Source organism: Ruegeria sp. CG4, from assembly GCF_056537185.1.
Map to the genome: position 1 here is coordinate 1 of NZ_JBQFRB010000003.1, position 57671 is coordinate 57671.

Annotated in this window: 42 protein-coding genes and 1 tRNA gene (1 of these 43 running past the window's edge); 26 read left to right on the forward strand and 17 right to left on the reverse strand. The window is 56.3% G+C overall.

Annotation, left to right across the window (positions count from 1 at the left end; all coding sequences use genetic code 11):
* Positions 1-287 precede the first annotated feature (287 nt).
* Complete coding sequence (locus tag ACR0J2_RS09470; RefSeq protein WP_480812395.1) at positions 288-986, forward strand: hypothetical protein; 699 nt, start codon at positions 288-290, stop codon at positions 984-986.
* A gap of 434 nt (positions 987-1420) precedes the next feature.
* Complete coding sequence (locus ACR0J2_RS09475) at positions 1421-1888, forward strand: DUF3291 domain-containing protein (protein ID WP_480812396.1); 468 nt, start codon at positions 1421-1423, stop codon at positions 1886-1888.
* A 604-nt stretch (positions 1889-2492) separates the two neighbouring features.
* Here ACR0J2_RS09475 and ACR0J2_RS09480 read toward each other — a convergent pair.
* Both ACR0J2_RS09480 and ACR0J2_RS09485 read right to left on the reverse strand, forming a co-directional pair.
* A complete protein-coding gene (locus tag ACR0J2_RS09480) occupies positions 2493-2906 on the reverse strand; it encodes a CHAP domain-containing protein (RefSeq protein ID WP_480812397.1) in 414 nt (137 codons plus the stop codon).
* A gap of 595 nt (positions 2907-3501) precedes the next feature.
* On the reverse strand, positions 3502-3759 hold the full coding sequence (locus ACR0J2_RS09485) for a YjhX family toxin (protein WP_170805862.1): 258 nt from the start codon (positions 3757-3759) through the stop codon (positions 3502-3504).
* A gap of 288 nt (positions 3760-4047) precedes the next feature.
* Between ACR0J2_RS09485 and ACR0J2_RS09490 the strand changes: the two genes are divergently transcribed.
* The 5 genes from ACR0J2_RS09490 (at position 4048) to ACR0J2_RS09510 (ending at position 12989) form a co-directional block, all read left to right on the forward strand.
* Entirely contained in the window at positions 4048-4377 is a 330-nt protein-coding gene (locus tag ACR0J2_RS09490) for an ArsR/SmtB family transcription factor (protein ID WP_480442099.1), read from the forward strand.
* Positions 4338-4775 carry a VOC family protein gene (locus ACR0J2_RS09495; protein ID WP_480812398.1) on the forward strand — a complete coding sequence of 146 codons (438 nt, stop codon included), beginning with the start codon at positions 4338-4340 and terminating at the stop codon, positions 4773-4775. The genes ACR0J2_RS09490 and ACR0J2_RS09495 overlap by 40 nt, the downstream gene beginning before the upstream one ends.
* Positions 4776-5155: 380 nt before the next feature.
* A complete protein-coding gene (locus tag ACR0J2_RS09500) occupies positions 5156-11626 on the forward strand; it encodes a GAF domain-containing protein (RefSeq protein WP_480812399.1) in 6471 nt (2156 codons plus the stop codon).
* Between the two features lie 3 nt (positions 11627-11629).
* Entirely contained in the window at positions 11630-11971 is a 342-nt protein-coding gene (locus ACR0J2_RS09505; RefSeq protein WP_480812400.1) for an Hpt domain-containing protein, read from the forward strand.
* Positions 11964-12989, forward strand: a complete 1026-nt coding sequence (locus ACR0J2_RS09510) for an adenylate/guanylate cyclase domain-containing protein (RefSeq protein WP_480812401.1) — start codon at positions 11964-11966, stop codon at positions 12987-12989. The genes ACR0J2_RS09505 and ACR0J2_RS09510 overlap by 8 nt, the downstream gene beginning before the upstream one ends.
* Positions 12990-13192: 203 nt before the next feature.
* Here ACR0J2_RS09510 and ACR0J2_RS09515 read toward each other — a convergent pair whose 3' ends face one another.
* A complete protein-coding gene (locus ACR0J2_RS09515; protein ID WP_480812402.1) occupies positions 13193-14383 on the reverse strand; it encodes an NADH:flavin oxidoreductase/NADH oxidase family protein in 1191 nt (396 codons plus the stop codon).
* 101 nt (positions 14384-14484) lie between these two features.
* On the opposite strand from ACR0J2_RS09515, the gene ACR0J2_RS09520 reads away from it, so the two are divergent.
* Positions 14485-15390, forward strand: coding sequence for a LysR family transcriptional regulator (locus ACR0J2_RS09520; protein WP_480812403.1), 906 nt, complete (start codon positions 14485-14487; stop codon positions 15388-15390).
* A gap of 240 nt (positions 15391-15630) precedes the next feature.
* Here ACR0J2_RS09520 and ACR0J2_RS09525 read toward each other — a convergent pair whose 3' ends face one another.
* Both ACR0J2_RS09525 and ACR0J2_RS09530 read right to left on the reverse strand, forming a co-directional pair.
* Positions 15631-18024, reverse strand: a complete 2394-nt coding sequence (locus ACR0J2_RS09525; protein ID WP_480812404.1) for a 1-deoxy-D-xylulose-5-phosphate synthase N-terminal domain-containing protein — start codon at positions 18022-18024, stop codon at positions 15631-15633.
* 14 nt (positions 18025-18038) lie between these two features.
* Positions 18039-19238: a methionine gamma-lyase gene (locus ACR0J2_RS09530; protein WP_480812405.1), complete on the reverse strand. Its 1200-nt coding sequence runs from the start codon at positions 19236-19238 to the stop codon at positions 18039-18041.
* A gap of 116 nt (positions 19239-19354) precedes the next feature.
* On the opposite strand from ACR0J2_RS09530, the gene ACR0J2_RS09535 reads away from it, so the two are divergent.
* From ACR0J2_RS09535 to ACR0J2_RS09545, 3 genes are all read left to right on the forward strand, one after another.
* Positions 19355-19810 carry an Lrp/AsnC family transcriptional regulator gene (locus ACR0J2_RS09535; RefSeq protein WP_480812406.1) on the forward strand — a complete coding sequence of 152 codons (456 nt, stop codon included), beginning with the start codon at positions 19355-19357 and terminating at the stop codon, positions 19808-19810.
* Positions 19811-19980: 170 nt separating this feature from the next.
* Positions 19981-20157 (forward strand): hypothetical protein, encoded by a 177-nt coding sequence (locus tag ACR0J2_RS09540; protein WP_170817304.1) that lies wholly within the window; start codon positions 19981-19983, stop codon positions 20155-20157.
* Positions 20158-20173: 16 nt separating this feature from the next.
* The gene (locus ACR0J2_RS09545) at positions 20174-21475 is read left to right on the forward strand and encodes an aspartate aminotransferase family protein (protein WP_480812407.1); all 1302 of its coding nucleotides are present in this window, start codon (positions 20174-20176) and stop codon (positions 21473-21475) included.
* Positions 21476-21494: 19 nt separating this feature from the next.
* On the opposite strand, the gene ACR0J2_RS09550 is transcribed toward ACR0J2_RS09545, so the two are convergent.
* Positions 21495-22433 (reverse strand): GlxA family transcriptional regulator, encoded by a 939-nt coding sequence (locus tag ACR0J2_RS09550; protein WP_480812408.1) that lies wholly within the window; start codon positions 22431-22433, stop codon positions 21495-21497.
* Positions 22434-22550: 117 nt separating this feature from the next.
* On the opposite strand from ACR0J2_RS09550, the gene ACR0J2_RS09555 reads away from it, so the two are divergent.
* The 7 genes from ACR0J2_RS09555 to ACR0J2_RS09585 all read left to right on the forward strand — a co-directional run bounded on the left by ACR0J2_RS09555 (position 22551) and on the right by ACR0J2_RS09585 (position 33038).
* Positions 22551-25019: a CoA transferase gene (locus tag ACR0J2_RS09555; protein WP_480812409.1), complete on the forward strand. Its 2469-nt coding sequence runs from the start codon at positions 22551-22553 to the stop codon at positions 25017-25019.
* A 356-nt stretch (positions 25020-25375) separates the two neighbouring features.
* Positions 25376-25801: an SRPBCC family protein gene (locus ACR0J2_RS09560; protein ID WP_480812410.1), complete on the forward strand. Its 426-nt coding sequence runs from the start codon at positions 25376-25378 to the stop codon at positions 25799-25801.
* A complete protein-coding gene (locus tag ACR0J2_RS09565) occupies positions 25794-26498 on the forward strand; it encodes a maleate cis-trans isomerase family protein (RefSeq protein WP_480812411.1) in 705 nt (234 codons plus the stop codon). The genes ACR0J2_RS09560 and ACR0J2_RS09565 overlap by 8 nt, the downstream gene beginning before the upstream one ends.
* Positions 26499-28907 (forward strand): GcvT family protein, encoded by a 2409-nt coding sequence (locus ACR0J2_RS09570; protein WP_480812412.1) that lies wholly within the window; start codon positions 26499-26501, stop codon positions 28905-28907.
* 295 nt (positions 28908-29202) lie between these two features.
* The gene (locus tag ACR0J2_RS09575) at positions 29203-31059 is read left to right on the forward strand and encodes a DUF3604 domain-containing protein (RefSeq protein WP_480812413.1); all 1857 of its coding nucleotides are present in this window, start codon (positions 29203-29205) and stop codon (positions 31057-31059) included.
* A gap of 162 nt (positions 31060-31221) precedes the next feature.
* Positions 31222-32052, forward strand: a complete 831-nt coding sequence (locus ACR0J2_RS09580) for a peptidyl-prolyl cis-trans isomerase (protein ID WP_480812414.1) — start codon at positions 31222-31224, stop codon at positions 32050-32052.
* Positions 32049-33038, forward strand: a complete 990-nt coding sequence (locus ACR0J2_RS09585; RefSeq protein ID WP_480812415.1) for a HupE/UreJ family protein — start codon at positions 32049-32051, stop codon at positions 33036-33038. Before ACR0J2_RS09580 ends, ACR0J2_RS09585 begins: the two co-directional genes overlap by 4 nt.
* Positions 33039-33222: 184 nt before the next feature.
* On the opposite strand, the gene ACR0J2_RS09590 is transcribed toward ACR0J2_RS09585, so the two are convergent.
* The gene (locus ACR0J2_RS09590; protein WP_480812416.1) at positions 33223-34005 is read right to left on the reverse strand and encodes a Hint domain-containing protein; all 783 of its coding nucleotides are present in this window, start codon (positions 34003-34005) and stop codon (positions 33223-33225) included.
* 373 nt (positions 34006-34378) lie between these two features.
* Here ACR0J2_RS09590 and ACR0J2_RS09595 point away from each other — a divergent pair, with 373 nt between their 5' ends.
* Positions 34379-35863, forward strand: coding sequence for a BCCT family transporter (locus tag ACR0J2_RS09595; protein ID WP_480812417.1), 1485 nt, complete (start codon positions 34379-34381; stop codon positions 35861-35863).
* Between the two features lie 272 nt (positions 35864-36135).
* Here the strand turns inward: ACR0J2_RS09595 and ACR0J2_RS09600 are convergent, their stop codons facing one another.
* From ACR0J2_RS09600 to ACR0J2_RS09620, 5 genes are all read right to left on the reverse strand, one after another.
* Positions 36136-37158 carry a DUF2955 domain-containing protein gene (locus ACR0J2_RS09600; protein WP_170805883.1) on the reverse strand — a complete coding sequence of 341 codons (1023 nt, stop codon included), beginning with the start codon at positions 37156-37158 and terminating at the stop codon, positions 36136-36138.
* Entirely contained in the window at positions 37148-38212 is a 1065-nt protein-coding gene (locus ACR0J2_RS09605) for an HlyD family secretion protein (protein WP_480812418.1), read from the reverse strand. The genes ACR0J2_RS09600 and ACR0J2_RS09605 overlap by 11 nt, the downstream gene beginning before the upstream one ends.
* Positions 38209-39288, reverse strand: coding sequence for an AI-2E family transporter (locus ACR0J2_RS09610; RefSeq protein ID WP_170612210.1), 1080 nt, complete (start codon positions 39286-39288; stop codon positions 38209-38211). Before ACR0J2_RS09610 ends, ACR0J2_RS09605 begins: the two co-directional genes overlap by 4 nt.
* Before the next feature lie 167 nt (positions 39289-39455).
* A complete protein-coding gene (locus tag ACR0J2_RS09615) occupies positions 39456-39725 on the reverse strand; it encodes a potassium channel family protein (RefSeq protein ID WP_321250731.1) in 270 nt (89 codons plus the stop codon).
* A 580-nt stretch (positions 39726-40305) separates the two neighbouring features.
* A tRNA-Ser gene (locus tag ACR0J2_RS09620) sits at positions 40306-40395 on the reverse strand.
* Positions 40396-40794: 399 nt separating this feature from the next.
* Between ACR0J2_RS09620 and ACR0J2_RS09625 the strand changes: the two genes are divergently transcribed.
* The 6 genes from ACR0J2_RS09625 to ACR0J2_RS09650 all read left to right on the forward strand — a co-directional run bounded on the left by ACR0J2_RS09625 (position 40795) and on the right by ACR0J2_RS09650 (position 48461).
* Positions 40795-41694: a FecR family protein gene (locus tag ACR0J2_RS09625; RefSeq protein ID WP_480812419.1), complete on the forward strand. Its 900-nt coding sequence runs from the start codon at positions 40795-40797 to the stop codon at positions 41692-41694.
* 69 nt (positions 41695-41763) lie between these two features.
* Positions 41764-43983: a CHASE2 domain-containing protein gene (locus tag ACR0J2_RS09630; RefSeq protein ID WP_480812420.1), complete on the forward strand. Its 2220-nt coding sequence runs from the start codon at positions 41764-41766 to the stop codon at positions 43981-43983.
* Positions 43984-44145: 162 nt separating this feature from the next.
* Positions 44146-45195, forward strand: coding sequence for a patatin-like phospholipase family protein (locus ACR0J2_RS09635; RefSeq protein ID WP_480812421.1), 1050 nt, complete (start codon positions 44146-44148; stop codon positions 45193-45195).
* Positions 45196-45332: 137 nt separating this feature from the next.
* A complete protein-coding gene (locus ACR0J2_RS09640) occupies positions 45333-46361 on the forward strand; it encodes a catalase (protein WP_170805885.1) in 1029 nt (342 codons plus the stop codon).
* Positions 46351-47067, forward strand: coding sequence for a hypothetical protein (locus ACR0J2_RS09645; RefSeq protein WP_170612148.1), 717 nt, complete (start codon positions 46351-46353; stop codon positions 47065-47067). Before ACR0J2_RS09640 ends, ACR0J2_RS09645 begins: the two co-directional genes overlap by 11 nt.
* Positions 47064-48461: a hypothetical protein gene (locus tag ACR0J2_RS09650; protein WP_480812422.1), complete on the forward strand. Its 1398-nt coding sequence runs from the start codon at positions 47064-47066 to the stop codon at positions 48459-48461. Before ACR0J2_RS09645 ends, ACR0J2_RS09650 begins: the two co-directional genes overlap by 4 nt.
* A 6-nt stretch (positions 48462-48467) precedes the next feature.
* Here ACR0J2_RS09650 and ACR0J2_RS09655 read toward each other — a convergent pair whose 3' ends face one another.
* The 3 genes from ACR0J2_RS09655 to ACR0J2_RS09665 all read right to left on the reverse strand — a co-directional run bounded on the left by ACR0J2_RS09655 (position 48468) and on the right by ACR0J2_RS09665 (position 54112).
* Positions 48468-51653 carry an ATP-binding protein gene (locus ACR0J2_RS09655; protein ID WP_480812423.1) on the reverse strand — a complete coding sequence of 1062 codons (3186 nt, stop codon included), beginning with the start codon at positions 51651-51653 and terminating at the stop codon, positions 48468-48470.
* 152 nt (positions 51654-51805) lie between these two features.
* Positions 51806-52729, reverse strand: coding sequence for an SMP-30/gluconolactonase/LRE family protein (locus ACR0J2_RS09660; RefSeq protein WP_480812424.1), 924 nt, complete (start codon positions 52727-52729; stop codon positions 51806-51808).
* Positions 52730-52924: 195 nt separating this feature from the next.
* Positions 52925-54112 (reverse strand): YcaO-like family protein, encoded by a 1188-nt coding sequence (locus tag ACR0J2_RS09665; protein WP_480812425.1) that lies wholly within the window; start codon positions 54110-54112, stop codon positions 52925-52927.
* A 38-nt stretch (positions 54113-54150) separates the two neighbouring features.
* On the opposite strand from ACR0J2_RS09665, the gene ACR0J2_RS09670 reads away from it, so the two are divergent.
* Positions 54151-56652, forward strand: a complete 2502-nt coding sequence (locus ACR0J2_RS09670; protein ID WP_480812426.1) for an adenylate/guanylate cyclase domain-containing protein — start codon at positions 54151-54153, stop codon at positions 56650-56652.
* Here the strand turns inward: ACR0J2_RS09670 and ACR0J2_RS09675 are convergent.
* Positions 56646-57089, reverse strand: coding sequence for a hypothetical protein (locus ACR0J2_RS09675; protein ID WP_480812427.1), 444 nt, complete (start codon positions 57087-57089; stop codon positions 56646-56648). The genes ACR0J2_RS09670 and ACR0J2_RS09675 overlap by 7 nt on opposite strands.
* A gap of 15 nt (positions 57090-57104) precedes the next feature.
* Positions 57105-57671 carry the 3' portion of a peroxidase family protein gene (locus tag ACR0J2_RS09680; protein WP_480812428.1) on the reverse strand. 1104 nt of this gene lie beyond the right edge of the window, so 567 of the gene's 1671 nt are visible here — the last part of the coding sequence; the start codon falls outside the window, past its right edge; the stop codon is at positions 57105-57107.

Genomic DNA, 57671 nt, shown 5'->3' on the forward strand with positions numbered 1-57671 from the left:
TAAACCACCGGCCCCGGAAACCATCGTTCAGATGGACCAAAGGCCAATCATGCACAAACAATCAAATTGGACCACACAAGCGGGGCTGATCGGTAACCCCGTGCAGATTTTTCGTGTTCTCAGTCTCTCTGATCAGGCATATTGATGCGCGTTGTCGTTAGGAGGTCACGCGTTCTTTATTTTATTTGCTGCGCTGCCATGTTCCCTAATTCGTGAGCGCTATTCCGTGGACCCAAACGGAGCTTGCGATTAGCATCAGTGATTACACAGCACGAAGGGAGACACAAATGTTGAAGTTCACCAAACGAACAACTGCCCATGGGGTTGCTGCACTCTTAATCTGCTGTTTCGCAACGGCTGCACAGGCGCAATCGGCGGGTGAGGAGATGTCGTTTTTCATCACTAGTGTGGGCAAGGGGGACGGGGCTAATCTAGGCGGCCTCGAAGGCGCCGATGCCCATTGCAATACACTCGCTTCCGCGGCCGGTTCTTCCAAAACATTTGCGGCCTATCTGAGCACCTCAATGTCCATTGATCGCAGCACCGACCCGATGACAATCACCAATGGCATTTCTGCACGCGACCGGATCGGATCGGGCCCCTGGCACAATGCCAATGGAGAGCTCATCGCCAACAATGTTGAAGACCTGCACAGCGAAAGCGTGAACATTAGTCTACAGAGCGCGCTCGACGAAAATGGTAACCCCGTCAATGGGCGTGGCAGTCAGCCGAATAAACATGACATTCTGACCGGCTCCGATTCTGCGGGATACTTCTCGACGGCAGGTGGTGACACGACTTGCAGTAACTGGACTTCCAATAGCGAGGACGGGTCTGCGATTGTTGGGCATCATGATCGTATCGGTCTCAATGACGCTCGAAACATGGTGTCCTGGAACTCATCGCACGGCTCGCGTGGATGCGGAGAAGAGCATCTGCCGCGTTCTGGCGGGGCGGGCCTGTTTTATTGCTTTGCAACTGACTGATCAGGCGGCATTGGTACGCGCGTCGTCCGTGTTGCACCTGGTATTGCCAGGTCAGTTGTTGGGCGCGCGTTCTGGAAGCGTTTTTTTGGGTGCATGCTGAGACCGAAGCATCTTGGGCCGGGCAGGACAAATTGCGAACCATGGCCCCAATCGGCGAGTGTTTGGAATTGACGGCGAAAAAGGTCGTTTTCGGGGGGAAGCAGGGACGGGGCATTTTGGTTTGGGAACGCCTGAAGAAGCCGGCGTCAGCGGCAATCCGAGAACGATCAATTCGTTCGCTATTTGACAAATGAATAAACCGCAGAGGACGAATTGAGCGATCAGCGTCGGCCTTGAACCTACGTGCCGGTTTGTATGCCATAGATCTAATATCACTGGACAGAGTCAGAACTGCTGGTGACTGTAATAGCCACTTTCAGCGGCGGAGATATTCTGTGGAACATATTGCACAAATGAACATGGGGTACTTGCTACACCCTCCAGGCGATCCCCGTATTGCTGGGTTCGAGGACAACTCAGATCGTCTGAACGCGGTCGCAGATCGATCCAAGGGCTTTATCTGGCGCCTTCAAGGAGAAGGCTATGATCTCCCGGAAAACGATACGGGTGCATTGTTTGGTCGGCCACACGTCGCTCTGGCGACACTGTCAACTTGGCAGAACTTTGAATACTTGAAACACTTTGTTCACAAGACCGTCCATGGTCAATTTCTTGATCGCAGGGCGGAGTGGTTTGAACATGTTTGTGAGCCAAGCTATGTCATCTGGCCGATCCAGGCGGGCCATATTCCGAGCCTGACAGAAGGAAAAGAAAGACTCCTTCGGTTGAGAAAAGATGGGCCAAGTCCGGAGGCTTATGACTTTGCAACTGCTAGAGATATGGTTGCAAGAAAATCAGCTTAGCGAATTCAAAGCTGACTCGACTATGGTTTGAATTGCTCCTATAACAATCTACCCTTGATTGATCTTCGGCGCGTATAAGTTGATAGAGTCGAGTTACGACAATCGCCAGTTGAGCGTGTATCGTGAACCGCGCCAACTTTTGGGCAAATTGTGCAAAGTTATGCGCAAACGTCGCGCGGAATTATGGGCGAAGACACCCAAATTTTCTGAACAAAATCAATGATGGCAATGCAGTGCTATGGGGATCCCTACACAGGTGTAGGTGCTCCCAAAGCTTTGCATTTCGCCCAAAGCTTTGCATCTTTGGCCCAAAGCTTTGGCCACGGTAACCTCCCATTGTCGGAGATCAAAGCTCAATAAATGTCGGCGAAGTTTTGTCTGGTTGCCTTCTGGTAACGCCGTTCGGGTGAAAACTTACCAATTGCTATTGCCGGACCGAAACGGGTTTTTCAAATCAAGCTTTGCATTTTTCGAGATGTCGAACGACGCAACCGTTCGTCTTCTGTGCGAGGACGGTCAGTGACCGCGCTTAACGACCGGGATGAGAATTGCGCGCGGGGTATTCTACGGGTTTACGGCGAACGAGAAGAGAAATTAGGTTGGGCTACTTGGTGGCGATCGGATATATGAATCCGTTCACCGGGTAGAAACTGCCATACCGGCCCGGCTGACTTTCGACCCGGACCAGCGTCCAGTCATTGTTTTTGGATACGTCCCTGACGCCCATTTTCAATGATACCTTATTGCGGTGCCAGTTCGCGTGGTTCACGATAACTTCCCGCTCGGTGACAATATCGGACACGACAGCCACATGGCCCAACGGCATTCCTCGGGTAGCCCGAAACGACATCACCGCACCGACAACCGGTTCATTGCCCCGCTGAAAAATATTGTGCGCCTTGCCCCACCAGTCCTTGGCGTTGCCGCGAATTTCGATGCCGCTGAGGTTTCGTGCATAGGGTACGCACCACACCCTTTGCCCCCGGGCCTGCTTTTTTGAAACCTCTCGCAACGCCATCGATTGACGTTCCGGATTGAGTTCCCTTTCGGATGGGTTTTGGGCACAGGCAGAAACAAGAATGAAAAGCCCCAACGCAATCGCGGTTCGGGCAGTGCCGAGCAAAATCGGCCGGTTCGTATTCGTTTTGCGGGCGCTGGTGTGCAAGTCGCTTCTTTGCCTGTTCGAAGACTTTCGAGGCTTTTACGGTGATCCAATCCGAAATGAAAAGAGGGTTGCCAACTCCCCGGCAAGATTTTGCCAGTTCCCTGCACCGAGTTTAGGCCAATAGCCGAGGTGGAAGACGTATTTCCCTAAAGAAGATCGAGCATTGTGCAGCTCAATGAACCCTCCGCCAAATGGATGGCGAAGGGTATGTGCAGACTACAGAGCCTAACCAAAGATTACTTTGTCATCTCCGGCTGCATGATCAGTGCGACCGCAATGGCCTTGCCATTGAGCAGCTTTGCGGTTCCGGGCCTCAACTCAAGCTGCATCCAGAATTGCGACAGGGTCAAAAGCTCAGGAGTACGGTGTCTGCTTGTTTGTCGGAACAAACTTGAACTTGGGTAAAAAGCCCGATGACTTCGATTTTCATATGGTTCATTTTTCTTTCCTATCTTTGGTTCATTTGCGCACGCACGGATTTGATCCCCAACGCGGATGCGCGGTAAGGACTGCCGTTTTTCGAACGAATGAAGCGGCGCTTCAAAAGGCGCTTGAAGACGCCAAGGCTGCAGTCGGTCAAGACATGACCGTCGCGCGTGTAACAAATGACGTCGTGGATTTTGCCGTTTTCCAGGCGCTCATGATGGATCGACCCGCCAAGGGCGAGCTCGTGCAAAACACGCTGTTCGTGCTTTGATATATTCATTGGGATGTCTCGATCTTACGAAAGCACAGAAACAGGTTCACTCAGCATCGCGCGTGAGTGTGCCTATCAATGTTGGTGTTCCTGAATTTGGGTCGCCAGGAACGGGCGTTAGGCCCGGGTCTCTTTCATAAAATCTCCGTTGCACGAGGCGGTATGCCTCAGGCGGTTGTCGACTTAGTCATCCGCCCGTCATGTGTCAAGTTGTATGAAAAATAGTCCTGGCGCGCCCATTTCTGGCATCTTCGCAGGACTCGTGAACGTCTCTTTCGGCGCAAGAAACATGCAGTAATGTTGCTGCATATTGAAGCCATGAAAGATGATCAGCTCGACCTAATCTTCAAGGCACTTTCCGACAGCACCCGCCGCCGCATCATCGACCGTCTGAGCAGGCAACCTGCCCAGTCGCTGTTCGAAGTTTGCGCCGCATCGGTTGCGGAGGATGGTGTTGCGTTGTCCCGGCAGACGGTTTCCCAGCATCTGGCGGTGTTGGAGAAGGCAGGCTTGATCGAAGTTGAATGGAAGGGTCGGACAAAAACGCACTCCTTGCGCGTGAGCGATGAGCACATCGCGGCCGCATCATGGCTTACAAATTACAAACCAAATGGATCCAAGACATGAAAATCTACGTAACCAGCATATTTGTTGATGACCAAGACAAAGCTGAGAAGTTTTACACTGAAACCCTGGGGTTCAAGGTCAAGCACAATATCTCATTGGGCGAAAACCGTTGGTTGACGGTCGTATCAAAGGAAGATCCCGAAGGGACTGAGTTGCTGCTTGAACCAAGCGACCACCCGGCGGTGGGGCCTTACAAAGCAGCCCTTGTTGCAGACGGCATCGCCGCACATTCATTTCAGGTCCAGGACCTTGATGCTGAGTACAAGAGGCTGAAAAATCTGGGCGTGGATTTCGTCACCGAACCGATGGATGCGGGGGCAGTTCACATGGCTGTTTTTGATGACACGTGCGGAAATCTCATTCAGCTCATCCAAATGAAGGACGTCGCCTCCGCCTGAGGCTCGTGCGGATCAGTTTGCGATAGGCGCGAACGACGGAATACCTTTCTCCCGAAGATGATGGGATCGCTGTTGCCAACACAATTCAACGCGCGCATGTCGAGCACACGCATCGACAAGTCCCAAACGCTTTCTTTGTTGAATCCAGATTTTTCAATGAAGTGCTAACAGAACACCTGAAAAAGGTGCCGACGGCAGCTCGCTTCGTCATGTGTGTTTTGGCACGGCTCATCTGAAATGATCAGATCATGTGCCCTTGGGCTGTTTGCGGGGCAACGCTGATTCCGGGACCCGCGAAGAAAACTCAGTGACTTCTATCTCATGCTCTCTAAACTCGAACCTGGTACTTTTCATGAGTTGACTGGGGAGCTTAACCTCACGTGGGTGAAAAAAGACCATCAGGAGAGACGGCAGGTCCTGCGTCGTCATCCGCGCAAATTGAGGGGTTCAGCGTCGCTGATCAGCAGGCGCGGTTCGAAGCGACTGCGCGGGTTATGCAGGCAATCTCCGAGACCAAGGATGACGTGCAACCGGTCTGCGATCTGATTGTAACGCTGGCAAAAGATCTCTGCGACGCTTTCTTCGCCGGTCTGGTTCTGGGGCGAGAAGGGGATGCCCTTCAGCAACTGGTGGCCAGCGTTAATCTGCACCCGGACATTCAACAGCTCTGGCTCGACGGTAAGTACACCATGGAGCCGGGCAATTCCCTTGTGACCGATACCATTCTCAGCGGCGAGACCAAACGCGTTGTCGATATGGGAGATACCGACTTTCACAAGTCCGGTGATGAGCGTTTTAAGCTGATTGTCGACACACATGGATGCCGCAGCAATCTGTTTGTTCCATTGAAACTGGATGGCTCGGCAATCGGGTGTTTGATGTTGGCGCGAAACGAAGTGCGCCCATACACCGATGATCAGGTTCGGCTGGTGGAAACATTCGCCGCGCAAGCCGTGATCGCAATCGAGAATGTTCGCCAATTCCGCGAATTGCAGACCCGTCTGGCGCGCGAGGGCGCCACGCGCGAAGTGCTTGAGGTAATTAGCCGTTCTCGGGAGGATGAAGCTCCGGTCTTTCAAACGATCCTCGAAAACACCGCCCGGCTGTGTGAAACCGATGTCGCGACGCTGAGCCTTTTGAATGAAGCGGGAACGCATCTAGAATACGCCGCCCATTACGGCGATCAATTGGCCACGTACGAGGTCGGTGTAGATCGCTGGTCGTTGGACTCAAATCTTCAGATTGCCGAGTCTGTGCGGGAAGCGCGGGTTATTCACAACGTCGATTTACGCCTGACAGACCATTACATTAACGGGGACCCTTGGCGCCGTCAGTTGGTTGATGAAGAAGGTGTCCGCTCGTTTCTGACAGTCCCTCTGATTTCAGTGGACGGCGACCCGGTTGGCGTCATCGGGATTTATCGGCGCGAAGTACGCCCTTTCACCGATGACGAGATTGCTTTGGTCGAGAGCTTTGCAGCTCAGGCTGTCATCGCCATCGACAATACACGCCAAATGACAGAGCTGCACACTCAGTTGGAACGCCAAACGGCGACGCGGGAAGTTCTGACAGTGATCAGCAAAAGCCGGGACGACGATGCGCGGGTCTTTGAGGTGGTTCTTCAGCAGGCCACTCAGGTTTGTGGTGCGGATCAGGCCGCACTCATTCTGGTAAACTCTGCTGGAACCTGCGGAAGGCTCGTGGCGGCTTGGGGTCACCAAAAAGAAGGGGCTGAAATAGGAACGGAGTGGCCTCTCGAAGGTTCGTTTACAGCCGCTATCGCGATAAGAACAGGTCAGGTAGTTCGCGTCGACGATATAGCTGACACAGATTACTATCGCTCGGGCAATCCAACGGCGGTTGCGATGGTTGAGGTAGAAGGCATTCGGTCCCGCGTTGCAGTTCCGTTGATGCAGGGGGGGCAGGCCATCGGGGCCATCGCGGTCAGCCGCCGCGAGGTGCGCCCATTCGCCGACCCTGACGTTCACCTAATCGATGAATTCGCCAGACACGCGGTGATTGCCATCGAGAACACGCGCCAGTTTCGCGAAGTTCAGGAACGGCTTGAGCGGGAGAAAGCGTCGCGAGAAATCCTTGAAGTCATCAGTCGCAGCCGCGACGACGACAAGCCGGTCTTCCACAGCATTCTCGAAAATGCCAGCCGTTTGTGCAAGGCACCGCTGGCCTTCTTGTGTGTCGCTGATCACGAACGCGGGCTTGCGACGATCCCGGCCAATATTGGCGCGAGAACCGATTTTGATGAAGCGCTCAGGGAATTCACCGAGCCTTTGACACGTACGGAACTGATCGCAATCAGGCCCATGGTCGATGGGCAGGTCATTCGTCGGGACAACATCGCCGATGATCCGCTTTATTACCGGGACCGCGACCCGAAACGGGTTCAAATGGTCGAGATCGAAGGAGCCCGCTCGGTTCTTGCGGTTCCGTTGATGAAAGGCGGCACCGGACTTGGGGTGATCGTGCTCTATCGCCGTGAAGTTGCACCGTTCTCAGATGACGACGTCGCTCTGGTCCAGACCTTTGCGGCCCAGGCTGTGATAGCAATGGAGAATGTTCGCCAGTTTCGGGAGGTCCAGGACCGCACGGCAGAAGTTACGCAAGCGCTGGAATACCAGACGTCCACATCTGAAGTGCTGCGGGTTATTTCGGCGTCGCCAAACGAGTTGTCCCCCGTTCTCGATGCCATCCTCAAAGAGGCGTCGCGCATCTGCGAATTGCAGGATGCCTATGTTGCGATGTTGAATCCGGACGACGGACTATTTCACGTTCACTCGACGCTCACTCAGGACACGGCTTTTGCGGACTACGTCAAATCACACCCTATTTCGCCCAGTGAGAGCGGTGTAAGCGGGCGGGCCATTCTGTCCAAATGCACAATCTATATCGAAGATGTCGAAGCGGACCCGTCCTACACATGGATGGAAGAAAGCGGCGTCGGTGAATACAAATCACTGCTTGGGGTGCCGTTGGTCAAGAACGGCAAGGTCGTGGGCGTATTATCGCTCGGGTCGCCGGAAGTTTCCGGGTTTTCCAAGAAACAGATTCAATTGCTTCAAACTTTCGCAGACCAGGCCATTATCGCCATCACAAACGCGAACCTATTCCGCGAGGTTGAGAAACGCACTGCGGAAGTAGAGCAAGCGCTGGAATACCAGACCGCCACGTCAGACGTGTTGTCGGTCATATCGCGCTCTCCGAACGAGTTGGAGCCGGTACTTGAGGAAATCCTGAAGGTCGCAAGCCGGATCTGCGAACCAAAATACGCAGCGATTTCGATCCTCAATCCGGAAGACAATCTTTACCACACGGACATCATGCTCGATTTTGACAGTGTTTTCATGAAGTTCATGAAGGCCAACCCTGTTCCGGCCGGTCACGGGAGCGGAATTGGCCAAACAGCAGCCCGAGGGGAAACAGTCTATTACAAGGACACGGAAGCTGACGAATACGCATGGAAAGAGGCAGCTCGCATCGGAAAGTACCGTTCGCTGTTAGGCGTCCCGCTGATCAAGGGCAAAGTGGTGGTCGGCGTGATCGTGCTCTGCCACGACAAGGTCGCGCCATTCAATTCAAAGCAGATCTCTCTATTAGAGACTTTTGCGGCCCAGGCCGTGATTGCGATCAACAATACCCAGTTGTTCGAAGAAGTTCAGGCACGTACGGCCGAAGTGGAAGAGACACTGAAGTACCAGACAGCCACGTCAGAAGTGCTGGATGTCATCTCCCGCTCGCCCAATGATCTGCCGCCGGTGCTGGATGCCATCCTCGAGGTCTCTTCGCGCATATGTTCGCCTGAATATGCATTCTTCGCGATGCGGGACCCAGACGACGGGCTGTACCGGGTGGTCATGTCCCACAACGTGAGCGATGCGTTTCTGAAGTTCCTGTCAGACAACCCCATAGCTCCGGAAGAAGGCTCGTGCATAGGGCGAACGGCGTTGCATGGAAAAACAGTCTACATCGAGGATACGCGCAACGATCCGACTTACACATGGAAACAAGCGGCCGAGATGGGCGATTACCTGACCACTTTGGGCGTTCCGCTTGTCAAAAACGGTCTGACGCTTGGGGTCATCGTCATGGCGCACCGGCAGGCTTCGGCGTTTAACGACAAAAAGATCAGCCTTTTGGAAACCTTTGCGTCTCAGGCACTGATCGCCATCAACAACACGCAGCTTTTCGAGGAAGTGCAGGCGCGCACCGCAGAAGTCGAAGAGGCCTTGCAGTACCAGACTGCCACGACTGAAGTTCTCGAGGTGATTTCCAGATCTCCTGACGCATTGGAACCCGTGCTGGAAGCGTTGCTGGCAGTTTCGTCCCGTATCTGCCGTCTTCAGGATGCCTTCGTCGCCTTGAAGAAACCAGAGGACGGGAAGTATCATTTCTTTGCGGGGCACAACCTGTCAGACGGATTTACCGAGTTTCTGAAGGCGCACCCATTTGAACCGGGGAACTCATCGGCGACCGCGCGTGCACTTCTTCGTGGACAGGCCGACTATGTCGAGGATACGCAGGCAGACCCTCTTTATGATCCGGTTCTGAAGTCGAACCTCGAAGGGTATCGATCCGTTCTTTCCGTGCCTCTGATACGTGACGGTGCCACAATTGGTGTCATCAGCATGGGCAGCCGAACGGCTTCTGCTTTTGACGAAAAGCAAATCAAGCAAATGGAGACATTCGCGTCGCAGGCGATTATCGCGATCCAGAATTCTCAATTGTTCAATGACACGCAAACTGCGCTCGCGCGTCAAACGGCGAGTGCTGATGTACTAAGGGTGATCAGCCAATCGCCTACGGATACAACGCCTGTTTTTGAAATGATCGTAGAGTCCGCGACCCGGCTTGTTTCGTGTGATATGGCGATTGCAACCTTGGCCGATGAGTCATCCTGGTGGCAAGTGGCCGTGGCTTCACCGCTCGGGTTGATACGCGACTTCGGACAGTCCCGTCACCCGCTTGATCCACAAGACAATTTCCAGTCATCGGTATTAATGTCGGGAAGAACACGGCATGTTTCCGATTTTTCATCACATGAACTGCCGAGATTGGCGAAAAAACTGCATAAGGAAAACGGAACAGAGGCTTACCTGGGTGTTCCGTTGATGCGTGCCGGCACCTGCCTGGGTGGCCTTGTGTTCATCAGGAAAACGAAAAAGCCATTTTCGGATGACGATATCGCCATGGCGGAGTCTTTCGCCGACCAGGCTGTCATAGCAATTGAGAATGTGCGCCTATTCCGAGAAGCTGAAGAAGCGCGCAAGGCCGCGGAAGAGGCCAACGAAGCCAAAAGCGCCTTCCTGGCCACCATGTCCCACGAAATCCGAACTCCGATGAACGCCGTGATCGGGATGAGCGGGCTTTTGATGGATACCGAGTTGGATGCGGAGCAGAGCGATTATGCCAATACGATCCGCGACAGCGGCGATGCGCTATTGGGTATCATCAACGAAATTCTCGATTTCTCAAAAATCGAGGCCGGGCAAATGGATATCGAGAACCATCCGTTCGATTTGCGTGAATGCATAGAAAGCGCGCTGGATTTAATCAGCGGCAAAGCTGCCGAAAAACAGCTCGATTTGGCCTATGAGTTCGACGACGCTCTGCCCCCGGCGATCAGCGCCGACTTGACCCGACTGCGGCAAATTCTGCTGAACCTTCTGTCTAACGCCGTGAAGTTCACAGAAAGCGGCGAAGTGGTTCTGTCCGTTGAGCGAACAGCCAAGGAGCAGGGCGCGCTGGAACTCACGTTCAAAGTTCGCGACACCGGAATAGGCCTGTCTGACAAGGGCATGCGCCGTCTGTTTCAATCTTTCAGCCAGGCAGACAGTTCAACGACCCGCAAATATGGTGGCACTGGTCTGGGTCTTGCGATCTCCAAGCGTCTTGCAGAGCTTATGGGCGGGACAATGTGGGCGGAAAGCAAAGGCGAAGGGCGTGGTTCTACCTTTGTGTTCAAGATCCGGGCCAAAGCGGCGAAACCAGTGAAGTCATCATCTCGCAATCTGGTTGGCGTTCAGCCCGAGCTTGAGGGCAAACGCATTCTGATGGTGGACGACAACGCCACCAATCGCAAAATCCTGGCTCTCCAAACCGAGAAGTGGGGCACCCAAACCACGACGTGTGAAACTCCGTCCGAAGCGCTGGGCCTGCTCGGTAACACCGACCGGTTCGATCTGGCCATCCTCGACATGCATATGCCGGAAATGGATGGTGAGGAACTTGCAGGAAAGATCCGCACAAAGCAGCCGGCACTGCCGATGATCCTATTCAGTTCACTCGGCCAGCGCGACATGGATCTTGAGGATGGGTTGTTTGCCGCCAACCTTGCCAAACCATTACGTCAATCGCAGCTATTCGATACGTTGGTCACATTGTTTGCGACCCAAAAGGTGCAACTGAAAGTGGCCAAACCCCCGGACAAACCCCAAACAGACCCCGATATGGCAAAGCGCCACCCCCTGCGCATATTGCTGGCGGAAGACAATTTGGTGAACCAGAAACTCGCCCTCCGCCTGTTGGAGCAGATGGGGTATCGTGCGGATTTGGCCAGCAACGGCGCTGAGGCCGTTGAAAGCGTGAACCGGCAAACATACGACGTCGTGTTCATGGATGTGCAGATGCCCGAAATGGACGGGTTGGAGGCGTCCCGCCGGATCAACAAGGCGTTCCCCGATGGCAGCCGTCCTCGCATAATTGCCATGACTGCGAACGCGATGCAGGGCGATCGCGAGATGTGTCTGGACGCCGGTATGGATGATTACATCACCAAACCGATCCGAGTCCCCGTTTTAATTGAAGCCCTTTTGAACTCCCCCCGAACAAGAAGGTGATCCATGACAGATAACCCAATTGATCATGAAATCTTCATGGAACTCAAAGACGCGACAGGCGAAGACTTTGCTGCCGAGCTTGTGAACACCTTTCTCGACGAAGCCCCCGGAATGATTAGCGAATTGAAAGCAGCTGCGGGTGCGGCCGATGCCGACAGATACCGTCGGGCCGCACATTCCATCAAATCCAATGCAAACACATTTGGTGCAACGGCGCTTGCTGAACTGGCCAGGAAAGTCGAGCTTGGAAAGCCGCCCGTGGCCGGCGATCTTACGGATGCGAACGCGTTGGAGGCGGCCCTTAACTCCGCAGCAGCGGCGCTTCGGAGCTTGGTTGATGACTGACGCCCCCGGACATCTGCTCATTGTCGACGACAACAAGGTCAATCGCTTGCTGTTGTCCCGGAATGTCGAGCTTTTGGGTCACCAGGCTTCGGTGGCGGAAAACGGTCGGGTTGCAATGGAGATGCTGTCCAGTCAGCCTTTTGACCTGCTTCTTCTCGATATTGAAATGCCGGAAATGGACGGATTCCAGGTTCTTGAGGCGATCAAGTCGGACACCGACCTGCGCGATCTGCCAGTGATTGTGACCTCATCTGTCGAAGGGCTCGACAATGTGGTGCGCTGCATTGAATTGGGGGCCGAAGACTACTTGCCGAAACCGGTCAACAAGACGCTTCTCAGTGCACGCGTTTCCAGTGGCCTCGAAAAGAAAAGACTGCGGGACGAACAGAAACGTCTGCTTGAACGCTTTGCAACCACCGAAGTAGCCCAGGACCTGCAAGCGTCTGGCTTTGCCATCGGCGGAAAACGTGCCAACGCGTCGGTTTTGTTTTGCGATATCCGCGGCTTCACGACGTTGTCGGAAAACCTCGCGCCGGAGGAAACCATTGATCTGCTCAATACCTTCTACACTTTGATGTTCGAGGCTGTGACCAGCAATGGAGGCATTGTCAGCCTGATGCTGGGAGACGGTTTGATGGCGCTTTTCGGGGTTCCGCAACACCTGCCCAACTCTGCGCAAAGTGCCGTGGCGGCGGGGCATGAGATGCACAACATGATCGAAATGTTAAATCTCGAACGGCGCGCGGAAGGGAAAGATGCCTTGAAGATCGGCATCGGAATCGCAACCGGCGAGGTTGTTGCCGGATATGCCGGCACGGACAACCGGGCGACGTATACTTGCATCGGATCGACCGTAAACCTTGCGGCCCGTCTTGAAGCGGAAACCCAGCGAACCGGTAGCCGAATTTTGATAGATCAGGAAACACTGGGGCTGTTGGAAGGCGCCCATGTGGAGAAGACATTCGGCGGAACGAAGATCAAAGGTTTCTCTGATCCGTTCGACATTCACGCGCTTTGAAGGGTCGAGCAAACCTGGGACAAATGTCCGTTTTTTTTGATTGGTTTCAGAGGTGCGAAGCCAACATTGCGGAAGTTCCCAAAACATCTGTTGGATAGACGGTGGTTTGCGGTGTTGGCGCTTTTCGGAATAGATCGGCGTAGAAGCCACGACAGTATCTGCGCCCTCGTCGATTATGCCCGACGTGTTCGGAGGCAGGAGGGTCAAACAAACTTCTCGTTCCAAATCCCTACACGCTGATCGTCGCGGTTTTCATATTCGGCGATAGCCTGGAAAATATCCCTATCCACCGGCCCGTCCCGATCTTCTCCGTAATCCGTCATTCGCATGGTGAACCATGCGGTCATCCCACCCGACGGCAAAGTGGCGAAGCGAGGGAAGACCGGGTCACTTTCCCCAGCCTGCCAAGTGCTGGGCAAATCAGGGTCCAGGATGAAACCGCGTGCCATGCCGACCGCATCCACATCCCCTGATTTGACTGCGGCGTCTGCTTCTGATCGATGCTTGAACCCTCCGGTCACCATGAGTGGGGTCTTGGTCAACCGCCGTGCGGCGCGCGCGAAGTCGAGGAAGTAGGGACCTTTGGTTGACCGTTCGGAACTAGATGGCGCGCCGGGAAAATAGGTCCCACCGCTGATGTCCAGCAGATCGACGCCTTTGCCGTCCAACCCGGCAACCACCCTGAGCGCGTCTTGTTCCGTCAGTCCGCCGTCAAGCTGGTCAGTGGCGCTCAGTTTGACCGCGACTGTGAAATCAGACGGCACCGCAGAGCGCACAGACTCAACGGTTTCGATCAGCAACCGCATCCGCGCGTGGATCGGGCCACCATAGGCATCCGTTCGACGGTTGAAGAGGGGAGAGAGGAACTGGCTCAACAAAAATCCGTGCGCTGCATGGATCTGGACACCGCCAAACCCCAGATCGGCAGACCGACGGGCTGTGCGGGCAAATTTTTCTGGAATGGTCCTGATCTCGGCAAGCGACATGGCTTCACTGCTGAAATCAGGGAAATCGATAGCGCTTGGGCCTTTGGGATGACCGATCGGTCGATGCGCGAGCGCCCCGGCGTGGCCAAGTTGCAGCCAAAGCTGCGCCCCGTTGACCGAGCCACGGCGGGCCAGATCCCTGAAAGCCGCCATATCGGCCGCCTCGTCGAGCACGAGATTACCCGGTTTTTCGGGGTAACGCGGATCCCCCTGCACTTCACCGATGATCGACGCCGCCAAACCACCCTCGGCCCAGCGTTCATAGAGACGCATCTGGGCGGCGGTCGGGTTGCCCCGGCCATCCGCCAGCGAATCCGACATGGCCGATTTGACGATCCGGTTCTTCAAAACACGCCCGTTCGGCAGGGTGAACGGGCTAAAAAGGGAGGTGTTCGAAGCGATGGGCAAGGTATTTCTCCTTGGTTTATTGGCCTCCACCATAGATAATTTGGAAAGTTTGCGCCGATAATCCGGTATCTTGGATCAACTTTTAATAGTTTTTGGAATAAATGTCGCAAAAAACGGAACTGGAAATCCTTCTGGCCGTGGTTGACCACGGCAGTTTTTCGGCCGCGGCCCGAGTGTTGGGGTACACCCCGTCTGCGGTGGGCAAACGGGTGCACCTGTTGGAGCAGAGGTTGCGGGTGCCGCTTCTTGTCCGCTCGACCCGGCGCATGGCATTGACGGAGGCCGGACAACGATATGTAGAGGAAGCGAGGGATCTTCTTGCCCGCCTGACAGCCTTGGAAGAGGACATTGCCGATGATGCCGGTAACTTGCGCGGTGTGATCCGTGTGACAAGCTCGGCGGCTCTTGGCCAATTACATGTCGTCCCTCTGGTGATCGAATTCATGGAGCTTAATCCCGAGGTCGAAATCGAGCTGTTGCTGACGGACAAGATCATTGATCTGGTGGGCGACGGCTTCGATCTCGCAATCCGCAGCGGCATCTTGCCGGACTCGTCCCTCGTGTCACGGAAACTGATGGACAATCAGCGGATCCCATGTGCCGCGCCCGGTTATCTTGAGCGGAGCGGAGTTCCACTGGAACCCGAGGACTTGACTGCGCACAGATGCCTGCGCCTCGGGCCGGCAAAATATCTGTCGGATTGGGGCTTCAAACGAACGGGTGGCGGCATGTCGCGGCTCGGGTCGGGGTTTTCCTGCAATAGTCTGGAAGCGCTCCGTTCGGCGTGCTGTGCGGGACGCGGCATAGCGTGGTTGCCGGAGTTTCTGATATCCGACGACTTGCGCACAGGTCGCCTGTGTCCGGTTCTGTCGGATCACGCGGAGCCTAGCGCCGGCGGTGGGGTCTTCGTACTGCGACCGGAAATGCCCTTCCTGCCACGGCGCGTTCGGACCCTGATTGACTTCCTCGTGGATGGTTTCGCGGACAAGGAATTCGGTCACGGATAGCAGGTTGAAAATTTGGCTGGCCTTTTCAAATTGATTTCCGAACAGCAACAGCCCGGTTGCCGTCGGATTGGAGATGGTTTCCGGGATCAAGAAGAAGACCCAGAGGTCCGGTCCGAATTGCAAGGATCGGCGCAAGCTGGTCAAAATCAAACCGGCAATACTTGGATCGCAATTTCGCGCCGGGGTGAGACGTCTTTGACCAAGGGGCCTCACCCTGCAAAACGCTGCGATCAGAGGGTGTTAGTACCTAACAAAGCTGATGCTCGGTTGGTGCATTGGTTTACCATCAGTCAATCCGCTCACCTTTTCGATGATGGCATCGGCGTCAATGCCGTGGTGACGATAGAGGTCGCCGATCGTGCCGGTCTGACCGAAGTGCTCGACACCCATTGGAATCGTCGGATGTCCATGCACGGACCCCAGCCAGGACAGGGTCGCAGGATGCCCGTCGATCACCGTGATCAGTTTGCAGTGACGCGGAAGGTCAGACATCAGGGCTTCGATGTGGGACAGCGCCGCCTTGTTTCCGCGTGACCGTGCCCGTTGGGCGGCGGTCCATCCGGCATTCAACCGATCGGCGGACGTGACGGCCAGAACACCGATGTCCCGGCGGCCTTCACCAATTGCTCCTGCGGCTTTGATCGCCTCTGGCGCAATTGCCCCCTGATAGGCGATTACGACCTCGCAATTGGGTCCAGGTTTGCGTAGCCAATACGCTCCATCGATCGCACCCTGACGGAATTCGTCGTCCACGCGTTTGCCGGGCTGTTCGATCGGGTTGGTCGTCAGGCGCAGGTAGATCGACCCTCCGGTTTCATCACGCAGCCAGGTGCGCTCGTCCGGTTGTCCCTCGCCGTCGCGCTGGATGTAGTCGAAGGCCCATTCCATGATCACCGCCAACTCGTCGGCAAAGGCGGGTTCAAATGCGGCCAGCCCATCCTGGCTCATCCCGATCAGGGGGGTGCCGACGGACTGGTGCGCCCCACCTTCCGGAGCCAGTGTAACCCCCGACGGCGTGCCCACCAGTATGAAGCGCGCGTCCTGGTAGCAGGCATAGTTCAATGCATCGAGTCCGCGGCAGACAAAGGGGTCATAAACCGTTCCAATCGGGATCAGCCGCTTTCCAAACAGGGAATGCGAAAGACCCGCCGCGCCCAGCAACAGCATCAGGTTCATTTCAGCGATCCCGAGCTCGATATGCTGCCCTTCCGGCGTGAACTCCCATTTTGCCGTCGAGGGGATACGATGTTCGACAAAGGCGTCGGTCTGTTCGGAACGTGCGAAAAGCTTGCGACGGTTCACCCACGGCCCAAGATTGGTGGTGCCGGTTACGTCAGGCGACGTTGTCACAATGCGTTCGGCCAGTTGGCTATCGCCCTTGGACAAGGCGTCCAGAATCTTTCCGAAAGCCATCTGGGTTGAAATCTCGCGGCTGATGTCGATCCCTATTGGTGGCACATCCAGCTTGTCATCCAGATAGCGCCGCGGACCTTTGGCAAAGAATGGCACTTTGGACAGGAAGTCTTTCAGGGCTTCAGGGTTCTCGACTGCAGCGAGCGGATTCCATTCCTCACCCTCAAGCACGCCCATATGGGCCTGCCACGCGGCAAACTGACTGTTGTTCATCAACCCGCCGTGGTTGTCCTTGTGACCGGCAATGGGCGTGCCCCAGCCCTTTACCGTATAGGCTAGAAAGCAAGTCGGGCGATCATGTTCGATCGCGGCAAAGGTCCGGGACATGGTCTCGACGCAGTTGCCGCCGAGGTTTTCCATCAAGGCCGCCAGTTCCGCGTCCGTGCGCCGTTCGATAAGCGCCGTAACGTCTCCCTGATCACCCAGATCATCCATCAGGCGCTGGCGCCACACCGCACCTCCCATGAACGTCAGGGCCGAATAGTCCTGATTGGGGCAGGCGTCGATCCAGTTCCGCAACCGGTCCCCTCCGGGCTCTTCGAATGCAGCGCGTTGCAGGACGCCGTATTTCACGCGAACGACATCCCAGCCAAAAGCATCAAAGATCTTCTCGATCCGCTCGAACAGCCCTTCGCGTACGATCCCATCCAGTGACTGGCGATTGTAGTCGATGATCCACCAGGTGTTGCGCAGGTCGTTCTTCCACCCTTCCTGCAACGCCTCGTAGATGTTGCCTTCGTCCAGCTCGGCATCGCCGACCAGTGCAACCATGCGACCCAACGGGGCGTCTGCGCCCCAACTTTTGGCCTTGATGTAATCCTGAATGATCGAGGCAAACGAGGTGATTGCGACACCCAGGCCCACTGATCCGGTCGAGAAGTCTACGTCATCGATATCCTTGGTTCGGCTGGGGTAGCTCTGAACACCGCCAAATCCGCGGAAGTTTTCCATTTTCTCGCGGGTCTGGTTGCCCATGAGGTACTGCATCGCGTGAAAGACCGGCGACGCGTGGGGTTTGACGGCGACCCTGTCCTCCGGCCGCAGGGCCGAGAAATAGAGCGCCGTCATGATCGATACCATCGAGGCGGACGAGGCCTGATGACCACCGATCTTGATCCCATCCACCTTGGGCCGGACATGGTTGGCATGGTGGATCATCCAATGCGACAACCACAGCAGGCGTTGTTCAACGATTTTCAACTGGGTGGGATCAATGTGCATGGCGGTCTCCGGGTTCAGGCGGCGCTGCGGGCAGGGTAGGGCAAAGCCTGCTCCAGGTCTGCAAGGATGTCTTCGACGTCTTCAAGCCCGACTGACAGGCGGATCAGGCCATCGCTGATTCCATGCTCGGCCCGCTCTTCCGGGGTGTATGTCGAATGGGTCATCGAGGCCGGGTGCTGGATCAGGGTTTCCGCATCACCCAGCGAGACTGCGCGCTGGATCATGGTCAGTCGGTTCATGAATTCGATCCCGCCGGACAGGCCGGATTTGATTTCAAACGCAATCATGGCTCCGGGCTGCGACATCTGGCGCTGCGCAACATCCTGCTGGGCAAAACTCTTGAGACCAGGGAAAGATACGTCACCGACAGCGGGGTGGGCCTCAAGATATTCGGCGACAACTTCAGCCGATGCGCAGTGACGGTCCATCCGCAAATTCAGGGTTTTCAGCCCTCGCAGGATCAGCATCGCGTTGAAGGGCGCCATCACCGCGCCGGTCATGTCCTTCATCCCGACCAGGCGGATCTCGGCAATCTGTTCCGCCGAGCCTACAACCAGGCCAGCAACCACGTCTCCGTGCCCGCCAAGGTATTTGGTGGCGGAATGCAGAACGATGTCGGCACCGTGTTCAATCGGTCGGGTCAGATATGGGCTGGCATAAGTATTGTCGACCACGATCTTTGCGCCGACCGTGTGCGCGATCTTTGCATGGGCGGCAATATCTACAAGCCGCATATTCGGGTTTGCCGGCGTTTCGAAATAGACCACACGCGTTTTGTCCGACACAGCGGCACGCAGGTTTTCAGGGTCCGTCATATCGACATGCGTGATCGTGACGCCCCATTTCGCCAACCCGTGGCGCATGAACGCAAAGGTGCAGCCATAGAGTGTCTTGTCGACGATAACTTCGTCGCCTGGCGAGAGCAGGGTCCAAAGCACTGCGGTAATGGCACCCATGCCGCTGGAAAGGGCCAGCCCGGCCTCAGCCCCTTCGAGCACCGCAATCCGGCGTTCCAGAAGATCGCACGTGGGGTTCGAAATACGGCTGTAGATATGGCCTTGGCGTTCACCTGCGAACATCTCGCCGCCGGCCTCGGCCGTTTCGAAGGAAAAGGTGGAGGTCAAATGCAGCGGCGGGGTCAGCGCGCCGTCATTTTCCAACGGGTTGTAAGCATGGTGGATGGCGCGGGTAGCAAAGCCGGTTGAACGGGTCATGACAAACTCCTGATTCCAGTTGAAGCCAGTTTGCGCCTTTACTTTGGGTGAAGGGTTGCGAATTATACTAACATTGAGGTCGAAATTGGCAGGATCTGCCAATCGTGGGAAGGAAAATGGACGTCAAGGACAGACAGATCATCCGTGCGCTCCAACGGGATGGGCGCATGACCAATCAGGATCTTGCGGATGCGGTCAGCCTCTCTCCGTCGCCCTGCCTGCGCCGGGTCAAGAACCTTGAGGCCAGTGGGATCATCAAGGGATACAGCGCCGATGTGGACGCCGCCGCATACGGGATGGCTATTACCGTCTTTGTGCGTATCCGGCTGGAGCGGCACAACGAAACGGATGTACAGAATTTTGAAGGGCGGATTCGGATGATCGAGGAAGTTCTCGAATGCCATGTGCTGACCGGCGCCATGGACTATCAGTTGCGCGTTCTTGTTTCGGATCTCGAGGCTTACGAAGACTTTATCCGCAATCGCATACACCCGATTGGCGGTATTGCCTCCATCGATACCAGCTTTGTCTATGGAACGGTAAAGAAAACAGCCGTTTTCCCATCCACCTGATCGGCAACGCTCTGTCCGTTTCGCGCCCACGTAGATGCACGCGCCTCACATCGGGCTCTGTGGCCAAGGGCTTTGTAAGCCAAGCCTGCCTGGTCCGTTCTGCAGCACCGGAAGGCCGGAGAACCCGTTACCGAAAAGTCGTCTTGCCCGATTGTTTCCTTGTCGCCAGAGTGGCTGAAAAGCAGGAGGGTGGCGTGGCTGGTCACATGCGCGATGCGATCTTTGGTGCGGGCGCAGTCGATTGTTCGACATCGCGGCATCTGGCTGAGGCCGCGCGGGCCGACGCTGCTGGAAAGAAACGTGCTGACAGCCGGGGCCACTCGGCCCGCGGCGGGCAAATTTGGTGAAGGGCAAGAAGGACAGATGACCAAATCCAGTGACCTGTTTCAGCAAGCCCGACAATCGATGCCCGGGGGCATCTCACACCGCTATCGCTGGCGCTTGCCGAACCCGATCTATATCACCCGTGCGCTGGGCGCGCATAAGTGGGACGCTGATGGCAATCGATATATCGATTTTAAGATGGGTGCGGCCAGCCAGATGATGGGCCATTGCCACCCCGAAATTGTCAAAGCCCTGCAGGGGCAAGCGGCGCAAGCGATCTTTGCGGCTGACTGCAACCCGAGCGAGGTCGACTGGTCACGCAAGATCTGCGATCTGATTCCGTCAATAGAGCGGGTCCGCTTCACAGCGTCCGGAACCGAAGCAACGATGCTGGCCCTGCGCATCGCCCGCGCCTTCACTGGCCGTGACAAGGTCCTTCGCGTGGACGGGCACTACCATGGCTGGCATGATCACGTTCTGAAGGGGGCAAAACCGGGATCGGACTTGCCACCATCACTGGGCGTTCCCGCAGCCGTCGCAGCGCTGACCGACATCTGCCCGCCTGATGCGGACATGTTGAACAGGATGCTCGCCACCAAGGACTATGCTGCGGTGATTGTCGAAGCCTCGGGCGCCAATTACGGTGCAGTGCCGATGGCGCAGGCGGTTCTGGGAGCCGCCCAATCCGCCGCGCATCGAAATGGCGGCCTGCTGATCCTGGATGAGATCATCACTGGCTTCCGCTGGTCCCCAGGTGGGCGTCAGGCGCTGGCCGGTACCACGCCCGACCTGACGACCATGGCCAAGATCGTCACCGGCGGTATGCCGGGCGGTGCCGTCGGCGGCACAGCCGAGGTCATGGCGATGCTCGACCCGTCCGTCACGACCCGGGGACATACCCCGGCTGTGCTGCACCAGGGAACCTTCAACGGGGCACCCATCGTTGCCGCAACCGGATCGGTGATGATGGACCTTTTGGCGGATGGTTCGGCCCAGGCCCATGCGGACAGGATCGCGGCGGATATTCGGAGTGGCGTGAACGCGCTGTTCTCCAAACACGGAATCGAAGGGCTGTGCTATGGCGAAAGCTCGACGTTCCACCTTTGGTTCGGGCCGCACGAAGGGTCGATGGACGGGATACCCGCCGCGACCATTCGCGGACCCGCACCCAAGCTGGTCGCGGGGCTACAGGATGCTCTGAACCGCAACGGCGTTGACCTGATGTCCGCGATGAGCGCCGTGACATCGGCCGCGCATAATGACGATGATGTCACGGACACCCTGAATGCGTTCGACCGCGCACTGGAAGAGATCAAGCCGGTTCTCAACGAGACGCAGTAGCGTCACCGTACCGGGCAGATCACCACATTTGCTTGTGCTTGCGCGTCGATCCGATGCTGACGCCGAACTGCCGCGAAAACGCCTTGGACAAAGACTGTGCGGAGGAATAGCCACAGCGCATCGCAACCTCTTCCAGAACAAGGTTCGTGTGTGCAACCAGGTCGCGGGCGCGTGAAAGGCGCATCAACTGGTAATAGCGTTGGGGCGGCATCCCAAGCTCTTTGACAAAGATGCGCGAGATGGACCGAACCGAAAGGTTGGCCCGCCGCGCGAGGTCCACGATTTGCATCGGAGCCTCGACATTTTCCGCCATTATGGAAATGCAGCGCCGCAGATTTTCCGACCCTTTGGGTTGCATGGCGCTGTGTCCAAGCCCATCGAACCGCGCACCGTCATGCAGGAACATGCTGGCCGCATCATGCGCCAGCGCGTCACCGTATCGTTCCGAAATCAGGGCGATCATCAAATCCATGGCCGTCGACGCGCCGCCGCAAGTCCAGATCGGACCGTCGCGGACAAATCTGTCCGGCAGGGTCTCGACATTTGGAAACGCCTCCGAAAACTCAGTCAGTGTTTGCCAGTGCAGGGTTGCCCGCCGCCCGTCCAGCAATCCCCAGGAAGCAAGAAACCACGCCCCGGTATCCGCCCCGATGACCGTCTCCGCCTGTCTGGTCATTGCGACGCATTTTCTGCTGGCCGGCTTCGAGGCGTTTTGCCTGAACTCGTCTCCGCCGACCACCATCAACAGATCGCAGGCGCCCGCGTCAACCAAGGTAACGTCCGGCGAAAGACGCAGACCACTGGAGCTGCGAACTGCATCGTCGTCAGGCGTCACAATAGACCAGTGGATGTCGGCGCCGGTCTGATCCCGAACAACGCGCAGCGGCTCCAACAGGCAGGCCAGCAGCATGTTGGAAAATTTGTCAAACAGCAGGACGTTGATTTTGAGTGCCAGCATTTCGTCCGATTTGGGATGTTTTTTGGCAATTTAGGACAACGTCCGCTGAGAATTCAAGACTACGCTTTCCCCAATTTGCAGTCGAACCAACCACACCGGCAAAGGGGCCTGACCACCATGCGCGACCGACCGCTTTCGAACATTCGGGTTCTTGATTTCGGCCAATATCTGGCTGGGCCGCTGGTCGGGATGATGTTGGCCGATATGGGGGCGGATGTGATCCGCATTGATCCTCCGGGCGGACCGCGCCTGAAATCACCCGCATCGGATATGCTGTCACGTGGAAAGTCCAACCTGGAATTGGACCTTAAATCGCCAGGCGGTCTACAGACAGCCCTGCAACTTGTTCAGCGCGCCGATGTTGTCATCGACAATTTCCGGCCGGGTGTGATGAAACGTCTTGGTCTGGGACCGGACGCCTTGCGGCAGGCAAATCCCGCCATTGTTTCACTATCGATGCCCGGCTTTGCCTCGACCGATCCGGAACTGGCCGATATTGCAGCGTGGGAGGCAGTGATCGCTGCGCGCACAGGGCAGTTCACGGATATGGGCCTGAACCGCCGGCTTATGGGGATCAACCCATCCTTCACTCCGCTGGGGCTGGCTTCGGCCTACGGGGCAACGTTTGGCGCCATGTCGGTGCTGTTTGCACTTCGCGCGCGGGGCAGAAATGGCGGGGATCATATCGAGGTTCCGCTGGCCACGGCCCTCCTGGAAGGGCTGGTCTACAATTGTCAGCAAATCGAGGACTATCCGGACCGCTACAAATCCCCGCGCGAGGTTGAACTGGAACGGCGCGCGGCAGAAGGTCTGCCGCTGAATCTGGAGTTTTCGGGATTGTCGGAATTCCTCGACCCGTTCTACCGGACCTACCCCTGCGCAGATGGCCGGGGTTTTTATGTTGTGGCATGCAGCATCAAGGGTCATCCTGAACGCGCGCTTCGAACGCTTGGGCTCGGCGATATGGTTGAAAGCCTGCCAGATTTTGACGCCTATCTGGATCAGAAAGACTGGCCCGCGGAATGGTCTACACGCAACTATCCGGTCGGCGTTTCGGACCGCGCCCGCGTATCCACCGCGATAAAAGAGGCCTTTCTGACCCGTCCGGCCCACGAGTGGGAGGCGCTGTTCGGGGCATCGAAAGCACCGGCAACGGCCCAGCGATCCTCACAGGAATGGTTGAATGATCCGCACGCGCTGGCTTCGGGCCTTGTGCTGGAAGTCGAACATCCCGTGCACGGCAGGATGCGCCAGATGGGCAATGTCGCGTGGCTGGCAGAAGATGCCGAGGCTCCGGTCAAGCACGCGGCCAAGCCCGCCGATCTTGCCGCGCTTCTGTCCGAAGCGCCCCGGGCCTCGGCGGTCACTGATACCGCCGGACAGGGCTGGCTGGACGGGCTGAAGGTTCTGGACCTGACCAATGTCATCGCCGGCCCCACCATCGGCTCGACCCTTGCACGGTTCGGTGCCGAAGTCACTTTGGTACAACCGGTCGATCCGTCGGTAGACCCCTGGAATGCGGTTGTCTTTGGCATGCACGCGCATCGCGGCAAGAAGAGCATCCTTTTGAACCTGCGCAGCGACGAAGGGCAAGAGGCACTGGCGCGCCTGATCGCTGAATCCGACGTCATCACCATGAACGGCACCGATGCGCAGCGCGATGCGCTGGGGTTGTCGCCGAACCGGTTAAAAAGCATCAATCCGAAGCTGATCCTGGTTCAGCTGGACGCATTTGGCGGGCCGAAGATCGGGCCGAAGTCCAACCACCTTGGCTATGACGATCTGGCCCAGGCGGCCACCGGTGTCATGGTGCGTTTTGGCGGCGGCATGGAAACGCCGGAAGAGCACGCGCATTTTGGCACGATCGACGTTTTGACCGGGTACTGTGCCTGCGTGGCGCTTGGCGGGGCGCTGATGCGACTGGACCAGACAGGAGAGGGCGGCATTGCGCACGCCTCGCTGGCGGCTGCGGGCAACCTGATTCAGGCCCAGTTCATGTATGATTATGACGGGCGGGCGTCGTTTGACGAACCTTCGGGGCGTCAGGCGCTGGGCTGGGGGCCGTTCTATCATTGCTATAAAGCGGCGGGCGGCTGGATGTTCTTCGCCGCCCCAACCGAGCGAGAGAAGGCTTTGGCGAATATCCCCGAACTTGCCGACCTTGCAAATCTGCCGCAGTGTGAAGTGCAGGCTGGCCTGGCATCGCGCTTCCGCGAACGTCCCGTGGCCTTTTGGAAAGCAGCATTCGCCGCTTCGTCCAGCGCCGTTGTTCCATTGGGGTCGCTGCACGAAACCCGCGATGCCGCCCTGCAACCGGAAAGCGGTGGAGAGGTTGATCTGTCACAGGCGACATTCCGCGTGATCCGGCACGACCGGCATCCGATGGGCCGCTGGACCGATCTGGTGGCGCCAAATGCGGTGCGCCCGGAAAAGGGCCGTATCACCGTACCGTCGCACATGCCAAAATATGGGGCCCACACGCGCGAAATCCTGGCGCGGATCGGGTTGGCCGAAGATGCAATTGATCACATGATCAAGACCGGGGCAGCGGCAATGCAGTGGTCCGACAAATACCTTCCCGAATAAGGGCAGAGAATCCCGAGAGGTCGGACTGACCTCGGGCAAGCGGAGTGGGCTATTGGGTCATCTAACGGACATCGGTCCGATGCGCGCTCGACGCAGCGCTTTCGGACCAGCAACCTGTCGACCAAGGAAAGTGTCACATGATCGTGGTGCGAAAGCGTAAGGCCCATGAGTGTCCAGTTCCACGACTGTCGTCTTCGCCTCGCAGACCGCCCGAGCGTGGACGATTGGCGCGAAGTTGGTGCACAATCAATATGGGATCGCGCCCTCACATTTACGTTGAACGACACAAGGGATATTCGCGCGATTTACCACTCGCTTGGGTCACTGAAAGGGAAAAGATGCACGTTTTTCGCAGTATGATCATAGATGCAAATATCGACCGGGTCTGGCGGGCCGTGCGGAATTTTGACGGGTTAGCAGCCTGGAACCCAGCAGTGGATAAGGCCACTTTGGAAAATGGAGCGCCGACCGCGACCGGGTCAATTCGCAGCCTGCAGATTCGCGACGGGACGGTGTTTCGCGAGACCCTGCTTGCGCATTCCGACATCGACCACTTCTATACTTACGACATTCTCGAAAGTCCGCTTCCCGTCGAAGGATACGTTTCGACGCATCGATTTATCCCGATATCACATACCGATCAGACCCTGGGCATTTGGGAAAGCCGATTTAACTGTGCGCCTGATGTCGCAAACGAGATGGACAGCATCGTGGGTGACGCAATCTACATTGGTGGCATGGAAGGTTTGAACCGATATCTCAGGGAGAACCAGCATGACTGACACGCTCGCGCCCCGCGCCATTGTCGGCGTGATGACACCGGCGATGAATACCGTCGTGCAGCCGGAGCTGGAGCTTTTGCGGCCGAACGGTGTGACCAACCAGATGCAGCGCTTTCGCCTTGGTGGGGACACTGTGTCGGATGATCTGCCTGACGAAGCGGCCAAGCTGATGGATTGTAACCCCGGGGTAATTGCCGTGGGGCTGACAACGGATGCAGGGGCGGGCGGGCCGGACAAGCTGGCGGCCCGGTGCTCGGAAGTCTCTGACCAGGTGGGCGTGCGTTTGCTGGGCGCTTCGCAGGCCAACTACGCGGCGCTTCGCGCACTTGGGGCGGTGCGGGTCGGAGTTGTCACCCCGTTCAGCGCAGAAGTGGATGCGGTTGTAAAAGCCAATACCGAGGCCGCCGGATTTGAGGTTGCCGCGATCAAGGGAACGGCGGCGCCGACACTCCCCGAGATTTGCGAAACACCGCTTGACGATATTCGCGCCGTCTTCACTCAGGTGGCTGCATCGGACTGCGATGTCATCCTTCAGGTTGGCACCGCATTGCCTGTGATCTCACTGATCGCGGAACTGGAGGCGCGCTATGAAAAACCGATCGTTGCATGCAATGCGGCCGTGTATTGGCAAGCGCTTCGCGCCATCGGCATCAAGGATGCGATCCCGGGCTACGGCACATTGCTGGAGAAACACTGAATGCAGGATCACGTGCAGGTCGCCGTCATCGGTGGCGGTGCCGTAGGGGCGGCTATTCTTTACCATCTTGCCAAGGCGGGCATTGCCGATGCGCTGCTGCTCGAGAAAAATGAGCTGACGGCTGGCTCGACCTGGCATGCGGCAGGCAACATTCCCACCTACGCCAATTCGTGGCTGGGGATGCGCGCGGGCAATTACGCCTGGCGTCTTTACAAGGAACTTGCAACCCACCCGGATGCACCGATTACCTACCGCCACACCAAGGCAATCTGGCCCGCACACACGCCAGAGCGGATGCAGCTGTTTCAGCATTTGTGTGGCGTGTCGCGATCCGCGGGGTTCGAGCTTTCGATGCTGGAACCATCGGACATTGAGAAGATGCACCCTTACTGGAAGGCGGGGAATGACGTTCTGGGCGGCATTCTGGACCCCTATGAAGGTGATATTGATCCCAGCCAGTTGACGCAGGCCTTGGCCAAACACGCCCGGGACATGGGGGCCGAAGTGCGCCGCTATACCAAAGTCACCGGCCTCAGACAGCGCAGCAGCGGAGACTGGGAGGTCGAAACATCGGCTGGCAGCCTGATTGCGGAAACCGTAATCAATGCGGCGGGGTCTAGCGGCGCGCAGATCGCCGCGCTTGCCGGAATGAACCTGCCTGTCGTGACCCTGGAACACCAATACATGGTTACAAGCGCCTTGCCTGAGCTGGACGCGGACAGTGATCTTTTCCCGCTGATCCGGGACCCGGATCTAAGGTTCTACCTGCGCCGGGAACGGAACGCGTTCCTGCTGGGGTCTTACGCGCATGAAGGTCGACCGGTCTGGATGGATGGTGTTCCCGGGGATTTTGACCATCAGCTTTTTGCCGACGATGTCGACGGGATGATGGCGGTGTTCGAGGCTGCATGCAGCCATGTCCCGCTGCTGGAACAAGCCGGGGCACAACGTTTCGTGAATGGCCCCATTCCTTATGCGCCGGATGCTCTGCCGCTTGTCGGCCCGGCAAGTGGCGTACGAAATTTCTTCCACGCGACAGGTATTCAGATCGGAATCACGCATTCAGCCGCGATTGGCAAGGCAATGGCCGAATGGTTGACCGCAGGCGAAACCGAATGGGATCTGAGCGCTTGGGATCCGCGACGCTTTGGCGACTGGGCATGCGGGGATTATGCGGCGCGCCGGGCGTCGGAGCATTACGATCTGCAATATGCGATCCCTTACCCCCACCGCATTCTGACCTCGGGGCGACCCGTCAGGCAGTCTCCGCTTTACGACCATCTGGTTTCACAGGGCGCGGTCATGGGGCAGATCGGCGGTTGGGAACGTGCCTTCTGGTTTGATCCGGCACCTGGTTCAGAGGCTCATGATCTAAGCTTTGGCGAAGAAGCATGGAATGAGCCGGTCCGCAAGGAATGCGAGGCCGTTCGGGATGCGGTCGGTATCATGGATCATGGCGGCTTTACCAGATTCACGCTCGAAGGTCCGGATGCGGCCGCGGTTTTGAACAGGGTCTTCTGTAGTTCCCTGCCGGACGTTGGACGGGTGCGCCTGTCTTACATGCTGACACCAAACGGAAAGATCTGGTCCGAGGCAACGATCGCCCGGCTGGCCGATGACCGCTTTCTGCTCTGCGGTCCGACACTTGCCGTGGACCGTGACTACGACTGGATCGCGGGACAGATAGGCGACGCCGATGCCACGCTCACCCGGCAGCACGAACGAGATGGCGCACTTCTGGTCATGGGGCCGAAATCCCGTGCGCTTCTTGAGCCTTTGACAAACGGCGACCTGACCCGGCCTTGGATGAGCGTTACCGAGACGACGATCGCCGACGTACCAGTCACCGCCCTCAGGGTGAGTTACGTGGGTGAATTGGGTTGGGAGCTTCATGTCTCTTCCGAGCACCTGACAACGCTTTACCAGGCCATTTGGGAGGCCGGGCAAAACCAAGGTATTCGAAATTTCGGCTCCTACGCGCTGAACGCAATGCGGGTTGAAAAGGGATATCACGGCTGGGCTGCTGACTTTGGCACCGAATACACACTCTTTGACGCGGGGCTGGCGAGCTTTGCCAACCTGAACAAGGGGCCGTTCACAGGGCGCGAAGCTGTCATGCAGCAAAAGCGCGAGGTGCCAGCCTGGCAATTCATTGGACTTGAAATTACGGACCCTGGCCCGGATCCGTTGCCGGCTGATCCCATTATCCTGGGCGACCGAGTAATCGGTTACCTAACATCCGTGTCGATGGGGTTCCGAAGCGGTCGTCTTATCGCGCTGGGTTATGTGGAAACGGGAACTCTGGACATTGGCCAAAGCTGCCACGTTCAAGCCTTCGGTGCACTTCGATCTGCCGTTCGTCACAACCACCACGTCTATGACCCAGAGAACAAACGGTTGCGCGCCTGAGTTCCGCAAGCACTGGTTCCTGGTCACGAGCTTGGGCGAAAACCGTAAAACGTTCGCAGGTGGAAACTTCGAATTGGAAAAGGATCGGTTGCCTTTCCAGCACCACGAAAACCGTGGTCCGGAAAATTCCTCACGGAAATCGACACGCTGTGATATAAACAAAATCGAATATTAAGGGGCTGCGAAAAGTTCCTCCATTCTGTTGGTATAGTTGATTTGGGAGGTCACTATGTTTCGGATATCCGCGTGTTTTTTCTCATTGGTATTTGCGCCGACAATTGTTCTTTCTGACGCCGTGCCAAGCAAAGAAGCGGCCGAAGACTTGTTCTCGGACCGACCGTTTTCGCCATATGCCAACCGGACTTTTCCCGAACGCCCGCTTTGGGGGGATACGCACCTTCACACGGGGCTTTCCTTGGATGCGGGCGCCTTCGGGAACACCCTGCTGCCAGACGACGCATGGCGTTTCGCAAAGGGTGAGCAGGTCATTTCGTCCACCGGCCAACCTGTCCGGCTGGCCCGGCCGTTGGATTGGATGGTTCTGACGGATCACACGGACCTGATGGGATTTGCCCCGGATCTGCAAGCTGGCAAGCCCGGTGTTCTTGCCGATCCAAAAGGTCTGGAATGGTACGAGGGTTACAAAGCCGGCGGTGAAGAGGCCGGGAAAACGGCGTTCGACATTATTACCAACTTCTCGCAAATGACGTTGCCGGAAGTTCTTCTCGAGTCCTACAGCCCGGGTGCCGACGCTTTCGCCTTCACCTGGGAGAATATTGTACTGGCGGCCGAGCGACATAACGACCCTGGCGACTTTACCGCGTTCATCGGGTTTGAGTGGACCTCGGTACCGAAGGGTTTCAATTTGCATCGAAACGTCATGCTGCGCGATGGGCCGATCAGAGCGCTTCAGATGGTGCCCCCGGTGACGCAGCCGCCTTACGGCGATACGGATCCAAAGGCGCTTTACGCGTGGCTTGAAGAGTATCAGGAAAAAACCGGGGGGCGTGCAGTTGCCTTTGCCCATAACGGCAACCTGTCAAACGGGTGGATGTTCCCGACCGAAGATACATATCACGGCGGTAAGGTCGATGAGGAATACGTGGCGGCCCGTGCGAAATGGGAACCCCACTACGAAGTCACGCAGATCAAGGGTGACGGCGAAGCGCATCCGTTCCTGAGCCCGGATGACGAATTTGCAGACTACGAAAACTGGGATGTAGGCAATCTGGATATCACCGAGCTGAAGACCGATGACATGCTGGCCGGTGAATACGCCCGAGAAGCACTGAAGCGCGGTCTGTTGCTGGAAGAAAAGTTCGGCGTTAACCCCTATAAGTTCGGTATGGGCGGCGCGACGGACAGCCATACATCTCTGGCCACTGCCGAAGAGGACAACTTCTTTGGAAAATCTGTCAGTGTTGAACCTTCGGCGACGCGGATCAAACATCCTTTCATTGCCAATGATCTGGGTGAAATTCCCGGCGACCTTCTGGTCGCTTCCGGCTACACGGCCGTTTGGGCGACCGAAAACACGCGCGCTGCGATCTTTGATGCGTTCAAGCGGCGCGAGACTTATGCAACAACCGGTCCCCGGATCGGACTGCGGTTCTTTGGCGGATGGGATTTCAATGACGCGGACGTAGAAACCCGTTTCCTTGCAGATGTCGGCTATACCAAAGGGGTCCCGATGGGTTCGGACCTACGCCCCCGCGAAGGTGATGGTGCGCCCGCATTCCTGATCGCTGCGCTGCGCGACCCGGTTGGTGCCAATCTGGACCGCGTGCAAGTGGTAAAGGGATGGCTCGATTTCGACGGAGCTTTGCAGGAAAAGGTCTACGATGTGGCGTGGTCGGGTGATCGTGTTGCTGATGAAAACGGCAAAGTTCCCGCGGTTGGAAACACCGTGGATGTAGACACCGCAAGCTGGACCAACACAATCGGAACCGCCGAACTGGTTACGGTTTGGTCTGATCCTGATTTCGATCCGAATGCGCGGGCCTTTTACTACGTGCGCGCCATCGAAATCCCCACACCACGCTGGGTGCTGTACGACAAGCTGAGGTTCGGTGCCGAATTGCCGGAAGACGCGGTTCTGACGCATCAGGAGCGCGCGTATTCCTCTCCGATCTGGTACACGCCGGAAGAGTGATCCAATCTGGGGACGGAATTGGAAGCCGGGGTAGGGACCTCTGCCCCGGTGCTGTCACCAACTTTCTGAAACACACAGGGTGTTCGTTTCTTGCAAAACCCAACCGGGTGATGCCAGCATCGATACATAGAACCGGATCGTGTTTTTCTTGCAGGAGCCTTCATGCGATTGTTGAAAGAACCTCTGTTCCATTTCTTCTTGATTGGAGCGGCGATTTTCGTTTGGTTCCATTTGGTTGCGCCGGAAGCCGAGGCTGTTGAAGACATTGATACGATAGCAATCGACGAAAACGATGTTGCGCTGCTGTCAGCTCAGTTTGAAGCTAGGTGGAAACGCAGACCAAGCGAAGCTGAGTTGCAAGCCTTGGTCGATGCATCCATTCGCGAAGAGGTGCTGGTCAGAGAAGCGAGAAAGCTTGGCCTTGATCGCGGCGATACCGTCATCAGGTCCCGGCTGAGCCAAAAGATGGATTTTCTGTCTGAAGCGATCGCCACATCAGTTGTTCCGGATGACGAAGAATTAGAGGCTTTTCTGGAGGAGAACTCTGAACGCTACGCAACATCTGCCAAAGCGGCCTTCACTCAATTTTTTTTGGGTGAAAAGCCAAGCGAAGCAGAAATCGAGCAGGCTCTGACCGCGCTGCGGGCCGAGCGGGAGCCTGATGGCCTTGGAGGCTCGACATTGCTGCCCGCTTCAATGCCCATGACCGCGACAAAAGTCATCGACTCGGTGTTTGGAAATGGGTTTTCCGAAGGTCTGACAACGCTGGATGTGGGTGAATGGACCGGACCGATCCGGTCGGGATATGGGGTGCATCTGGTCAAGGTTGTCGCCATCGAACCCAGCCAACTGCCGCCGTTGGCAGAAATCCACGGTGTGGTACTGCGGGATTGGCGTCGCGCTGCGAGCGAAGATCTGGCGCAGGCGCAATATGAGGCTCTTGCCCGAAACTATGAAATCGTAGCTCCCGATCTTGCAGGCCCGACCAAATGAGAGCGGTTGTCTGTCTTGTTTTTGCTCTGCTGTTTACCTTTTCGACAGGTAAGGCTACTGCACATGCGCTTGATCCGGGTTATCTGGAAATTCGCCAAATCGCTTCAGACACGTGGAGCGTTCATTGGCGAAAGCCGGATGTGAACGGTCGACCGATGGCGATTGATGCGGTCCTACCGGATGGCTGCGCTCCGGCGCGGGGCCCGGACCCGGTTTCAGATGGCAGAGCTTGGGTATCTTCATGGGTTGTCGAGTGCGGGGCAGATATAGCTGGCCAACCCATTGCGATTGAGGGGCTAGAGACTCAAAAGAACGACGTCTTGGTGCGTTTGCACCCTCTGCAAGCCGAGCCGACGACCCTTCGTTTCACTCCTGATGCCGCCATCCAGAAAATACCTACTGAGCAGACGACGTGGTCAGTCTTTTCTGCATATTTCCTGTTGGGGTTTGAACACATACTGGAAGGTTGGGATCACCTGCTGTTTGTCTTCGCGCTGTTCATTCTGGTTCGTGACACATGGAGGCTGGTTGGCGCTATAACGGCTTTTACACTTGCGCACTCCATAACTCTGGCGCTTGCAACTTTCGGTGTCCTGAATGTTCCCGGTCCACCGGTCGAGGCTGTAATCGCGCTTTCCATCGTTTTCCTCGCCATGGAGATTGTGAAGGGCGGCGAAGGTCGGTTCCGGCTGTCAAAACAGAAACCCTGGATTGTATGTTTCGGATTTGGGCTTTTGCACGGCCTTGGCTTTGCGGGAGCATTGGCCGAGATCGGACTGCCCTCAAGCGATATTCCGGCCGCGTTGCTTGCCTTCAATGTCGGCGTCGAGGCAGGCCAGCTCAGTTTCATTGGCGCTTTGGCTCTTCTCATAGCGGCGGGGCGATTCATAGCGGTTCCGATTGGTCAAACGGCGACAACTGTTACCGCTTATGGCATCGGCTCAGTGTCGATGTATTGGCTTATCGAACGCGTAAGTGGCTTCTGAATATGTTGGCTGCGGTGTGTGGGCAGGCTATCACGCCCGTTGCATCCACCTTTGGAAATGAAGCCTGATTTGGGCTCATCGTAGTCCTTCATTCAGTCGCAGCGAAAACTGCTTGGCCAACAATACGAAGTCAGCAGGTCCAAGGGTAGAGCAAAGCCAGTCTTTCCTGCTAGCGCAAAACGGGTCAGGCAAACATCACCATTGCTTCGCGACGAGAAACCATGGGCTTCGCTGCTCTGACAGTTCTTAACTCGCAGAACAAATCCGGAAACAGGAGTTTGATTTCATCGGTTTCAGTGCGCCCAAGCTGGTCACCAAGAAACAGACTTTCCGATGGAACTCCATTTGCGAAGACCACCTCGTGTGTTTCCAGCAACAGATGGTAGTAGGTGAACGTTGAACGGGAGTAATCCAATGTGACACCCGGAAATCCAATAAGCGCCTTGGCGGGCATCAGGACCTCTCGCTCACCAAAAAGCAGTTCCGCTTTGTAGCCCGATACCAGCAATCTGTGTTGTTGGGATATCACCAGGGGTCGGTCGTTCCCAAGGACGCCTGTGTCTATTCTCAACGGTTGCAATGACGGATTGCGAAGCAGCATGGAGGGCATGACCTGTCGGCCGCCGATCCAAAGAATTGGCATGTGTCCGCCTGATGCCGTGGTAACCAAGTCTCCTGCTTGAAGCTGTTCGACCAGAACCTCGCCTTGCGGTGTCTGGATCAATGTTCCGCCAACAAAGCAGGGAGGATTGCTGGGATCGAGGTCGCCTTCTGTAATTTTCCAGTTGCCCGTCTGCATCGGGCCAGTGGGATCCGTGGTGTTATAGGCATAGACCTGTCCGCCAACTCTGATGAATTCGCCGGACTCACCGGTGCCGCGATAGTTGCCCTGACCGAGATACGTGTAGGCTTGGAACGTCTGCCCACCGTCGAAAGAAATGGTCGAGCCGCTGATTATCGCAGGCATCGTGGTGTTTTGAACAATCAGATCACCTTGGCCTGTCTCATTGACAGTATGCGCCAATATATCAAACACCGCCGACTTCCCCCGTTCACGCCGTTCAATGCTATATTAGGGCATTATATTCACTTATAGTGATTTTTTGAAAAGTATAGTTTGCACAATACGGGTTCGACACGTCTGTCCATCGGTTCTTTGATCGTTTTCTGTGCGGACCAAGCCGTGATCAGCCACGATGCGGCAGGGGGCGGACGAAAACGGCCACTGCGAGGGCAGGATAAGCATCGGCTTCTCGTGGCAATCCACGTTTGCGACTTTGTGTGACGGTATTTTGTGACTACGGTGCCAAGGCAGACGCACTTCTTCAGATTGGCGAGCGATGAAAGTTAACGCGCTATTGGTATCGGCACTACTGGTCAGCAGCGGCATTGCCATTTGGGGCATTGTCGATCCACAGGGCTTGGGATCCCTTTCTTCCACAGTTGTTTCGATTCAATTCGAAAGCCGGGGCTGGTTCATTATGCTGGAAGCCAGTGCACTTTTGTTGCTGTCGATCTATCTCGCGCTGTCCAGGTTCGGTTCGATACGAATTGGTCCCGAAGGATCAGAGCCCGAGTTTTCCACTGTCGCCTGGATAGCAATGCTGTTTGCGGCGGGTATGGGCGTTGGACTGCTGTTCTTTGGCGCGTCAGAGCCTCTCACGCACTTTTCGGTTATTCGCAACTTCAGCGCCGACCCGGAAGCGGCCAGCCTGGCCATATTTGTCACCTATTTGAACTGGGGTTTTCATGCCTGGGCGATCTATGGCGTCGTCGGGCTGATTATTGCGTATTTTGCATTTCGGAGAGAGCGCTCCTTGCTGTTGAGCGCACCGTTGCTGGACGTTTACGGGGACAAAGCCTGGACCCGGGCGTTGGCGTGGGTTTTCGATTTCTTGTCGGTTGTTGCCATCGCCGTCGGGCTGGCAGGCTCATTGGCGATGGGGGTGTTCCAGATTCAAACGGGATTTGCAGGGGTCCTGGGAATACCAAACTCGTATTCGCTGACCGCGATTATCTTTGTCGTCATGTGCATTGCATTTCTTATCCCACTTCGGCGCGATCTGGGTGAGGGGATGTCCAGGCTGTCCAATCTGGCCATGAGTATTGCAATTGCCCTGCTGGTTTATTTGCTGCTTGTTGGTCCCACGTCCTTCGCGATGAATTCCATCGTTTCCGGTTTTGGCCGGTACGTTTTCCACGTCATACCCGCCGGGTTTTCGACAACCGAGTTTTTCGACGAAACCGTTTCCACATGGTTTCAGGACTGGACGCTGAACTACATGATCTGGTGGCTTGCATGGTCCCCGTTCGTCGGGATTTTCATTGCAAGAATTTCGCGCGGCCGCACGATCCGCGAGTTTCTGACCGGCGTCATCATCGCGCCGACTTTGTTCTCGATCTTCTGGTTTGGCGTTTTCGGCGGGATTGGTATCTTTGACGTTCTGGATGGAAGTGGCCATCTTCTGGAGGTGAACGCCGAAAGCCTCGATGCGACGACATTTGCTTTGTTGCAAGAGTTTCCTCTGCAATACGTGACACAGATCGCAACAATCGCGGCCGCGTTCCTGTTTGTGGTCACCAGTGTTGTCAGCGCCGGATTCACGCTTGCAATGATTGGAACGGGCGGAGATGAAAACCCTTCCCCTGGTGTGCGTACCATCTGGGGCGTGGTACTGGGCGGCCTGGGGCTGGCGATGATTTTTGTGAACGACGTGGCGCTCGTTCGATCCATTATCGCACTGTCAGCCATCGCGTTTGTCTTTATTGTGCCTGTCCTTGTTATTTGCCTTCTCAAGTCGCTGATGAAGGAGGTCACGAAATGACGGGATCAATCGTCGATACGGTGCTGAATGTAACAGTTTTCGCCTATATCGGTTTTTTGATTTGGCTTGCCCTGTACCGCGTTTAGCGCGGTGCGGAGGTAAGAAAACAGTGTCGGTTAAGCGGATTGGGGTGCGTTCGACATAGGCCGAGTTTCGGTATCCGCTGAATTGCTATCTGGGTGTTTTGCGGGCATTACCGAAATCCAGAGTTTTGGGCAGACCACATATGTGACCATGCGCTGGCCTGTTATTGGCCGCGACGTCTGTTCCCGTCAGGCCGCGTTGTTCTGACTGGTCTGGCGTTGCTTTTCCGGCCAGAATTCGTCGACCACGACGTAGGCTATGATCACAAAGAACGCAGCGCTGGCGACTTGCAGAACACGCGTGATGCTTTTGACGTCGGCCTCGTCGGAAAACGGTGCAATCGACCCGCCATACACAATCAATGCTGTTGTTATTGCAGACCCGGCAGCGGCAGCCAGTGGAACCTGAGATTTGCCGAGCGCCCCAAGTGTCAGACAAAAGAACAGACAGAGCAGTATAGGCGTCAGAATGACCGGGGCGATCACGTTGATTTCATAGCAGATGATCGACACCGCCGCTCCAAGCAGGTTTGCTGTCAGCATAGCCTTGGCAACGGTCTTCCCCGCTGCGGGCATCGCAGCCAGTTGCTGACTGAGAAGCGCCACAAAGAACAACACCAACAACGCCGACGCGCCGGACACGAAAAACGCCAAAGCAAACGGAACCGTGACAAGCGACATCCTGACGATCCGACGATGCGGGTCAAATTCAGGCGATGACGCTGCTTTTTTTTCAGCAGGCGTTGGGGGTTCAGCGGGGATCAGAACAAACATCAGTGTGGATACGAACCCCGCAAACAGAAGGTTCAGTGGGATCCAGAACACCAGCACCAAGGCCAAATCCTGCGATTGCAGCACAAGGTTCGGGATCATCAATGCCCCCATTAGGGCAATGACCCCGGGCAATACTCCTGCGCCTGACACCGACCATATGAACGACAGGATTATTCCGATCGCAACCAGAATCAGAAATACGACGGGATATGGTGCGAATACCGATGACAGCAGAAACGAAAGAAACATCAACCCGATCGAGAAGACAAACAGCTTTGCAAACGCCGCCAAAGGCAACGCGGCCGGTGCTTGAAGAAACAAGGCCGTGAACACGGCACCAACAACCGCAAGGGGCCAACCCAGGAACAGGCCCAACGAGAAGACCCCTGTTACCCCCAATGCAAGCCGGATGACCGAGTTTCTGTCCTCAGTACGCATAAGACAGTATCGAAACCAAACGAATGTAGGTGCGGCCAACCACGTTCAGTAGCGAGTTGTCGCTGAGATACATGATCACGTCCGCCTGCCCGTTGAGTTGAAAACGCAGGTCGTCCTCGGCGCTTCCAGCCTCATACCCGGGCAACACGATCCGAACCGGGAACCGTTCAGGTTCGCGCAGAAAACCCTTGGTGCTTGGCGGGCTTGCCAATTGGCCGGGCTCATCACCGCCGCTCAGGGAAACAGCTGCGCTGAAGCTTTCGATGACTCCCGGTACAATCTTGCCGGGGTGCATGTCCAACACCACGTCGACGGGCGAGCCCACAGATGCTCTGCCAAGGTTGTTTTCGGTAAAATACGCTTCGATCCAGACGTCGGTCGCATCCAGAAAGGTCAGCAGGTCCTGCCCGGAGCGCGCATATGTTCCAGGCGCAATCAGTAAGTTGGAGATCACACCTGTTGCCGGCGCGCGCAGCTCGGTCCATTCAAGATTAAGCTCTGCATCTGCCAGTGCTGCCAGTGCGCGCTGAATTTTGGGGTTTTCCACTCCCTCGCTGCCTAGCCTCTGCTTAGCTTTCTCCAGATCCGCTTTGGCGTTCTCGAAATTCGCCTCTGACTCTGCCAGTTGCCCTCGCGCGTCATCCGCTTTTGAAACCGCGATCAGTCCTTTCTTTTCAAGCGCAAAAACCCGCTCTGTCTGTATGCGCATCGTGTCGAGGTCACTTTGCGCCCTAGCCAGTTTGGCCTGTGCCGCACTCACCTCGGCCGAGGAAGCGCCCACTTCCTGTGTTGCAGCTTCCAGATCCGCTTCTGCCTTTGCGCGATCGATTTCATACGGTCTGGCGTCAATCCGAACCAGCACGTCCCCAGCTGAGACGACCTGACCGTTCTCGACCAGAACTTCGGTCACCGTTCCGGTGACCTGCGGCACGATCTGCGTTGCCACGGCCTTGACCCTGGCATTTCCCGTAAACGGAGTTTTCCGGTCAGCAACCAGATACCACACAAGAAAAACAAGAATGACGGCAAGTGTCGTCCATATTGTTTTTCTCATTTTGCTGCTCCTTCAGCAGCGTCTTCCGTTTCGGGTGAGGCGTCGATCCAGACCTTGAACAGCTCGTAGAAGACAGCGAACAGAACCGGTCCCATGAAAATGCCGATCAAGCCATAGGCCATCATGCCACCGAGAACCCCAATCAGGATCACCAGCATTGGTGTCTCAAGACCTTTTGAGATGAAGACCGGACGCAGGAAGCTGTCCATAATGGCGACAGGGATGGCCAATATGGTGAACACCAAAGCCGCACCACCGGACATCGAGCTCCATGCGTAGATAACCACAGGCAATAGTACCAGACCGGGCCCGATCTGAATGATGGACAGGATCAGGCAGATGAACGCCAGCGTCGCCGCGGAACCAATGCCAAACAGAACCAACAGCAACCACACGACGACAGCTTGAATTGCCGCCACTCCGATGACGCCCTTTGTGACATTTCGGATTGTTGCGCCCGCCAAAGTCACGAACTCACCCCCGCGTGGCGCAAACACGCGGTTGGCAAATCGCTGCAGACCCTGAACCAGGTTCGGGCCGGGGCTGAACAGGGCTCCCATGATCAAAACCGAAAGGGCCAGTCCCAAAAGCCCGATCCCGATACCCAGAACCTTACCAAAGAGGGATTTGGTCACTTCCAGGATTTGTGTGCCATATTTGGCCAGCGCACCGTCCAGGTTCCTTTCGAACATCCCCCAGACTTCGGCGATCTTGTTCCCGACCAGGGGCAGCTCCTTGAGACCTTCAGGCGCCGGTGGGACTTTCAATTCACCGCTGTCCGCCTGTTCCGCAAACTCGCCTCCAAGCTCTGCTGCGCCCGATACTGCAGTTGCGACGGGCCCCAATGTCAGAACCAGACCCAGCAAAACCAGAATGGTTGCGGCCAGCGACTTGCGTCCGCCCAACTTGGACTGCAGCCAATCAAAAACCGGATAAAGCGCGACGCAGAGTATCGTCGCCCAGATCACCACGCTTGCCAGCGGCGCGATCATGACCAATGCGCTGTAAAGGAATAACCCAAGAAAAAGCAAGCGAATTGCCAGATCCACAATTCTTGCGTCTTGTGTCTTTTCCATACCGTCCCTCCATTATTCGTTTTCCAAACCTTACACTCAAAAACCGTGATATGTATATTTTTTCAAATATCGCCGCTTGGTATGGGTTTGATGAAGCGTCGAAAAACCGAACTGCGGCTTGAGCACTGCAGTTGTTTTTTGAGCGCAGCGTCAGGGCTACGGTCGTTTTACTCGTCTGCTTTTTTGTCATCCTGAGACAGGATCGTGTCCGCAATCGTGGTTGCCGCAGTCACAAAGACACCCAGTCCGACAATAATATAGACCATGGTAAAAATCTTGCCTAACGCAGTCTCGGGCGAGAAGTCACCGAATCCGACGGTCGAGATTGTCACTACGGAAAAGTAGATGGAATCCAGCCAACTCCAGCCTTCTACATAGTGATAAAAAACAGACGCCCAAAGGATCATGCCTATGGTGAAGGCCAAAAGACTCTTCACCCTGCCGTCCTTCAAGGCGACGCCTATCCCGCGTGTTATTCTGGTTAGTGAGTTCATTACGCCCCCGCCCGCAAAATAAATTCATACATAACAGTATTGGAATGAAATACAAAATTTTGATGAGAGTAGGCCTGCGACGGCTCAAAACTTGCGTTCAGGTTCTTCGCGAACACGCCGCGCAGGAAACCTTCGCATTGGGATCGGATCGGTGTTTGTCGGGTTTTGGCCGAACTGTCCGGTGGCGGAGCCAGCGCTGCAGTTGCTCGCTCCAGAAGTTTCTGACGCGCGTCACTATGGCCGACACGCAGTCAGGTCGCTTGCTTCAAACTCCAAGTCGGACGCAAACCGGGAAGCGTTCGTCTTGTAACCGCTCCGGTTGAGGTTTGGCACAAAAGAAGCTCGAGCGAGGGAAGATTCCCAACCGAAGGAATCCGACAGTGCGATCCAAAGCCTAAGGTGGGTAGACGTCCACGGCTAAGGTGAGTTGAATCATCCGACGCGTCGAACTTCAATTACTAGCGTCCATTGTCGCGGGTTCGGTCGACAAAACCCCGAAACATCATCTGGTTTCAATGTTGTATGGCGGAGACGAAGGGATTCGAACCCTCGAGACGGTTTCCCGCCTACTCCCTTAGCAGGGGAGCGCCTTCGACCACTCGGCCACGTCTCCGCCGACGGGTATATCCGTGCCTGTCACCAAGATACAAGGCGATTTTCCTGCTAAATGGCAAAATTCTGCAAACCGCTGCAAATCAGAATTCCGGGGGGCCGTACATGTGACAGTCTTCGTCGAATAACAGCTGTTTTCCTGGCAGGGAGTGCCGGACAAAAACGACGGTTCAACACGAGGCGGCCGTCACCTGACCACAGTCGTTTTTTGGGGCTGTGATATTAAACTTGCCAAAAACATAAGCATTACTGCATATTTGCCTATATTTGGTCTGCAGATTAATTCTGTTTGTTGTGAGGCATCAATCGGGCTTGGGGTGGTGTGTACCCGGCAGGAACCTTTGGGGGAAAGGGGCTTGGATTGGCTTGGTTAAAATTGTGTTTGGCAGTTTGCCTTATTGTGATTCTGCCGTCGCAGGTCGTCGCAAATATCGGAAAAGTCGTCAGCGCCAAGCAAGGCGCTCAGGTGACGCGTGCCGGAGAAACACAAGCGTTGCGGACGGGGATGGAGGTCGACTCGGGTGATGCGATCGCGACTGACGGATCAGGCGTGGTTCAGCTTGTGTTTGTCGATGACACGAAAATAGCCATCGGCCCAAATGCGCGTATGGTCATTGATGTCAAAATGCTGCGGAACAACCGCAAGGCCAAGTCCTTTGCGGTACAGGCACTGGGCGGCAGCTTCCGGTTCATTTCCGGAAAAAGCAGAAAGCGGGCTTACTCCATTTCGACGCCATCAGCGACCATGGCGGTGCGCGGAACGACTTTCGATCTCTGGATTGCTTCCGGCGACCAAAGCGCGATGCTGGTTCTGGAAGGCACTGTTCGAATGTGCAGCCTGAACGGGTCGTGCCGATCCACCGGGAGACAATGCAGCCTTTTTGCGAACAGTAAGGGTGGCGGCGTCGGACGGCCGGTGGATCGCGAGCAATACAGGAAGGCGCTGGAAAGCGGTTTCCCGTTCGCGCGGTCGCAGGAAGGGCTGCTTCCGCCGCTTCAGGTCGAATTCGGCGGCTGTTCCGAAAACGCCAGGCCGGTTCGTTTCTTTGCATCACCCGGTCGGTCTGAACCCCGCCCTGCGCCGCCCGGTGAAACGAGTACCAATGAGGCGCGTGCTGTGTCAGATCCCACCCCGCCAGACAACCGCCCGGATCCGCCATCCCAACCGGACCGTGACCCGGAGCCTGAACCCGAGCCGGAGCCTGAACCCGAGTACGATCCTGAACCTGAGTACGATCCTGAACCTGAGTACGATCCTGAGCCTGAACCAGAACCCGAGCGTGATCCTGAAGTCGAATAGGGTCTCCCGGGAAAACGACTCGGACCGTATTGTCGGAACAACGTGACCCCCTTGCGCCCGGAGGCAGAGGTGACAGCAAGAACAAGGGATAAAAACAGCCGAAAATGGGCATTCCGTCTATTCGGAATTGTTTTGATCCTGTTCGGTTGCTTGGTTCGTTCGATGGACCCCTATCCGGTTCAGATGTCCCGTCTGATCTACTTCGACATCCTGCAAAGACTGTCTCCACGCGAATACAATCCCGACTTGCCGGTGCGCGTGGTCGATATCGATGAAACTTCCCTGGCCAATTGGGGGCAATGGCCCTGGCCACGCACGTTATTGGCGCAAATGGTGGAAAACCTGGGTGAATATGGCGCGGCGGTCATCGCCTTCGACATGCTTTTTGTCGAGCCGGATCGGTTTTCGCCTTCCCGTCTTCTCAATGACCCGGCGCTTGAAGGGCTGGTTGATATCGAACCAGGTGCAAAGGCACTGGATAACGATGTCTTGTTCGGGTTCGAAATGGCCCATTGGCCAGTCGTGCTGGGCGTCGCGGCGCGCCTGACGGGTGGCGACCGCGAGGTGCCACCCAAAACGGGCATTGTCGAAATTGGCGACTCGCCGACGACCGGTTTGATCTCGGTTCCACACTGGGCGCCCCCCGCCGAGCCGCTGGATCGCGCCGCGGCTGGCATCGGAGGGGTCAATGTCTCGCCATTGGGCGGAACCGGGGTGGTCCGGCGCGTTCCGGCACTGTGGCGCGGACCTGATGGAGTGATGCCGGGGCTGGGAATCGAGGCGCTGCGGATTGCACTGGATGAACCCATCATTCTGGCAGAGGGGTCTCAGGACGAACCCGGAATAATGCTGGGCATCGATGTTGGGGGCTACGCGGTGCCAACAACGGAACATGGTGAGATCTGGGTGAGATACCGGCGCGACAATCCAGATCTTTATCTGTCGGCAGACCGCGTCATGCGTTCGGCCGACGATCCGGATCTGCAGGAAAAAATCCAAGGCCGCATCATTCTTGTCGGCACCTCGGCAGCTGGTCTGTTCGACATTCACCAGACGTCTCTTGGGGAATCGGTGCCCGGGGTCTCCATTCATGCGCAGATTCTGGAACAGATCCTGACGGGCGATATGTTGAACCGGTCAGATGTCATCGCGGCGCTGGAATTGATCGCCTTTGTCATTCTTGGGCTGGTGGTCACGGCAGTCATGTCGAGCTTTGGAGCCGTTGCGTCTTTTGTTGCCGGCGGCATTGCGGCAGCGGTTGTGATGGCGGTTGGCTGGCTGGTCTTCCAGAACCAGCAGATCCTTTTCGATGTGACGTTCCCGATGATTGGCGGAATGGCCAATTTCGGGTTGTTGGCGGGCTACATGTTCATTTCGACAGAACGCGAAAAACGCGCCATTCGAAAGGTGTTTTCGCACTACGTCGCGCCCGAAATTCTGGATGAGATGGAAGCAACCGGTCATCAGTTGCATCTGGGCGGTGAAATTCAGGAAATAACCGTTATGTTTTCGGATATCCGCGGGTTCACGCCGCTGTCCGAAGGGGTTACCGCCACCGACCTTGTCGCCCTTCTGAATGAGCTGTTCTCTGAAATCGGGGACCAGATCCTTCTCGAGCGTGGGACGATCGACAAATTCATCGGTGACGCCGTCATGGCATTCTGGAATGCGCCCCTGCCGGTCAAGGATCACCCGCATCGCGCCGCGTTGGCGACATTGAACATGCGCAAGGCACTGGCTGAATTCAACAGATCTGACATCATGAAGGATCGTCCTCCGCTTGCCCTGGCAACCGGATGTGCGACGGGTTGGGCTTGTGTCGGCAATATCGGGTCGCGCAGCCGGTTCAATTACACCGTCATTGGCGATGTGGTGAACGTTGCGGCGCGCATCGAACAGAGCTGTCGCAATGTCGACTATGATATTCTGGTCTCGAACTCGGTACAGGAAGCGACAGAAACGACCCTTGCCACTCTGCGGGCCGGGTTTGTCGATCTGAAAGGCAAATCCCACCCGGAACCCGTATTTGCGCTGGTGGGCGATCAGAAACTGCTTGAAAGCGAACAATTTCAGAAACTCAGCGCAGAGCATTCGAACCTGCTGGAAGCCATTCGCAACCGGCAGCCGCATCTCAGGATCATGGAAATGTGCGATAAATGCGCGACGCTTGCGAAACCCGTTGAGCCAGGATTGCTGAGTTTCTACCGCGCGCTTCCAAGGCGTGCAGCAGACTTCCGGCTTGATTTCCCTACCGACAAGATTCTGTTCTCGCACAAAGACCGCGCCTGATTTCCCGACGCGCCCATTGTCTGCCAGGTTCTTGTACCCCGGTGACAATTTTCTGATGATATGGGAAAGAACGAAAACAAAGCAGTCAGACAGGCTCGCGGACGGGTGATACTTCGACCTGGTCCGCAACCCTTCTCTGAAAACAACAACGGGGTAAATCGGATGCCATTCAAACTGGTTTCCTGCGACGGTGGCGGAATTCGTGGATATCTGACGTGCCGTATTCTGCAGTGTCTGCACGAGGAAACTCAGCTTCTGGACAAGGCGGACGGTTTTGCGGGCACATCGACCGGTGGACTGATCGCGGTGGCATTGGCCGACGGCCGGACCCAAGGCAAGGATATGGCCACGCTGATCGAAAAGCTGGCCGCACACTACCGGGACGACGCCGCCACAATTTTTCGCGAAAACGAACGCAGCCTGATGGACAAGGTGGCGGACAGGGTTCTGCAGAAATTCAAGCTGGGCGGCGGGCCGGGCATTACAGCGGCGCAATACAATGCCTCGGGTCTGGCGGAAATCGGACTTTCGCTTGTCGGCGACCGGACCATATCTTCGCTGTCACGTGATCTGGTTCTGGCGGTCAACACTGTGTGCCTCCATCGCGGTGACAAGGTAGGTTGGGCGCCGTTCACCATCACAAACCATGACGTCGAGCGCGACGCCTGGCTGGACATGAGTGCGGTCAAACTGCTGGACGTGGCCATGGCCAGTTCAGCGGCGCCGTCCTATTTTCCGCCGCACCTGATCAGGGCAGAGGGGGTTGATTACGGCTACTTTGCCGATGGCGGCGCTTTTGCCAACAACCCGGTGATGAACGGAATTAACGTTGCCATCGCTGCGGGCCGGGCGCCGGGGCTGGACCAGATCGAGGCCCTGTCGATCGGCACCGGGCAACAGCCCACCGACATCTCGGAACAGATGATCCGGGATCCCGACGACTGGGGGCTGCTCAAGTGGTTTGGCGTCACTTCCAACGCGCCCAAGGGTGCTTTGATCGAATTGCTGCTGACAACATCGGCCGAGAACCTGTACTGGATGGCCCACTTGGTTTTGAAAGACCGTCTTGTCCGCATAAACCCGCCTCTGCCGAAAATGGTCGGATTGGCGACGCACAAACCGTCGTCTTACACCCTGATGGACCAGGCATTCGAGGCCAGCAAGCAAGGCAGGGATTGGGCCAAGGCCGTCGAGATGGCGCGCCGCTGGTAAGGATTGCATCACGTTCCTGCCGTCAGGGAACCGCGACCCAAGCGCGTGTACATGTGACGTTTTTATTGCCTTTGGGGCCGCAGCCGTTAAGGTTAACACATAGGTATTAGTGATTAATTAACGCTCAGGGGGGAAATATGAGCGCTCCCGGCATTGCCGAGCAGCTGGTTCATGTATTGCATCGACCAGATGGCGATCCCAAGCTGCGACCGGTTCATACAATAGGCATCAGCGCGACAGGTTTCTTCAAGCCCTCTCTGATTGCCCGGAACTTCTGCGCCGCCGACCATTTCCGTTCCGACAAGACGGATGTCATCGTTCGGTTCTCGAACGGCTCGGGATGTGCCGCCGTACATGACGGCTGGTCCGACGTGCGCGGTATGGCTGTCCGGTTTCACCTTTCGGATGGCACCGACACCGACTTGATCGCCATGACGCTGCCCGAGTTCTTTTCGTCGACGCCCGAGAACTTTCTGGATTTCGCCGAGGCGGCGAAACCCAAAATGTACTATGGCGAGTCGCCGTGGCGGAAGATCATCAACCTGCTGCAATTGATCCTGCCAAAACGGGATCCCTACCCGAACGAAACCATCAGCCCGGATGACGGTGCCATCAAGTTCGCGGACGAGAATGCCGAGGCACAATTGGGCGTTCTGCAGGCGGCAGCGATCGGCGCGCCCGTCAGCTATGTTCGCGCGGCCTATCATGCGGTTCATACATTTATTGTCACCGGCGAGGATGACGTAAAGCGCTGGGTCCGTTTTTCATGGCAACCGATCGCCGGTGTTCTCAAAACCGATCCCGCGGAAACCCCGGACGATGACTATTTGCGGCAGGAGCTGAAAGACCGGCTGGCCGTCGAACCCGCACGGTTTTCACTGATGATGGCCATTGGTGAGGTGGGCGACGATTTCGAAAATTCGGCCCGGCCATGGCCGCCGCACCGCAAACGCATCATGATGGGCACACTGACGCTGGACGCGGTGCCCGAGGATCAGATCGAGAATGCGGAAAAGCTCAGCTTCAATCCGGGCCTATTGACGCCCGGGATCGAGGTTTCAGAGGATCCGGTTCTCAAGATCCGCATCGAATCCTACGAATTCTCCAGCCAGCTGCGGGACGCAACCCCCTGCCCATTCCCCAAGAGGCCATCCGATGACACGTAAGGACAGCTGGTTCAATCGCTACGTCAACAGCCTGCCTGAGCGGGGATGGTTCCAGTTCCTGTCGCGCTATGTCGTGGTGCCGTTCTGGATCTGGAAAGAACCCAAGCCTAAGCTTCCGGGCGGGCCCAGACCTTCGCCACAGCCCAGTGAAAACGTCCAGCGCATGATGAACCTGATCATGCCACTCAAGGACCCTTCGCCGGCCGGACGTGCGCATGCGACGCTGGCGATTGCACAGAATGTGGACGAGATCTTTGCCGGGCTGGACAATGTCGGAACCGTTCATTTCGCGCGTTTCCTGCTGATCGAAGACAAGATTTGCATGATCTCGGTCTATGACGGTGATTTCAGCAACTACATCCGCGATTTCATCACCACCATCGGCAGTGTTTTCAACGATGTTATTTCGCTGGTGGACGGTGCCGAACACCTGATTCCGACGGAACACAACGTCGAGGAGTTCATCGATTGGGTGCAGGAACATGACCTGTTCCAGGCCGCCGATTTCCCGACTGATCTGTTCGGACTGCAGGACGCTGCAAAAGGGCTGCCGCCGAACCAGCCGCCGCACAAACTGGCGACGTTGCCGCGTGAGTTCGTTCTGCAATTGCACGCGAACCGCAATCTTTCGTTGGGAGGAGGCTATCGCGCCTATCCCGGAGTTTCCGCCGCGCAGGTGCGCCAGAAATTTGGACAGGGCTGGTGAACACAAAATTCAACCTCGCAGACATTCAGGGCAATATCCTGCGTGGATATCGCCGCAATCTTGTACGTCATCTGGTTCTTGAGGTCAGCGACCGCGCAGCGGCCCGGCAGTTTCTGGCAGCAGCAGTGGATGACAGCCACGGCGACGTTCCGGCGATTACCCGCGATGTTACCTGGACCGTCAGGCCGCCGTTCTGCTTCAACATCGGAATTACCTTTGAAGGGCTGCGCGCTCTGGGTACGCCGGCTGAGCATCTTAAGACCTTCCCGACGGAATTCGTTCAAGGGATGACCAAACGGGCGATCAAGATCGGGGACTTCGGCAAAAGCGCGCCCGAAAACTGGCCTGCTCCGTTTGACAAGCCCGAGCGGATACACCTGATTGCATCGGTTCATTCCGACACCGAAGACCATCTTGATCAGGTCGAGGCGCAAGTTGCCAAGGCCTTCACCATTCTCGGTGTGCGCAATGGGCGGAATCTGCCCGAAGGGAAAGTGTTTTTCGGGTATGTCGACGGCATCTCGCAGCCGCGCTTCAGGCATGTCACCGATCCAGATCAGGTGGGTGTGGATGAACCCATGGACCCGCTCGGCACGGCGCTGCTGGGATATCCCACCAAACAGGAAGGCGTGCTGTTCCGCGTTCCGTCCCCGCACGAGCTGGGATTCAACGGGTCTTTCAATGCCTTCCGGGTGCTGCAACAGGACGCCGCCGGATTCGAGGTCTATCTGGACAAGGCCGCTACGGAACTGATGAGCCATCCCAAAAGGGACCTTTTGGCGGACCCGAAGAAACTGCATCTCATCGTCAAAGACCCGGATATGCATGGCGCCCTTCGCGAAGTGGTCGCGGCGCAGATGTGCGGGCGCTGGCGCAACGGGACCCCATACGAATTGTCGCCAAACGCCCAATTTCCCGAGGAAGAAGTCTCGCTAACCAATTTCGACTATTCGCACGGCTCACGCTGCCCGGCCGGATCGCATTTGCGGCGCGGCAACCCGCGGGGCGGGCCGATCGTCCAGCGCATTGCGAACTACACGCGGCGACTGGTCCGACGCGGCATGTCTTATGGCCCGGACTTTGACCCCCAAAATCCCGATACCGAGGAACGCGGTCTGTTGGGCAGCTTCATTGGTGCCAATATTGGCGCGCAATTCGAGGCCGTCATGTGCGACTGGATCAATCTCGGCCTGCAGGACCCGAACATTACCGGCGCAAACGATCCGCTGCTGGGTGCGAATACGCCCGAAACCAGTTGGTTCGATATGACCCTGCCGGATGGTGACACGATCCGCCTGCGCGGTTTTCCGCGCCTGATTTTTGCACGGGGCGGTGCCTACACGTTCCTGCCAAGCCTCGCGGCGATCAAGTACCTGTCCGAGTTGAACACCTGAACCGTCTTAACCAAGATCCGCCAACGCTGCGTCTATTCGGGCCAGCATTGGCGTCTGCCCGGCCGTTTCAACAATGACGCGGGCTTTGGTCAGGTGTTCGAAGGCCAGTTGACGCTTTTTCCGGGCCTTGTACAGAAGCCCCATGATCATGTCGCAACGGGCGATGTAGTGGCCCTTGTCGTCAAACTGAGGGTTTTTGCGAATTTCCGCGATCATCTGGATCAGCTTCTTCTCGCCAAAAATCATAACCCAGACAACCGAGCGGAAGTTCTTCAAGAACACGCCAAGCGAGCTTTCGCCTTCGCCGGTGAGTATGGCCAGATACAATTCGCACAGGAACAGCCGGGCCCAGTCGGCAGACACCTGCGTTCCTTCATCTGTGCGCTTCCGGATCGCAGTCTCGACCTGTTGCAGCCCGGCAGCTACCTGGCCCTTCAATGCGTAGGCCACGCCCAGCATCGTCGCCGGGCCCATCGTGAACAGGGTCCAACCCTTTTCGGCGCAATTGTCTATGTGTTTCTGAACAATCTCGATGGCCCCGGGCTTTTGCAGCGGCACCATGGCTGCGACCCGGGCCGCCTCGGCAATGGCGAGTTCAAATTCCACCTGTGAAGCCTTGCGCGCCTCTTCGGCCATTCGAAGCGCCAGTTCGTGGTCGTCCGTGACCATCGCAATCAGCGCCTTCATCGCGGTTCCGTAACCCAGCGAACGTGGGTCATTCTTGGATGTCCCGATCGCAATCATCCTGTCCGATGCCGCATGCGCACGCGCAACACGGCCCCGGGTCAGTTCGTTCCAGCCCATCGTTGCCAGAAAGAAGTTCTGGATATACGCGTCATCGATCTTGCTGAGAATCTCCTCCACCTCGCGCGAGCGGGCGTCGAATTCCGTGTTTTCGATGGGGGCAAAATATATGGAAACCGAAAGCTCGTTCACCATGGCATAAGCCTGCGAGGCCGGGTCTCCCAGTCGTTTCGCCATGGCGGTCAGCTCCTGCTGAACCCAATGCGCTTCGCGGTATTTGCCGTTGCACACCAGGCAGGACACATAGTGGTGCAGGAACAGCGCGTGATGAGGGTTGTCACCAACCTGCGCAAGAATGGGCCGCACTGTCCCGGCCAGTTCGATAATCGTCTTGACCCGCAACGAGATGTTCGAACAAAGCGCGAAACTGGACAGAAAGCGGGCAAAATGCTCTTTCGTGGCTATATCGGGGTCGCGCTGATACAGTTCCAGCGCGGAATCGAAATACCGGTTGGCTTCGTCCAGTGAATAAACGCCAAGGCTCTTGTCACCTGCCATCACGTTGTAGCGGAAGGCCTGATCTGTCCGATCGGTTTGCCCGTAGTGAAAGGCCAGCGTGTCCGCCGCTTCCTGCAACCTGTTCGCGTTTCGTAACGCCAGATTATCGGCAATCGCAAGATGCAGTTCAGACCGGCGCGAAGAGACAAGGCTCTGGTAAACCGAATCCCGCAACATCACATGTTTGAAAATGTAGTCCGACGAATTAGGTTCGCGATACAGCACATCTTGTGCCTGCAAACGCTTCAGTGCAGCCCCCGTTTCTTCCGAGTTTTCGACGAGTTGCGACAACAGCCCCGGATCAAACCGCCGTCCAATGACGGCTGCGGCCTGCAATACCGGTCGGTCCTCAGCCAAAACCCGCTCCATTCTGGCGGTCAAAAGGCTGCGCATTGTGACGGGCAATCCGCTTTTGCTGATGTCAGCATCAAAACTGGCTTTGCGCCCCTCGACACGCAACGAACCCTGATCCAGCAGAAAGCCCAGAATCTCTTCGCCAAACAACGGGTTTCCTCCGGCCCGTTCCACCAGTTGCGCGGCAAAGCCGTCCGGCAGAACATCGACACCTAGCCGGTGTCGCGCCAGTTGAGCGAAATCTTCGGTATCCAGAGGTTTCAGGGCAACAGTCGTAACGGACACTTCGTCCAGCCATGGCGGCGTGTATTCCGGCCTGCGGGTCTGGATGAGCAGTAGATTCTTCAGGTCGTCCCGAAGGATCAGAGCACGCAGCAGATCCTCGGTCGCGCTGTCCATCCAATGGGTGTCTTCGATCAGAAGGATCACCTGCTCCTTTTCGCAGCGTGCCTTCAACAACAGTGGCAGCAGTTCTCGCGTGCGCAATCCGATCAGAACGCCGTCCAGTCCATCCAGCGATCCGGCAGGCGGCGTGAGGCCCAACAGGTTCAGAAGAAGTCCCAGGTGTTCATCGCTATACTGATCCCAGATCCTGAGACCCGCTTCCAACTTGTTGGCAACTTTGACGGGATCATCGCCGTCGCTGATCAGGAAAGCCTTTCGGACAATTTCCAGAATTGGCAGAAACGGAACATGTTGGCCGTCGGCAAAGCAGTATCCCGTCAGAACCGTCGCACCCTCGCTGCCGATCCGTTGCAGGAACTCGAACACAAGGCGGGTTTTGCCAAGCCCCGGCTCGGCAACCAGATCGATCGCCTGAAGCCTGCCTTCCGTCCGCGCCAGCGCCGCTGACATGACATTCAACTCGTTGGTGCGACCGACATAGCTACTGAGACCCTTGGCCATTGAGGCGTCGAACCGGGTGGCATCATCGTGAATGCCCTGCAGTTCCCAGAGCTTTTGCGGAGCCGAGAACCCCTTGACCTCTTGTTCGCCGAAAAAGCTGAGCTCTGTCACCCATTCGACCAGCCCCCGCGTTGTATCGCACAGCAAGGTGCCGCCGGGCGGGGCGAGGTTTTCCAACCGTGCCGCCAGATTTACCGTACTGCCCACCGCGGTCGTTGGGCCATCGTCGCCCTGAACGGCCGCCATCAGGACGTTGCCGGAACTGATACCAACGCGCATGTGGGGGCGAACGCCGAACCGGGCCTCGATACTGTCGGCCTCGGCATGAAACGAGGCATGGATCGTTTTGGCCGCCCGACAGGCCCGCAGCGCTGGATCTTCCAGCGCGTCAGGGATTCCGAACAGGGCCATGATGCTGTCGCCCGCGAATTCGCGCGCTGTGCCGCCATGCTCTTCGACGCCTTTCACCAGCATGTCGTAAACCAGCCGAACAAACTCCAGCGCTTTTTCTTCGCCCAGTTCAGCAACGATTTGGGTATAGCCGACCATGTCCGCGAACAGTACGCAGACCTGGCGCCGTTCCCCCAGATCAACCGGTCGACGCGTTCTTATGTTGCTGACATCCCCCATTTTGACAGAATGTTTACAACACCTTGGCATCTCTCGCCAGCATTAGGCATCACCTTGCCGTTAAGGCAAGCGTGGCTGGCAGCCAAAATGTCACGGGAAATGCCACCGTGGGTTGTGCTCGGCACGCGTAGGTCAGATTTCGTGCGAAACCTTCAGGCAGTGAAGGCCAGTTTCAGCCCTGGGCGCGGCCATCTGGTTTTGTAGATCTTGCCGGTGCTGGACGCCGTGATCCACAGATCACGCATATCCGACCCCCCAAAGCACATGTTGGTTGTAAACAGATCCGGCACCGGGACATGCTCGGTTGTCCCGTCAAGGTTGAACACCGTAATGCCACCATTGAAAATCGTGCCGACGCAAACGCGCCCGTCTTCTTCCACCCTCAGACTGTCCAGCCACTGATATCCGGGCAAGGTTTGCACGACATTGCCGGGCATGCCGGGAATCGGTCCCGCTTTGACTTGCCCCGGTCCAGTGATTTCCATCGCCCAAAGCCTGCCGAATACGGTGTCCGAGACATAGACCGTCTTGCCGTCTGGCGACAGTCCGACCCCGTTTGGCATTGGGATTGTCGCCGCTTTGATCAGGGTTTTTCCGTCGATTGAGGCATAGTACAGTCCGCCATAACGCGTCGACTCTTCATCCTCGATCCCGGTATCGGTGAACCAGAAGCCGCCAGATTCATCAAAGACGATGTCGTCCGGGGCGATCAGCCGCTTTCCTTCGTAGGAATCGAACAATTGCGTGACGGCACCGGTTTCCAGATCAACGCGGTGAACCGACCCGCCCTGATAGTGCGGACGAATGGGAGCGGGAACCGTGATCTGGTCAGGACCAAATGGAACGAAACTGTATACGCCTCCGTTGTTGCAGACATATGCGGCCCCATCAGGTCCGATCGCAACGCCGTTTGGTCCGCCTGGAATTTCGGCAACCTTGGCAACTTTGCCATCCGTGCCCAGTCGAACCAACGTCTGTTCCTTGATGTCGACGAACAGAACCGATCCGTCGTTCATTGCCACGGGACCTTCCGGAAACCCCAGTCCGCTGCATACTTCTTCCAGTTTCAATGACATTCTCAAACCCCCTGTTCGCGCCAGTTCTGTCGACTGTCATAAATTGTATGACGATGAAATAACGTTACTTTTCAATCTACGAGGCCAGCACGTCAAGACAAACCGTACACAAGGATGGTCCTTCCTGACGGGTCCGTGACGTAAGGCAGCCGTGCCAGATGGGTAGGACATTCTCGCAAGACAGGGCTGTACCGCTCACAACCGCAGGACGACCTTGTTCGGGGTCTTGGCGACCGGAGAGAGGTCCAATGCGTCGGCTTGCATCAGGCGCGGAATTCCAAAGCGGGGTTTCCAGTGGCACAAGTCGGGCGAAATGGTTCGCCAGACAGGCAGGTTGAATTCCGGCCTGGTCAGGTCGACAAACGCAACGCGGATCCCCGCGGCAGACAGCCTGTTTCCAATGCTTCGTGGTTCGTTAGGCAAGGGCGACGGGGCCGGCGATGCAGATGATATTGGGGGCGTGTCGATAGAAACCTCGGATAACCAGCGCGCCAATCCCGGTCGTCTGTGCGCTTCCTGTGCGCCGTTCTTTATCACCAGAAACATTTGCGCCATCTCGCACAACGCGCTGAGCGCAGCATGTCGATACGTTGGTGCCGAAGCAAAACCAAATGCGATATGCCCTCGGGCGCTGACACCCGTCGCGGCCACGCTGGGAACTTCCAAGTCGGTGGTTATGTTCACAAGCGTCGGAACCATGTCGTGGCTTTTACAGCGCTCGATAAATGCTTCAACTTCACTTCCCAGCAGGCGCGCTTCTATTGTGGGCCGCGACCGGCAACCGTACCACCATCGCCCGGTGGCATCGCGTTCTATCAATTCGAACAAGGCAGCACTTCTTGCTTGGTTGTCGGTTTGTCCTGCCGCACAACCGTTTGTGTCTGTTCTGGTAAACACCTGTGTGGACACATCATTGATGAAAACCGAGTCTGCCGGAAGCCAGATTGGTTGGCCTTGCAATCCCACGCCCTGTATCCAATCAATTTCCTCGGATTGGGCATCAAGGATTTCATCGACACCGGAATAGTTCGCGTTGAATTTGTCAGGGCGCGACAACTGAGTTTCAGAAAACCCGCAAAGCATGCGGGGGTTCCAAACCTCGCCGGAAAGCTGATCTTCCCTGGCATGCGCAGTTACCAGATCAGGCCACCGGCATGCGCTTGCCAGTTCGATTGCCGACCCGACCCCGCTTTCTATCGAAAGTCCGTGCGTCAATCCCCTGCCAGAGCCCACGCGCCCGGCACCCAGTAACGCGGATTCAGGCCAAAGCGGAAAAGCGTTCAGTGATGTTTCGTTGGGGTGGACCAGATTGCAATAGGCCGGCCAGCCATCCGGCGAAACGCGAACTTCATCGAAATACTTTGAAAGTTCATCTATACTCATGAGGCTAATTGTAAAGAATCCGTAGTGTTTCTGCCATAATGGAACAGATTGAACGCATAACGCCTGTTGTTTTGACCCCGTCGAACAGCGCCTCTGCGGATGTGTCCATACTTTTCCTGGACATGGTGTCCTACAGCCGTCGCGTCGCTGAAAACGAAGCCAAGACACTGGACTTCATGTCAAACTGCTTCGATGCGATCCGTATTATAGCGCGCCGATTTCGCGGTGAGTTGGTCAAGACAATGGGCGATGGCGCGTTGCTGTACTTCTCAGACGTGGAATGTGCTGTTGATTTTGGGCTGGAACTTCACCGGATAGTTGACAAACAGCAGGTTGAGGAAGCTGAACCGTTCTTGTTCCGTGTCGGAATTCATATTGGGGAAGTAAGGTTCAAAAATGGGGACGTCTTCGGGCAGACCGTCAATATTGCGTCCCGTCTTCAAAGTATCGCAGAACCCGGCGAATGCATAATATCGAAGGACGTTTTTTCCACACTATCGGACAAGAGCAGCCTTCAGTTTGAATCCATTGGCGTTCCGAAGCTCAAGAACATCACAGCCCGCATCCCGGCGTATCGTGTTCTGGACCCGTTGCAACGCAATCGTTTGACTGATTTGCACCGGTTCACCGGCCTCAATCTCATCGGAACGGACGGTGCCGACCCCGCCGCGACATCGAAACCGCTAGGGACCAGGGCGCGCGGTATTCTGGCATATCTTGCGTTGAATTCGGGCGGCTACGAGACGATCGAACGCATCGAAACGCTGTTTGGCGGTAAGGAAGTCGTCAGTGCCGCGCTCACTGAGCTGGCGGAAAGCGAAACTGGTCTTGATGTTCAGGTTTTTCCCGATAGCGCGTTGATCCATCTTGATGTGGAACTGGATCGCACGGACCTTGGGGGAATGCTTGGCGATCTAAGGCAAAACAAGGTTCCGGAAAGATTGATCCTGGAGGCCAACTGGCCGCAGGAAATCCTTGCAGGTCTGGACGATATTACCCCACTCCTCGACAGCTGGCTCAGGATTACACGCGAGCGCTGGAAATGGTTGCTGCTGAGTGAAATGGAGCGTTTTCTTGAGCGCACCGATCCCGGAAACGAGCAGCGAGAGCAAGTTGCCCAGATCATCCTGTTACAGGAGCCTGGGCACGAAAGCGCGTCACTTGCGAAGATCGAATGCCGACTGGAACACGAAGACCGGGGTGGAGCGCTCGAGGAATTCAAAAGGCTCAAAAAGTTCCTGTTCGAGCACTACGGGATCTCGCCGGGTAAGCGCATTCGGCAGTTGATACAGGCGATACGAGGGAAAGCACCGGCACCGGAACAGCCACGCACAAGCGACATTCCGTCAAATATCGGACTTAAGATAGTCGTACACACATTCCAAGACGAATGCGTGGATTCAACTGCTTGGGAAGTCTCTTCATTTCGAGACGAGCTAATTGCCAACCTCTCGCGTTTCCGCGACTGGTCGGTTTTGGATGGGTCGGCAAGTTCATCGGACTCAACGAGAGCGTCGGGAAACATGATTTACGATGTCGAGGGACGGCGCCACATGTCCGGAGACCAGCCCATGATGGCTCTTATCCTGAAAGAGGCCGAAAACAGCAGGGTGATATGGTCCGAGGAGTTTTGCTTGTCCTCAGAGAACTGGCACGATGTACAGCACGAAATTCTCCGATCAATTGCTGCCAAAGTAAGAAGTTACATTTCACTCGACCGAATTTCTTCGACACTCGGTACGTCTGCCGGAGGCAAAGACGTCACGGACATGTGGCTGCGCGCCGATCGTGCGCTGATGGAGTGGACCGCAACCGGGGCGGAAAACGCAGATGCGATTTTTCGTGAAATATTAAGAAACCACCCTGACCACGCACCGTCTTTGTATCGTATTGCCTCGATTTCGAACATTCAGCATGTGATCTGGCCCGGCCGGGTACGCGATCAAAGTGAAATAGAAGAGGCGGACAGTTTTGCCGCACGTGCCGTTGCCATCGACCCGCTCGATGCCAGGGTTCAGCGAACGGTCGCCTGGACGGCCGCAATGAACGGCGCTTTTACACGGGCATCGATGCACCTGGAACTGGCTGCCAAACTCAACCCTTCAAGCCCAGCCACGTTGGCCAGTTGTGCCATGGGCTTCGCCTGGTTCGGCGACTATGACAAAGCCAAGTCGACCCTGACGCAATGCGAAGCCTTGTCCGAATTATTGCCGTCCTGGTGTTGGGCCTACCACGCCTCAACGTATTTCTTCCTCGACAGGCTGGAAGACGCCCTGCGGGCCGCCGAGTTGGGGGGCGACAGTATCCCGGACACGCAAGGCTGGCTGGCTGCTGTCCATGCCAGAAGGGGTGACATGGATAAGGCTGGAAGCGCATTCCACGCCTTTTGGCAAAAGGTTTCGGAGCATTGGACAGCACAAGATGAGGCGACGCCAGAACGGGTCGCCACGTGGTTCGCTCAGGCCTTCCCGATCAAAGAGCTATCCGACCAGCAAAAGCTTGGCGATGCAATTCAGGCGGCACGATTGGCGGCTTATTGACAGCGGTTCAGGAAAACCACGGCAAGTAGGTATTTTTTGGCTTCATCAGAAGCTGAATCTCCGCCCGACAACTGGACAACATGATCTGCAATCGTCCCCATATAACCATCAAACATATTCGGATTTTTTTCGGGGATGGGAATTGTCTTTTTGCACTGGTTTCCGATCTTTCTATCGTCTTCCAGGTTTACTGTAAGCTCGCCGTCGGAAAATGTGTAATTTACGCTATCTTGTTTTGTTAATTTCTTGTCAATGCCGTCTTTAATAGCAACTATGTTGCCTTTGCCCTCCATTTCGTCAAATACATTCTCAAAAAAATCGTTGATATCATTGCCAGCACCACCATGATCTTTCATCCACTCATTTATGTAGTCACCGGCGTCAATCATTCCGTTTTTAACATCGTTATTATTATCTTTGACCAATATGTGTGTCATACCATTTCTCCCTTACTATTGTGGTTCGTAAGCAAAATTTACTATATCAGTTAGTGTTATGCGCGCATTGGAATTCGATTGAATGGGAATGCGGATTTTGAAGTTTAGAGTGCCATTGCCATTCATCAGTCTCAGAATGCCTTCATGATCGGCGTCCAGTGCTGCATGGAATGTTTCCATGACGACCCTTGCCGCAACGGGTCCCAGTTTTCCTTCTGGTGAACCTTCTGCCTCGGCAAGGGTATAGAACCACAAAGGGGTATGTTCGTGAAGAATTGAAGAGCTGGCCACCTCAGCGAACCGGGGGTCTTTATCCAAAAAGGCTTTCACGTCCAGAGTTTGTTTTTCTCCAAGGAACTCTGCCATTTCTTGTCCGCTCGGGAGAGAAAACTTCGATCCGCGCAATAAGGTTTGCAGCGGTAAATTGAATGTTTCGCCGTCGGTTTCTATGTGCGGGAAGTTTGTTCTGGGTATCTTGCCGAGATCGGAATTTATCCTAGTCGAAATTGGAGCCGCGAAAATATGGCTACTTTCTTTCCCCACCAGCTTCATGTCCACCCAATGACGCCAAAATTGTCCCCA

Bases quoted from the DNA above. Each gene is read 5' to 3' on its own strand.
- ACR0J2_RS09470 (WP_480812395.1), top strand. From the start codon at position 288: ATGTTGAAGTTCACCAAACGAACAACTGCCCATGGGGTTGCTGCACTC.
- ACR0J2_RS09480 (WP_480812397.1), bottom strand. From the start codon at position 2,906: ATGGCGTTGCGAGAGGTTTCAAAAAAGCAGGCCCGGGGGCAAAGGGTG.
- ACR0J2_RS09485 (WP_170805862.1), bottom strand. From the start codon at position 3,759: ATGAATATATCAAAGCACGAACAGCGTGTTTTGCACGAGCTCGCCCTT.
- ACR0J2_RS09490 (WP_480442099.1), top strand. From the start codon at position 4,048: ATGTTGCTGCATATTGAAGCCATGAAAGATGATCAGCTCGACCTAATC.
- ACR0J2_RS09495 (WP_480812398.1), top strand. From the start codon at position 4,338: ATGGCTTACAAATTACAAACCAAATGGATCCAAGACATGAAAATCTAC.
- ACR0J2_RS09505 (WP_480812400.1), top strand. From the start codon at position 11,630: ATGACAGATAACCCAATTGATCATGAAATCTTCATGGAACTCAAAGAC.
- ACR0J2_RS09510 (WP_480812401.1), top strand. From the start codon at position 11,964: ATGACTGACGCCCCCGGACATCTGCTCATTGTCGACGACAACAAGGTC.
- ACR0J2_RS09520 (WP_480812403.1), top strand. From the start codon at position 14,485: ATGTCGCAAAAAACGGAACTGGAAATCCTTCTGGCCGTGGTTGACCAC.
- ACR0J2_RS09525 (WP_480812404.1), bottom strand. From the start codon at position 18,024: ATGCACATTGATCCCACCCAGTTGAAAATCGTTGAACAACGCCTGCTG.
- ACR0J2_RS09530 (WP_480812405.1), bottom strand. From the start codon at position 19,238: ATGACCCGTTCAACCGGCTTTGCTACCCGCGCCATCCACCATGCTTAC.
- ACR0J2_RS09535 (WP_480812406.1), top strand. From the start codon at position 19,355: ATGGACGTCAAGGACAGACAGATCATCCGTGCGCTCCAACGGGATGGG.
- ACR0J2_RS09545 (WP_480812407.1), top strand. From the start codon at position 20,174: ATGACCAAATCCAGTGACCTGTTTCAGCAAGCCCGACAATCGATGCCC.
- ACR0J2_RS09550 (WP_480812408.1), bottom strand. From the start codon at position 22,433: ATGCTGGCACTCAAAATCAACGTCCTGCTGTTTGACAAATTTTCCAAC.
- ACR0J2_RS09555 (WP_480812409.1), top strand. From the start codon at position 22,551: ATGCGCGACCGACCGCTTTCGAACATTCGGGTTCTTGATTTCGGCCAA.
- ACR0J2_RS09560 (WP_480812410.1), top strand. From the start codon at position 25,376: ATGATCATAGATGCAAATATCGACCGGGTCTGGCGGGCCGTGCGGAAT.
- ACR0J2_RS09565 (WP_480812411.1), top strand. From the start codon at position 25,794: ATGACTGACACGCTCGCGCCCCGCGCCATTGTCGGCGTGATGACACCG.
- ACR0J2_RS09570 (WP_480812412.1), top strand. From the start codon at position 26,499: ATGCAGGATCACGTGCAGGTCGCCGTCATCGGTGGCGGTGCCGTAGGG.
- ACR0J2_RS09580 (WP_480812414.1), top strand. From the start codon at position 31,222: ATGCGATTGTTGAAAGAACCTCTGTTCCATTTCTTCTTGATTGGAGCG.
- ACR0J2_RS09585 (WP_480812415.1), top strand. From the start codon at position 32,049: ATGAGAGCGGTTGTCTGTCTTGTTTTTGCTCTGCTGTTTACCTTTTCG.
- ACR0J2_RS09590 (WP_480812416.1), bottom strand. From the start codon at position 34,005: ATGCCTGCGATAATCAGCGGCTCGACCATTTCTTTCGACGGTGGGCAG.
- ACR0J2_RS09595 (WP_480812417.1), top strand. From the start codon at position 34,379: ATGAAAGTTAACGCGCTATTGGTATCGGCACTACTGGTCAGCAGCGGC.
- ACR0J2_RS09600 (WP_170805883.1), bottom strand. From the start codon at position 37,158: ATGCGTACTGAGGACAGAAACTCGGTCATCCGGCTTGCATTGGGGGTA.
- ACR0J2_RS09605 (WP_480812418.1), bottom strand. From the start codon at position 38,212: ATGAGAAAAACAATATGGACGACACTTGCCGTCATTCTTGTTTTTCTT.
- ACR0J2_RS09610 (WP_170612210.1), bottom strand. From the start codon at position 39,288: ATGGAAAAGACACAAGACGCAAGAATTGTGGATCTGGCAATTCGCTTG.
- ACR0J2_RS09635 (WP_480812421.1), top strand. From the start codon at position 44,146: ATGCCATTCAAACTGGTTTCCTGCGACGGTGGCGGAATTCGTGGATAT.
- ACR0J2_RS09640 (WP_170805885.1), top strand. From the start codon at position 45,333: ATGAGCGCTCCCGGCATTGCCGAGCAGCTGGTTCATGTATTGCATCGA.
- ACR0J2_RS09645 (WP_170612148.1), top strand. From the start codon at position 46,351: ATGACACGTAAGGACAGCTGGTTCAATCGCTACGTCAACAGCCTGCCT.
- ACR0J2_RS09655 (WP_480812423.1), bottom strand. From the start codon at position 51,653: ATGGGGGATGTCAGCAACATAAGAACGCGTCGACCGGTTGATCTGGGG.
- ACR0J2_RS09660 (WP_480812424.1), bottom strand. From the start codon at position 52,729: ATGTCATTGAAACTGGAAGAAGTATGCAGCGGACTGGGGTTTCCGGAA.
- ACR0J2_RS09665 (WP_480812425.1), bottom strand. From the start codon at position 54,112: ATGAGTATAGATGAACTTTCAAAGTATTTCGATGAAGTTCGCGTTTCG.
- ACR0J2_RS09670 (WP_480812426.1), top strand. From the start codon at position 54,151: ATGGAACAGATTGAACGCATAACGCCTGTTGTTTTGACCCCGTCGAAC.
- ACR0J2_RS09675 (WP_480812427.1), bottom strand. From the start codon at position 57,089: ATGACACACATATTGGTCAAAGATAATAATAACGATGTTAAAAACGGA.